This is a genomic window from Desulfovibrio piger ATCC 29098 (genome assembly GCF_000156375.1).
Classification (GTDB): Bacteria; Desulfobacterota; Desulfovibrionia; order Desulfovibrionales; family Desulfovibrionaceae; genus Desulfovibrio; species Desulfovibrio piger.
The window spans coordinates 118,487-176,157 of record NZ_DS996360.1 but is presented as its reverse complement, the minus strand read 5'-3'; the positions used below and the strand labels follow the sequence as shown (position 1 = coordinate 176,157).

48 protein-coding genes and 1 tRNA gene are annotated in these 57,671 nt (G+C 57.8%); 23 read left to right on the top strand and 26 right to left on the bottom strand.

Features of this window, described 5'->3' with window-relative positions; genetic code table 11:
* Positions 1-295: 295 nt before the first annotated feature.
* The 10 genes from DESPIG_RS11475 to DESPIG_RS14560 all read left to right on the top strand — a co-directional run bounded on the left by DESPIG_RS11475 (position 296) and on the right by DESPIG_RS14560 (position 6,880).
* Positions 296-381 (top strand) — tRNA-Leu (locus DESPIG_RS11475).
* 814 nt (positions 382-1,195) lie between these two features.
* Positions 1,196-1,546, top strand: a complete 351-nt coding sequence (locus tag DESPIG_RS13895; RefSeq protein WP_147588984.1) for an AbrB/MazE/SpoVT family DNA-binding domain-containing protein — start codon at positions 1,196-1,198, stop codon at positions 1,544-1,546.
* An 11-nt stretch (positions 1,547-1,557) separates the two neighbouring features.
* On the top strand, positions 1,558-1,770 hold the full coding sequence (locus DESPIG_RS13890; protein ID WP_147588983.1) for a hypothetical protein: 213 nt from the start codon (positions 1,558-1,560) through the stop codon (positions 1,768-1,770).
* A 102-nt stretch (positions 1,771-1,872) separates the two neighbouring features.
* Positions 1,873-3,324: an AAA family ATPase gene (locus DESPIG_RS13360; RefSeq protein ID WP_147588982.1), complete on the top strand. Its 1,452-nt coding sequence runs from the start codon at positions 1,873-1,875 to the stop codon at positions 3,322-3,324.
* 8 nt (positions 3,325-3,332) lie between these two features.
* Positions 3,333-3,755, top strand: coding sequence for a hypothetical protein (locus DESPIG_RS11470; protein ID WP_006008889.1), 423 nt, complete (start codon positions 3,333-3,335; stop codon positions 3,753-3,755).
* Positions 3,756-3,764: 9 nt separating this feature from the next.
* On the top strand, positions 3,765-3,962 hold the full coding sequence (locus DESPIG_RS11465; RefSeq protein WP_006008888.1) for a DUF2997 domain-containing protein: 198 nt from the start codon (positions 3,765-3,767) through the stop codon (positions 3,960-3,962).
* A 14-nt stretch (positions 3,963-3,976) separates the two neighbouring features.
* On the top strand, positions 3,977-4,861 hold the full coding sequence (locus DESPIG_RS11460) for a DUF3150 domain-containing protein (RefSeq protein WP_006008887.1): 885 nt from the start codon (positions 3,977-3,979) through the stop codon (positions 4,859-4,861).
* Positions 4,862-4,934: 73 nt separating this feature from the next.
* Positions 4,935-5,714: a RecB family exonuclease gene (locus DESPIG_RS11455; protein WP_006008886.1), complete on the top strand. Its 780-nt coding sequence runs from the start codon at positions 4,935-4,937 to the stop codon at positions 5,712-5,714.
* An 11-nt stretch (positions 5,715-5,725) separates the two neighbouring features.
* Positions 5,726-6,436 (top strand): ERF family protein, encoded by a 711-nt coding sequence (locus DESPIG_RS13355; protein ID WP_006008885.1) that lies wholly within the window; start codon positions 5,726-5,728, stop codon positions 6,434-6,436.
* A gap of 87 nt (positions 6,437-6,523) precedes the next feature.
* The gene (locus DESPIG_RS14560; protein ID WP_422698319.1) at positions 6,524-6,880 is read left to right on the top strand and encodes an IS1/IS1595 family N-terminal zinc-binding domain-containing protein; all 357 of its coding nucleotides are present in this window, start codon (positions 6,524-6,526) and stop codon (positions 6,878-6,880) included.
* A gap of 162 nt (positions 6,881-7,042) precedes the next feature.
* On the opposite strand, the gene DESPIG_RS13885 is transcribed toward DESPIG_RS14560, so the two are convergent.
* The 3 genes from DESPIG_RS13885 to DESPIG_RS13875 form a co-directional block, all read right to left on the bottom strand.
* A complete protein-coding gene (locus DESPIG_RS13885; protein ID WP_147588981.1) occupies positions 7,043-8,008 on the bottom strand; it encodes a hypothetical protein in 966 nt (321 codons plus the stop codon).
* A gap of 116 nt (positions 8,009-8,124) precedes the next feature.
* Entirely contained in the window at positions 8,125-9,087 is a 963-nt protein-coding gene (locus DESPIG_RS13880) for a hypothetical protein (protein ID WP_147588980.1), read from the bottom strand.
* A 110-nt stretch (positions 9,088-9,197) separates the two neighbouring features.
* Positions 9,198-10,613, bottom strand: a complete 1,416-nt coding sequence (locus DESPIG_RS13875; protein WP_006008881.1) for a hypothetical protein — start codon at positions 10,611-10,613, stop codon at positions 9,198-9,200.
* A gap of 105 nt (positions 10,614-10,718) precedes the next feature.
* Between DESPIG_RS13875 and DESPIG_RS13350 the strand changes: the two genes are divergently transcribed.
* Positions 10,719-10,988 carry a helix-turn-helix domain-containing protein gene (locus tag DESPIG_RS13350; RefSeq protein ID WP_006008880.1) on the top strand — a complete coding sequence of 90 codons (270 nt, stop codon included), beginning with the start codon at positions 10,719-10,721 and terminating at the stop codon, positions 10,986-10,988.
* Here DESPIG_RS13350 and DESPIG_RS11425 read toward each other — a convergent pair.
* Complete coding sequence (locus DESPIG_RS11425) at positions 10,960-11,505, bottom strand: hypothetical protein (RefSeq protein WP_040370036.1); 546 nt, start codon at positions 11,503-11,505, stop codon at positions 10,960-10,962. The genes DESPIG_RS13350 and DESPIG_RS11425 overlap by 29 nt on opposite strands.
* A gap of 650 nt (positions 11,506-12,155) precedes the next feature.
* Between DESPIG_RS11425 and DESPIG_RS13870 the strand changes: the two genes are divergently transcribed.
* Complete coding sequence (locus DESPIG_RS13870) at positions 12,156-13,433, top strand: hypothetical protein (protein WP_006008873.1); 1,278 nt, start codon at positions 12,156-12,158, stop codon at positions 13,431-13,433.
* Between the two features lie 584 nt (positions 13,434-14,017).
* Here the strand turns inward: DESPIG_RS13870 and DESPIG_RS13865 are convergent.
* From DESPIG_RS13865 to DESPIG_RS11415, 4 genes are all read right to left on the bottom strand, one after another.
* Entirely contained in the window at positions 14,018-14,242 is a 225-nt protein-coding gene (locus DESPIG_RS13865; protein ID WP_147588979.1) for a hypothetical protein, read from the bottom strand.
* Between the two features lie 280 nt (positions 14,243-14,522).
* A complete protein-coding gene (locus DESPIG_RS11420) occupies positions 14,523-15,515 on the bottom strand; it encodes an Rpn family recombination-promoting nuclease/putative transposase (RefSeq protein WP_006008870.1) in 993 nt (330 codons plus the stop codon).
* A 79-nt stretch (positions 15,516-15,594) separates the two neighbouring features.
* Complete coding sequence (locus DESPIG_RS13345; protein WP_006008868.1) at positions 15,595-16,818, bottom strand: tyrosine-type recombinase/integrase; 1,224 nt, start codon at positions 16,816-16,818, stop codon at positions 15,595-15,597.
* A 359-nt stretch (positions 16,819-17,177) separates the two neighbouring features.
* Positions 17,178-17,651 carry a hypothetical protein gene (locus tag DESPIG_RS11415; protein WP_040370034.1) on the bottom strand — a complete coding sequence of 158 codons (474 nt, stop codon included), beginning with the start codon at positions 17,649-17,651 and terminating at the stop codon, positions 17,178-17,180.
* Positions 17,652-18,167: 516 nt separating this feature from the next.
* Here DESPIG_RS11415 and DESPIG_RS11410 point away from each other — a divergent pair.
* The gene (locus DESPIG_RS11410) at positions 18,168-18,725 is read left to right on the top strand and encodes a nitroreductase family protein (RefSeq protein WP_006008861.1); all 558 of its coding nucleotides are present in this window, start codon (positions 18,168-18,170) and stop codon (positions 18,723-18,725) included.
* Positions 18,726-18,972: 247 nt separating this feature from the next.
* Here the strand turns inward: DESPIG_RS11410 and DESPIG_RS11405 are convergent, their stop codons facing one another.
* From DESPIG_RS11405 to DESPIG_RS11385, 5 genes are all read right to left on the bottom strand, one after another.
* Positions 18,973-20,682, bottom strand: coding sequence for a carbon starvation CstA family protein (locus DESPIG_RS11405; protein ID WP_006008857.1), 1,710 nt, complete (start codon positions 20,680-20,682; stop codon positions 18,973-18,975).
* On the bottom strand, positions 20,679-21,302 hold the full coding sequence (locus DESPIG_RS12965) for a DUF8052 family protein (protein ID WP_006008854.1): 624 nt from the start codon (positions 21,300-21,302) through the stop codon (positions 20,679-20,681). Before DESPIG_RS12965 ends, DESPIG_RS11405 begins: the two co-directional genes overlap by 4 nt.
* Positions 21,303-21,402: 100 nt before the next feature.
* On the bottom strand, positions 21,403-21,738 hold the full coding sequence (locus DESPIG_RS11395; protein ID WP_006008852.1) for a DUF4911 domain-containing protein: 336 nt from the start codon (positions 21,736-21,738) through the stop codon (positions 21,403-21,405).
* Entirely contained in the window at positions 21,738-22,079 is a 342-nt protein-coding gene (locus DESPIG_RS11390; RefSeq protein WP_006008850.1) for an AzlD domain-containing protein, read from the bottom strand. Before DESPIG_RS11390 ends, DESPIG_RS11395 begins: the two co-directional genes overlap by 1 nt.
* Positions 22,076-22,792, bottom strand: coding sequence for an AzlC family ABC transporter permease (locus DESPIG_RS11385; RefSeq protein ID WP_246118332.1), 717 nt, complete (start codon positions 22,790-22,792; stop codon positions 22,076-22,078). Before DESPIG_RS11385 ends, DESPIG_RS11390 begins: the two co-directional genes overlap by 4 nt.
* 264 nt (positions 22,793-23,056) lie before the next feature.
* Here DESPIG_RS11385 and DESPIG_RS11380 point away from each other — a divergent pair, with 264 nt between their 5' ends.
* From DESPIG_RS11380 to DESPIG_RS11370, 3 genes are all read left to right on the top strand, one after another.
* A complete protein-coding gene (locus tag DESPIG_RS11380; protein ID WP_006008847.1) occupies positions 23,057-24,334 on the top strand; it encodes an MFS transporter in 1,278 nt (425 codons plus the stop codon).
* A 163-nt stretch (positions 24,335-24,497) separates the two neighbouring features.
* Positions 24,498-25,070 (top strand): flavin reductase family protein, encoded by a 573-nt coding sequence (locus tag DESPIG_RS11375; protein WP_006008845.1) that lies wholly within the window; start codon positions 24,498-24,500, stop codon positions 25,068-25,070.
* A gap of 66 nt (positions 25,071-25,136) precedes the next feature.
* The gene (locus DESPIG_RS11370; RefSeq protein WP_006008842.1) at positions 25,137-26,249 is read left to right on the top strand and encodes a DUF362 domain-containing protein; all 1,113 of its coding nucleotides are present in this window, start codon (positions 25,137-25,139) and stop codon (positions 26,247-26,249) included.
* A gap of 117 nt (positions 26,250-26,366) precedes the next feature.
* Here DESPIG_RS11370 and DESPIG_RS11365 read toward each other — a convergent pair whose 3' ends face one another.
* Positions 26,367-27,179 (bottom strand): MinD/ParA family protein, encoded by an 813-nt coding sequence (locus DESPIG_RS11365; protein WP_006008840.1) that lies wholly within the window; start codon positions 27,177-27,179, stop codon positions 26,367-26,369.
* A gap of 354 nt (positions 27,180-27,533) precedes the next feature.
* Positions 27,534-28,115 (bottom strand): helix-turn-helix domain-containing protein, encoded by a 582-nt coding sequence (locus tag DESPIG_RS12960; RefSeq protein ID WP_006008838.1) that lies wholly within the window; start codon positions 28,113-28,115, stop codon positions 27,534-27,536.
* A gap of 842 nt (positions 28,116-28,957) precedes the next feature.
* Here DESPIG_RS12960 and DESPIG_RS11355 point away from each other — a divergent pair.
* A complete protein-coding gene (locus DESPIG_RS11355) occupies positions 28,958-30,496 on the top strand; it encodes a Na+/H+ antiporter NhaC family protein (RefSeq protein WP_040370099.1) in 1,539 nt (512 codons plus the stop codon).
* Positions 30,497-30,588: 92 nt separating this feature from the next.
* Here the strand turns inward: DESPIG_RS11355 and DESPIG_RS11350 are convergent, their stop codons facing one another.
* From DESPIG_RS11350 to hpsG, 3 genes are all read right to left on the bottom strand, one after another.
* Positions 30,589-31,995: a sigma-54 interaction domain-containing protein gene (locus DESPIG_RS11350; RefSeq protein WP_006008830.1), complete on the bottom strand. Its 1,407-nt coding sequence runs from the start codon at positions 31,993-31,995 to the stop codon at positions 30,589-30,591.
* An 82-nt stretch (positions 31,996-32,077) separates the two neighbouring features.
* Positions 32,078-33,019: a (2S)-3-sulfopropanediol dehydratase activating enzyme gene (gene hpsH / locus DESPIG_RS11345; protein ID WP_040370098.1), complete on the bottom strand. Its 942-nt coding sequence runs from the start codon at positions 33,017-33,019 to the stop codon at positions 32,078-32,080.
* 137 nt (positions 33,020-33,156) lie between these two features.
* Positions 33,157-35,652, bottom strand: coding sequence for a (2S)-3-sulfopropanediol dehydratase (hpsG, locus tag DESPIG_RS11340; protein WP_006008826.1), 2,496 nt, complete (start codon positions 35,650-35,652; stop codon positions 33,157-33,159).
* A gap of 495 nt (positions 35,653-36,147) precedes the next feature.
* Here hpsG and DESPIG_RS11335 point away from each other — a divergent pair, with 495 nt between their 5' ends.
* Positions 36,148-36,981: an amidohydrolase family protein gene (locus DESPIG_RS11335; RefSeq protein ID WP_006008822.1), complete on the top strand. Its 834-nt coding sequence runs from the start codon at positions 36,148-36,150 to the stop codon at positions 36,979-36,981.
* A gap of 22 nt (positions 36,982-37,003) precedes the next feature.
* Entirely contained in the window at positions 37,004-38,338 is a 1,335-nt protein-coding gene (locus tag DESPIG_RS11330; protein WP_006008820.1) for an MFS transporter, read from the top strand.
* A gap of 218 nt (positions 38,339-38,556) precedes the next feature.
* Here DESPIG_RS11330 and DESPIG_RS11325 read toward each other — a convergent pair whose 3' ends face one another.
* The 6 genes from DESPIG_RS11325 to topA form a co-directional block, all read right to left on the bottom strand.
* Positions 38,557-39,162, bottom strand: a complete 606-nt coding sequence (locus DESPIG_RS11325) for a hypothetical protein (RefSeq protein WP_147588978.1) — start codon at positions 39,160-39,162, stop codon at positions 38,557-38,559.
* Positions 39,163-39,367: 205 nt separating this feature from the next.
* A complete protein-coding gene (locus DESPIG_RS11320; RefSeq protein ID WP_006008816.1) occupies positions 39,368-40,903 on the bottom strand; it encodes an efflux transporter outer membrane subunit in 1,536 nt (511 codons plus the stop codon).
* Positions 40,900-44,100: an efflux RND transporter permease subunit gene (locus DESPIG_RS11315; RefSeq protein WP_006008814.1), complete on the bottom strand. Its 3,201-nt coding sequence runs from the start codon at positions 44,098-44,100 to the stop codon at positions 40,900-40,902. Before DESPIG_RS11315 ends, DESPIG_RS11320 begins: the two co-directional genes overlap by 4 nt.
* A 10-nt stretch (positions 44,101-44,110) precedes the next feature.
* Positions 44,111-45,235, bottom strand: a complete 1,125-nt coding sequence (locus DESPIG_RS11310; RefSeq protein WP_006008812.1) for an efflux RND transporter periplasmic adaptor subunit — start codon at positions 45,233-45,235, stop codon at positions 44,111-44,113.
* Positions 45,236-45,486: 251 nt separating this feature from the next.
* Entirely contained in the window at positions 45,487-46,605 is a 1,119-nt protein-coding gene (locus DESPIG_RS11305) for an XdhC family protein (RefSeq protein ID WP_006008810.1), read from the bottom strand.
* Positions 46,589-48,841, bottom strand: a complete 2,253-nt coding sequence (gene topA / locus DESPIG_RS11300; protein ID WP_006008809.1) for a type I DNA topoisomerase — start codon at positions 48,839-48,841, stop codon at positions 46,589-46,591. The genes DESPIG_RS11305 and topA overlap by 17 nt, the downstream gene beginning before the upstream one ends.
* Positions 48,842-49,159: 318 nt before the next feature.
* Here topA and DESPIG_RS11295 point away from each other — a divergent pair, with 318 nt between their 5' ends.
* The 3 genes from DESPIG_RS11295 to DESPIG_RS11285 all read left to right on the top strand — a co-directional run bounded on the left by DESPIG_RS11295 (position 49,160) and on the right by DESPIG_RS11285 (position 52,845).
* The gene (locus DESPIG_RS11295) at positions 49,160-49,807 is read left to right on the top strand and encodes a hypothetical protein (RefSeq protein WP_040370031.1); all 648 of its coding nucleotides are present in this window, start codon (positions 49,160-49,162) and stop codon (positions 49,805-49,807) included.
* A gap of 476 nt (positions 49,808-50,283) precedes the next feature.
* A complete protein-coding gene (traT, locus tag DESPIG_RS11290) occupies positions 50,284-50,919 on the top strand; it encodes a complement resistance protein TraT (RefSeq protein ID WP_006008800.1) in 636 nt (211 codons plus the stop codon).
* Between the two features lie 315 nt (positions 50,920-51,234).
* Complete coding sequence (locus DESPIG_RS11285) at positions 51,235-52,845, top strand: glycosyltransferase family 9 protein (protein ID WP_040370028.1); 1,611 nt, start codon at positions 51,235-51,237, stop codon at positions 52,843-52,845.
* 453 nt (positions 52,846-53,298) lie between these two features.
* Here the strand turns inward: DESPIG_RS11285 and thiE are convergent, their stop codons facing one another.
* Both thiE and DESPIG_RS11275 read right to left on the bottom strand, forming a co-directional pair.
* Complete coding sequence (gene thiE, locus DESPIG_RS11280) at positions 53,299-53,940, bottom strand: thiamine phosphate synthase (RefSeq protein WP_006008797.1); 642 nt, start codon at positions 53,938-53,940, stop codon at positions 53,299-53,301.
* A 37-nt stretch (positions 53,941-53,977) separates the two neighbouring features.
* On the bottom strand, positions 53,978-54,973 hold the full coding sequence (locus DESPIG_RS11275) for a DUF362 domain-containing protein (protein ID WP_147588977.1): 996 nt from the start codon (positions 54,971-54,973) through the stop codon (positions 53,978-53,980).
* Between the two features lie 277 nt (positions 54,974-55,250).
* Here DESPIG_RS11275 and DESPIG_RS11270 point away from each other — a divergent pair.
* Positions 55,251-57,671, top strand: a 2,421-nt coding sequence (locus tag DESPIG_RS11270) for a mechanosensitive ion channel family protein (RefSeq protein WP_169304827.1), incomplete at its 3' end; no start/stop codon positions are given.

The window sequence follows — 57,671 nt, the reverse complement described above, 5'->3', positions numbered from 1 at the left end:
GGATACCGCGCACGGGCGACGTGCCCCCAGGGCATCCTTTCGAGGATTTCCCTTCGCCGCTGCCTGACAGCCCGTGAGGACCTCTCGCGCTCGTCCCGATGGACCATCCCTGTCTTCCGCTACGCCAAGGCGAAGCCCTGCGGCATGGCCCGGGAAAGCGCTGCGGTGCGAGGACGTACGTCCTTTACGGGCCTCTCTGTGACGGCGGAGCCTGGGGCAGTGTAGCGGCTCGGCCCCCGTCTGGCAATGTCCGCCCCTTGACGCCGCAGGAGCTGCCAGCTACAAAGGAGCCCACGCCCGGATGGTGGAATTGGTAGACACAAGGGACTTAAAATCCCTCGGCCACCGGCTGTGCCGGTTCAAGCCCGGCTCCGGGTACCAAACAATATCAAGCGGTTACAGATTTAGATTCTGTAGCCGCTTTTTTTGTTTCGTATTTTTTACAACTATTTTACAACAACTGCACCTTGAACTTTTCCCCGCGCCCCCTCAGCCTCCAACTTTGCAGCACACTCAAAAATTTCCAACGTACGTTTCAAGCATCAACCTCAGCACGCTACGAGGCCGCTGAACGACTTGCACTCCTTTTAAGAAAGGCTTATAAAAAAGGTGCCGGGAGAATGCGCCAACACTCTCCCGGCAGGTACGACGCGATAGCGTCCCCTTAGCGTTACATGGCTAACCGCATAGTTTTTAGCCCCCGCCCGGTGCCCGCCGGACGGGGGCCTTTGTTTTGGTTACAGCCGGGACGAAGCCCGGAGCATCAGACAAAGGAGCGTCAGCAGCGCCAGAAGCAGAATGCGTCTCATGCAGCTAACCTCCCTTACCCGTAAAGCGGGATTTTGCGTCGTACCGAACGCATGGGAAGAAAACCACGTAACACATATACTCTACTTCTTTCAGATGAAGGAATCAACGCTATGGAATCACTATGGCGTGGCCCATCTGTTCGACAAGTGCGATGCGATAGCACCCCTTGGAGCATTTCAGACCGTACGCGGTGCAACAGAGATGCCCCCCAAAGAGGCCCCCAATTTCATAAAAAAGTTCTTGCCCCCCAGACCGGTAAGATGTAATATCTCTGTGTAGGTTCCGTTTTACACGGTTAGCCCCTTGGTAATACATTTAGGCCAATGCATTTTCCCGATAACGTACCCGAATTTTTGGAGGTCACCAAACACAAGGACTTATGCTCATGAAACGTATGACAGCCACTGACCGAGAAACACTCTACCAAGCCCTGTGCGCAGGAAAAACCCGCGAAGACATCATGTGTGAGTTGGGCATTACCCCGGCCCAATTCGCAACAGCGTATGCTCGGCTGGGGGAGGAAAAAGAATTCGTCCCCAGAATTCCACGCAAATCTCCTTGCCGCGTTACCGCAAAAGGCCTGACCATCCCTGCCGCCTTCTTTGCAGAGCACGGGCTCGCGGAAATTTTTTCTCAAGGGACATCGGTTCACGTCAGTGTTCAAGGAGGTACTGTACGCATCACCCCAGAGGCACCCAGTAGTGAAGATGAGGCCACATGCCAAAATGATGCTTAGGAGGAAGTGATATGTCCGAGCATCTTTTTTCTGAGCTGGCATCGCAGGTTCCTCCGATACTGACACGTCGAGATATTGCCCATTATTTTGGGAATCTAATCTCTCCTAGATACCTCGCCAACTTAGATTCTTTAGGGCAAGGCCCCAAAAAACATTATGTCGGCCGTAAAGTCGTATATGCACGAAACGACTTTTTAGATTGGCTGGCAGCACGGCAAAGCTAATCCCAATATGAGTCCACCGAGAAATCGGTGGCTTTTTTTTGCTCTTCTAAAATTGCAAAATCTCTCCTTGTATATAGAAATATAAATTTAGGAGGATTTTACATGATTACAAACCTTCTTAAAGCTGGTTTTCCGACGGTTTTACTCCAAACTTTTGAACCACATAGAACTGAGGAAGAGCTTCGTGCAATAACTGGCTGGCAGATTGCCAGATGGGATTGTCTGCAAGGTATCCGGGGATTTTCCCCGCAATTATTTCACTATGAGGAAATTCAAAATCCTGTTGAAGCGATCTCGTGGCTTACCACTACGAAGGACACGCTTCTCATCTGTCATGGCTTATCCACGTTTCTGGACGACCCTATGGTCTGTCAAGCAGTCCTGAACGCCATTCCTCTATACAAAAGCCTTGGAAATTGTCTCGCTGTCATCGCACCTACCCCCACCTTACCGCAAGCACTTCAACCATTCTTCCACCTCGTGGAAGTAAAGCTGCCAGATGAAGAGGCGCTATATCGCCTGCAAACAGATTTGGGTGAACCTCATAACATTCGGCCAAACCGAAAAGCCGCACGGCTCGCTACAGGGTTGACCGAATTTCAGGCTGAAACAGCCTACTCTCTCAGCCTGATCAAAAAAGGCTACTTCAGCTCAAAGAGCATCACCGAAGCAAAGGCCCAGATGATAAAAAAGTCTGGCCTGTTAGAGATTTATCCCGCTGCGGATATCGCTGATGTCGGTGGCCTATCCCCGCTCAAAGAGTATGTCATCAATCGATCCAAAGCCTATCAGCTTCATTCCAGCTTACCGAAACCTAAAGGTATCTTGCTGGTTGGTGTGCCGGGTACGGGAAAGAGCAAAACTGCTTGTTCCATAGCCTCCATGCTCCAGTTCCCGCTCATCCGTCTCGACATCGGTGCATTGAAAAATGCCCTTGTCGGTGAATCAGAACGACGGATGCGTGAAGCTACCAAAATTATTGATGCTTTCGGAAATTGCGTTCTCTTTCTTGATGAACTGGAAAAAATGTTTTCTGGAACCAAAAGTGGAGGACTCAATGACTCAGGTACCACGATGGGAATGTTCTCGCATTTCTTAACATGGGCCAATGAGCAAAAATCTGCCTTTATTGTAGCCACTGCGAACAACATCACAGAATTACCGCCTGAATTTCTTCGGGCTGGCAGATTTGATGCTATCTGGTTTGTTGACCTTCCATCTCGAAGTGAACGAATGGAAATTATACAAATAATGAATCGCAAATATGGCACATCAATGCCTGTCGAATGGGCAGATAACCTGAATGGTTACACTGGATCAGAAATTGAGCAGATAATCAGAGATTCGTTGTTTGACGGACTCGAAGTAGCTCTAAAATCTTTCATTCCTCTCTCAAGAACTATGAAAGAAGATATCGAACATCTACGCCAATGGGCTCGTTCTAGAGCCAGAATTGCAAATACTCCTGACGAACAACATAGTGAAAAGCGGAAAATACGTCGCACAACAATCATGACTACACCGCCATTTGTACCATCAACCTCTACACATTAGGAGATGAAATGTCACACGTTTCGCACATCCAGCTCAAGATCTACGATCTTAGTGCTATCAAGCGTGCCTGTAGCCGTATGGGATTCCGCTTCATGGAAAACCAAAAAACATACATCTGGTACGGCAAACTCGTTGAACCTGAGAAATACCCTCTGCCCCCTGGTATCACGGAAGAAGAACTTGGTCATTGTGACCACGCCATCCAGATCCCCAATGCACGTTATGAAATAGGCATTATCAAAAGGAACGGCAGCTACATGCTGCTCTGCGACTTTTGGGACAGCAAACTCAAAAGGGCTATAGGGGAAAATGGCGGCCTTCTGAAACAGGCCTACGGTGTCGAAGTCATCAAGGAAGCTGTGCGCAAAAAGCGTTATAGCTATAACGAAAAACAAGTTAACAGCGGTATCGAACTGACGATCACCTTGTAGGAGTAACTTATGAAAATTGTTCAGATAACCGTGACCGCTGATGGTCGTGTCGAAATGTCCACATACGGTTTTCCGGGAAAGTCCTGCGTCGAGGCCACAAAGTTCATGAAAGACCTTCTCGGCGAAGAAACTTTTATCAAAATGAAACCGACGGCCTTTATCCCCTATACCGAGATGAAGAAAGTCATCACCTGCAACAAGGCATAAGGGAGCTCCTTCCAATGGTCACTGCTGAAAACATGTTTCGGGAAGCAGCCTTACTTCAGCTGACGGCCACATGTTGGCAGTTGGATAAAAAATTGCCGCAATCCATGTTGGCCGATGTCGGGAATGTTGATTTCCTGCGAGGACGAAAACTGCTCCTCGCCCCAGACTCTACGGCTCTCATCAAGCAACACATCGGAAAAGCAAGAAATTATCTTCGAAAGATCTCCTTGCCCTTCCCCATCAAAGGCTGTGTTCTGGTGCCGAAAAAGCTGATCCCTGAGATTCAGGAACACCTGAAGGAGATCAAGTGGCATTATAATAGTGCTGTCGAGGACTTCCTCTACTGGTATCCCCAGACGGTCAAAGATGCCAAAGACTCCCTTGGAGAACTCTTCGACGAATGTGACTACCCGACACAGGAAATGATCAAAAATAAATTCCGCTTCCAGTGGCGATATATCACGATAGGCCCATCCGTTTCACGAGTTTTGCCTCCCTCCATCTACAAGGAAGAAGTAAAGAAGTTTCAAGAACTCATGGAGCAAGCGCGCAGTGAGGCGATCACGGCTTTGCGTGAAGAATTTGTCGACCTTGTTACCAACATCGCTGATAAGCTGCAAAATCATGATGATGGCAAGCCGAGAAGGTTACGCGACGCGGCTGTTGAAAACCTCAAACAGTTCCTCGACAACTTCAGCAGCAGAAACATCTTCGATGATGCACAACTGTCTGAACTTGTTGAGCAATGCCGAGGAATTATTACCAACACCAACGCAAACGCCATCAGGGGTAACACCCAGGTCAGGCAAGAGCTCCATCAACAGATGGAAAAATTGCTGACCGGCATTGACGCATCTCTTGAAGACCTGCCTCGACGCAGGTTGCGCTTCGCAGCCTAGTTGAAGGCTTAAAGCCCGTTACCATTTTACCGTGGTGGCGGGACATCCCTCCCGCCACTACGCAGGAGGGAGTATGGAACCTCTGCTGCTTTCAAAATCACGCCTCAATACCTACTGCCAGTGCCCGGAAAAATTCAGGCTCACCTATATCGAGAAAATTCTCGTAGAAAAAACGCCTGTTGCGCTCATAGAAGGTTCGGCACTCCACCATATTGTGGAAAATTGCCTGGTATATGGCAAAGCCATTCCCAACATGGCGGAAGAAGCCTCCAAGGAATTTTGGTCATCCGTCCAGCTTGAAGCTACGGAATATTCCAGTGCTGAAAAACTGGAAGCTGCGGAACGAAAAATCCTGAGTGAAGCAACGAGATTTCTTGAAATGATCGGCGGCTTGAACACATACCAGATGGAAACGTACTTTGAGCATCCACTGGTACATCCCGCAACCGGGGAAGTCGATCACAGCGTCATCTTGCGTGGTTACGCGGACATCATTGATGCTCCCGCCCAAGACATCACGCGAATCATCGATATCAAGACTTCGGCCAAGTCTCCCCATGAAGAACAAGCCAATCGTGCCCTTGAACTGACGGTCTACGCCTATCTGATGGCGTGCACCTTCGGCTTCCAGATCTCCATACCGGTCAGCTTCCTGTACCTTGTTCGTACAAAGGAGCTCAAGGTTGTCTGGCTGCATTCAGAACGCTCCATGCCGGACTTTATGGCCGCATATCAGGAAATATCCAGTATCGTCAAAGCGATACGACACGGATTGTTCTGGAAAAACAGGGGGCTCCATTGCGGATGGTGTATGTATCAGAAACTATGCTTTTCCCCACAACATACCGCTTAGGAAGGATCAGCATGGATTATGCATTCTGTTCCGCCGAAATCACGGAGCTTTCAAAAGCCCTGATTGCGGTACAAAAAGATTTGAAACCCGCGCTCAAGGATGCCGTTAACCCCTTCGTTCATAACTCCTACGCATCGTTGGGAAGTATCATGGACGCTTGCCGAAATGCTCTTATCGAACACGACGTACTGCTTACCCAGTATCCTGTTCCCGTGGAAGGAGAGTATCTCGGTCTTGTCACCAAGCTCGTCCACGCAAAAAGTGGACAATATCAGGCTTCATTAGCGGTTATCCCGCTAGCCAAACATGATCCCCAAGCAATGGGAAGTGCCATCACCTACGGAAGAAGGTACGCACTTTCCGCGATGCTGGGTATCCTTCCCGAAGAAGATGATGATGGCAATGCTGCCTGTAATATTATGGAGCCATCGCCCAAAAGACGGACATCACACCCCGTTGGGGCATCCAGAAAACAGGCCGCAGCTCCGGTACAGGCAAACGTTCAAAACCGCCCTTCCCTCAGCGCACTCCTTGCTGATCTGGGACTGGCGGAATTGACACATTGTTACCGTGCATACTTGCAAGACCAGTATGGTTGCGCTCCCGACAGGCTTCCCTCCGAAGTCTACAGCGAGCAAAAAGACCACCTGGAACGCTGCAAAAAAGAACCGCTTACCTTGCGTAACTTTATGCGGACTCTGCACAGTTATAAATTAGCATAAAAATCATTGTTTGCATGAGGTTACAGTTACAGTAAAAACAAAGTCCCAGCTAATCGCCGGGACTTTTTTAACGAAAATTACGATTATATCTTTAGTAAATATTTCGAGTATGTTAATAACCTAATAATTTCACGACATTTATGTGCGATAAGATTACATGAACGAAAAACGCCATGCTCTAAATGTCAATCACCGCAAGTCGTCAAGAATGGAAAAGCTCTAGGAAAACAAAGATATAAATGCAATTTGCTCCTTGCAATTTACGAGACTGACTCCTCGTGGCCGGCCTGTACAAGAAAAGGCTATGGCAGTGTAACCTTGTACAAGGGTCTTTCAATACTGGCTATCGTAAGGCTCATTGGGGTTTCTCCGACTGCTGTTTTGAAGTTGATAAAATTATTTGCAAAAACACATTCAGAGCAGATCACAAACTGTGTACCTTGAGCAGAACAACGGAAGATAGAGGCATTGGTTTGCGAGTTTCAGGAGGAAATCAACAGTCGTATCTAAAACTCTTGAAATGATAGACCTTACAATGGCACTTTTTTACCAGATTCCATGTCAATTGAATCTGAAAGATATAACATCTTTATTTAGTTAACACACTCATTCTTCTTTCAGGTATGCGGAGATTTCATCATATGCTTTTCTTCCAAACTTGGAATAGTAATAAAGCATCTGCCCAGCTTCCATTTTATCCTGATAAACGAGACTTAATAAAATTAGTGTTTTTTGATCATTTGGCAATTCAGACCAAGAGCATTTCTCCAAATTCAGAATTTTGCAACCATCACCATAGTCGAATAAATTTTCTTCGTAGTCATAATGATCTAGCATAACTATCATATCAGAAGAATCACCCATTGTTTCACGCCACGAAGGGTAAATGTTATCCCTCCGCAAAACACCATAGCCGGTTTCGAAGTTTGGATTAATAGTTTTTAAAATATCGCCCTTCTTAAACGGAACAGGTACATAGATATATGCCATATCCAGATTTTCGTTATCCATTCCGTCTTCGTCGCCGGAATAGCATGAAAATAATTCGGTCATTCGCAAATCCGTATCGAAATCAAACCAAGTATGACTCTCTCGACCATTGTTTCCATTCAGTGGAACAATGGAAATGCGCGCCTTGGTCTTGACATCCTTTATATCCTCATCATCAAAATAGCTCTGTTTTTCAGCTTCGATGAAAGCAAAAGCAGAGTCATAATCAGTAAAATAGAAAAGTTCGTCCGGTTCTGGATATCCTACTTCCTCAAAACTGGCTGCAAAGATTACATTGGAAGCAGTATATCTACTGGAAAGGGCAGCTTCATAGCGCCGAACGGTATCTTCCACCAACTGACGGTTGCTTCGTCTTACGAACTGTCTCTCTCCATAATTGAGTATTTTAAAATCATCCTCGCCGTAACGCTCCAGTAATTCACGCCAAGCTGTCATTTTATCATCAACGGTTCTGTGGCAGCTATGATAAATGAGCACTGCTTGTTCCATTGGTGTAAACTGCGTATTTGCATTATACTCTCGAATATCCCTAGAATCGATAAAATCGAGTATATGAAACATAAAATCTCCTGAAAAATTTTTTTCGAGCGTGCTAACTAAATAATGATGTTATATTTTGCAATATTCGATGTCAATGGAAGCTTGAAATATATAACATCTTTATTTAGTTAACACATCTATTCTTCTTTCAAGTATGCGGCGATTTCATCATATGCTTTTCTTCCAAACTTGGAATAGTAATAGAGCATCTGCCCAGCTTCCATTTTATCCTGATAAACGCAACTTAATAAAATTAGTATTTTTTCTTCCTTTGGCAATTCAGACCAAGAGCATTTCTCCAACTCCAGAATTTCGCAATCATCATAATAGTCGAATAAATTTTCTTCGTAGTCATAACAATCTAGCATAACTATCATATCAGAAGAATCACCCATTGTTTCACACCACCAAGGGCAAATGCTATCCCTCGGCAAAACACCATAGTCGGTTTTGTAGTTTGGGTTAATAGTTTTTAAAATATCGCCCTTCTTAAACGGAACAGGTACATAGATATATGCCATATCCAGATCTTCGTTATCCATTCCGTCTTCGTCGCTGGAATGGCATGGATATAATCCGGTCATTCGCAAATCCGTATCGAAGTCAAACCAAGTACTGTCTCGACGATTTTTTTCATTCAGTGGAACAATGGAAATGCGCGCCTTTGTCGGGACATCCTTTAGATAATCATTATCCAAATACCTCTGTTTTTCAGCTTCGATGAAAGCAAAAGCAGAGTCATAATCAGTAAAATAGGAAAGTTCGTCAGATCGTGGATGTCCTATTTCCTCAAAACTGGCTGCAAAGATTACATTGGAAGCAGTATATCTACTGGAAAGGGCAGCTTCATACTGCCGAACGGTATCTTCCACCAACTGACGGTTGCTTCGTCTTACGAACTGTCTCTCTCCATAATTGAGTATCTTAAAATCATTCTCTCCGTAACGCTCCAGTAATTCACGCCAAGCTGTCATTTTATCATCAACGGTTGTGCGGCAGCTATGATAAATGAGCACTGCTTGTTCCATTGGTGTAAACTGCGTATTTGCATTATGTTCTCGAATATCCTTAGAATCAATAAAATCGAGTATATGAAACATAAAACCTCCTGAAAAACTTTTCGAGTGCGTCAAATAAACACGTTCGATGCTTTTTTAGATAGCTATAAAGACATCAATGCTATAAATAAGTTACGACTACCTCATATCCTTTATTTTCTCTTATGAATTAATCGTTTCCTATTATTTCTATTTTTATAATCTGACAAATCAACAACTTTTTCCTCAGGAGAATTTTTCTTTCTTTGTTTACAACCAATTGCGTTATGTGCAATTGCAATTTCAGGATTTACATATGTCTTACCAATATTTACAGCCTGCTTTGCAATGGCTCCAGCAACATTTTTAGCTTCTGCAACATCTCCAGAGATAATAGTTCTTGCCCCCATAAAATCAGATTTTATCATCGCTCCAAATTGATCGGCATACAATCTAATGAACTGCAAAGACAATCCAAGAATAGAACAGATGGCAAAAATTACACCAAATATCCCCATAGCTTTATCAGCATCAATCGCATTAGAAATCCCCACAAAGATTACGGCAATCCATATGAAACCAGCCAAGCTTCTCGCACCTACAAATGAAAACATAACTGCTGCTAACAGCAAATGCTTTCCAGTAATACCATGAATATCAGCAAAAGATAATACATCTGATTTACATGAATTAGTAAATATAGAGAAAAACATAGCCGTAACTAAAACAGATAACACCAATAGTATCCATTCCGAAATATAATAACCTACGGTTCTATTCTCTTTGCAAAATATAATTTCAGATTTTACACGAATAGTCATTGTCATTATATAAATAAAAGAAAAAAGAGTAGTTATAAGAGTAGGCTCAAGGGAAAGTTTTTTTTCGATTTCAACAACGTAAAATATAGTATCAGTATAAGAATATTCTACATATCCAAGTACAGCTGATATCGTCAAAAAAAATATGGCTCCATATTTTTGTATCTCTGAAGATGAGAGTTTGCTGATTTTCCTTACAGCCAAAGATGATATCGGCTTATCAACATTTTCATCTTCAAAATTATTTATATCCGAGCAATGCCTACTCCCAATATCATCTGAATTATCATCCAGATTACGCGTGCTATATTTTTTCATCTTATCGACATTTTCATCTTCGAGTTTATTCATATCCGAACATTGTCTACCATCAATATCATCTGAATTATCATCTATATTACTCGTACCATTTTGGTAAAAAACACAATTTTTAACAGAAATACCAACAGTCTTAGCTCCAATTCCATTCAATACATCTGTATCATTAAAAAGAAATCCTTTGCGTATCAATCCTTTTGTATAATAAATATTATAAGAAATACTTACCATAACCTGAATAACTATAAATATCAAATAAAATGATTGAAATCCACAAGACTGAATAGCCAAACAACCTAACTGAACAGCAATTAACTCAAGACCACTCCTGATATCACCGCGCGCAAACATAGGAATCCATGCCAAAAACAAAATCGGCCAACTAAAGCCAATAAATCCATTTTTTGATTTACCTGTTTTTGGATTATACATCTTAATACGCTTTTCCATACTTGTCCTCCCGGGCACGCCAGAAAACAGCCCAAAAATTTTGCATATAATTGTTTAGTATACCAGCACTGCACATAATGCAATCCATCCTGATAGTAAGGCTGGATGGAAGATTACCCCAAACTCACCGAGGCCGTAGCCAACGTGCTGACTCGCCTACGGGAAGATGCAGGCCTGAGCAAGCGCAAGCTGGCGCTCCTCACGACAATCGACCGCGTTTATTTGTTGCAGATCGAACAAAAAAAGTATCGACCAACACTGAACGCAATTTTTTTGCTCGCGCAAGCTTTTGGTATTTCGCCCGGCTACATGGTCACGCTGATTGACAGGGAATGCCAACGCCTTGTTAACGCTCCCTCTGCCTCTGAAGAATGACCTTGGCCTCGCGCAGATATGTGTCGCATATACGGACGGGTAAACGCTTAAAAAGCCTGAACACGACACAAGCGCTCGTCAACTCTCTGTTTTTGCAAAGATTTTTCAATAAAAAAAGGCCACTACGCCCACAAAGATACTGTGCGAATGGAGGAAGGTCTTCACATACGAGCTCACACCACGGCACAAGCACACTTTGTGGAGAATTTTCAAACAGCCGCACCAGATATGCGACGGCCTGTGCCCGCTGAGTGCGAAAAGGCCCACAATCATCTTCAAGACGGCAAAGATCATGGTAGTATCCAAGGGCTTGCCGTTGCTCCTTCCTCTGAAGGCCCATAAAAACAGCATACTCCAAAGCCTGGGCTTTCAGCTTATGAAAGCCGTTGCAAGACAGAATCTCGTGCAGCACCTTCTCCAGCTCATTCCACTCCCGTCTATTGCCAAGCTCGTAAAGATATTCCATGACCGCTTTCGTTTGAGAGGACTCTGGCAGCGATGCGAAAATCGGGATCATCGTATTCCTCCTGGGGATGATCCTCCAGCTTATTCCGGGTTTGCTGTTTTGAGTCAAGAGCTAACCTATTTCTATATGAAAATCTTAATTTTTTTGTACCCATGTAAATTTACTGTATAAAAATTTTTTTAATAAATATATAGGGACGCCTGTCGGACATAGTGCAAGATGCACCAAAATCATACTATAAAAGTATGATTCTAAAAGCCCTCATACTTTGATTCTAAGCCTTCAAACAGCATGCTGATGACCATTGAGCCATCTTCCTTGCTGAAACTCGCTTAGAATCATTTTTTATTCAAATATTATCAGTAAGTTACAAAAATCTCCATGCAACTGAATAAAAAGATTCACACGCGATGAAGGTTTATGAAGATAGATGATAAAATATGATGGTCAGTTGTCAGCCTTTTGAATGTCCTCCCAAGTGGAGATCACCCCCTGTTTCCGGGGGAGATTATGGATGGGACGTTGGCCTATCGGTCTCGAACCGGCCCAGCCAAAGGAGAAGCTTTTCTAAAGATACACTGTGTCGGCACAAATCGATATATTCCCCGGCAGAACATGATGTATACGCGACATGGCCTGATAGGAGTTATACCTATATTCCACGGCAAAAAGTCGTAAGAAAAAAATCGCAGGGGAAGATAATGAACAAACTCGACAATTCGCGTCCATTTGATATCTGGATTTGGTCGAACAAACCAGAAGTAAAAGAAGCATGTAACTTTATAGACAAAAAATTTCTCAGCACTCAAAAAAATCTATCCAAAAAGAAACTTAGATACCATCTCCGCATAATATTAACAGATCTATTTGTTGTAAAGCAAGAAGATCCAACAAAATATATTGCTATCAGCCGTTCTAAAAACAGCTATAGAAATTTAAAAAGGCTAAAAAATCTATTCCTTCAATATAAATATACAATTTATATTCTCGATGTTCTCGAATCACATGGATACATAGAACAGCACAAAGGATTTAATTCTGATATAGCTAAGAGACAGACACGAATCAAAGGAACTGAAAAACTTTTTAGACTATTCAGAAAATACAAAAGTGATTCTGGTACAATTATAAAACGGAATATCCCTGTCATTTTACGCGATAATGATAAGCATGAAATGAACTATAATAGCGACAATCAACAGGTAAAAAACATAATTTTAAATACAAATAGAATTAACAAGATGCTCTCTAGACATATTATAAAACTTGATCCAGAGATTCTTTGGGATGAGATAAAGAAATCAAATACAAATATATCAAATATTGAACTTGAGAATAAATACAGGAGAGTTTTCAATAATGGGAGCTTTAATGAAGGTGGGCGCTTTTTCTCACACTGGAGTCAAAGAATTCCCTCAAAATATAGGCAGTACATCACAATTGATGGAGAAGACACAGTAGAACTGGATTATTCATGCCTTCATCTCTCGATGTTATACGCCATCGAGATGATACAACTTCCTGAGACAGATTTATATTTACTTGATGGAATACCAAAAACTCTACGAAATGTAATAAAAAGCGCCGTCAATATTTCCATAAATGCACCTGATAAAACAAAGGCCGTCCAAGCACTCAACAAATATCGCAGAGACAATGAGTACAAATATAGTGAAGATGATAATGCTCAGCCGGAGAATCAACCAAAGGTACCGTCTATTGATATTATTGACAAGATACTCAAAAGACATGCCCCAATTCAAAAGTATTTTTGTAGTAGTTATGGATTAAAATTACAAAATTTTGAAAGCAATATCGCCGAGAAAATTCTTCTTCATTTTTATCGAGATGGTAAATGTGCTCTCTGCATACATGATAGTTTTATAACAAGCAGCAAAGATGAATATTTACTTCGCCAACTGATGATGAATGAATTTTATGAAACTTTTAAAACTTATCCGAGAATTTCGAAAAAATAGTATTCAACAATTTATCGTAAAGAATTATAATATTTATTTTACATATATTTTTTATCATTTTTTCTTATTATTGTCTATTTTTATCAAATTCATTTTTATAAATTACAAGTTAAGTTTATAAAAAAACATTTTTATTTTTTCATACCTAATTAAAAAAATATTATTTAGATAATACATCTAAAAGCTTTTTTATACTAATAATTTTTATCCCCCCCTAAAAAATACACCTATATACTTTTTTTTGTTACTCTAGACCTATGCTACAACCAACTACCATCGCCTCCTCCTACTCTATCTACCCTATTCACCTATCTATCTACCATATATATACTCCCCCCTCTCTTACCATTACTAGTACAAAAAAAATTGATTTTAGCCCCTATTGATGGGCTTTTCAGTATCCGTTTTGTCGGAGGCACTCATAGAAGCCAATAGAGGTTGGCATGTGAATGCTCCTGTGTATACTTTGTATCACGATATAAAGATGTCACTTAATCAAGTATACTGCTAGATATTACCCCCCCCCAAAAAAAAATCCTTTCAAATAAGAATATCACTTCCGGCAATATACCAGGAAGTATCATCTATTCAAAGCAGATAGCCTCCAAGCGAGAAAGCGTTCTGAAACTACGGCTAGCACTAATTCTAATTTTGATTGGCTGAATAGGATAAATTATTTCATCAACGAGCATTAGCAAAGACATCAAAAATACAAGTTCAGGCTCCTCATTTTTTGAGGAGCCTTTTTCTTTATTTTTCCAAGAAATCAGTTGAGAAAATAATACACTGTATTTTATATAAGCAATCATATTGAATACTTCCATACAAGAGATGTTGATCTTGATAATCAGTCGAAACCTCTTAACTTAAACAAAATCCTTACAAAGGATGAAACAGAAAAATTATTATACAACTAACCTCAAAATATTCTTTGAATAATTACGATCTGTACCGCATCGTTGAAAATCCAGAAGAACAAGCAACAGTACGATTGGATATTATTAATCATTTAATAGGAAAGAGCCTCTTTCTATACGAACAAAAAAGCCCTGCCAAAGCAGGGCAATATTCGATTTCACCATTGTAGCATTATTTTTCTTTGAATTTGTCAATAACGGCCTGCAATGATTCCGCATGAAAAGCGAAAATCATCAATTTTCGCAGAGCATCTGGATCGGAAGTATTCGCAAGATAAGAAGTCACTGTCTGGGGCAGGACCCCAAAACGAGATTCCAGAAAAGCGTGCAAGGCCGATCTGATCCCTCTAGCTTCCCCGATGGAGATACCTTCAGTCTTTCCTTGCTTGATATACTCGTCTTTCCACTGAGCGGCACGTTCTTCTAACATGGCGTCTACCTCTCGTAAGTCTTGAAATTCAGGAATTTCCTCGGTGATCCCGGAGCGTTTCAGCACGACACGGCTCAGCCACACTGTAAACGCACGACGCAAAAGCAAGTATTTAGGTTCATGAAGTCGGGTTATCAATTCCTTAACTATCTGTCGAACCTGTTCCGGCTCCTGCGCCCGTTCCAGTTTCAGAAGCTGCGCCACAAGGCCCTGGCTTTTGTCCAGCTCATCCCCTGAAACACGGCTCTCATCCAGCAGAAAATGACGGTGCTGGGGACAGTAGTGCTTCAGACTGTCTGGCATGGGCGCAAACAAGGTCGCCACCTCTTGCGGAGCTTTCCACGCCTTGCCTCCATTGTATATAACAATAGGAAATACAGGCGGCAAGCCTTCACCTTCATGCACCTTTCCCGTCTTGACGAGATCAAGCAGTAATAGCGCCGTATAGGACAGTGTTCTCAATGCCATCCAGTAATCTGGTGTGCTCTGGAACTCCAGAACTAATGCTACATAGCACCAAGCGCCCTTTTTCCAGCCGATGCGCCAGACAATATCGTCATGACGCTCCCGCAAATCATCCGTTACATAACTTCCTGAACAGCGTTCGAGCGTTGAGAAATCTAGGTCTTCAATGAAATCAGCGGGTACAAAATCCCGCAATAGAGATTCCACCATTTCAGGATTGCTGAAAAACTGCTTGTACGCAGAGTCATGCGGTATCCGTTCTTTTCCCATGTGAATATCCTATCTGAGTAAAGCTTGGTAGTAAGCGAAGAACCCGATGAAATGAGCCATTCCTTTATCGGCTAACATGCTATCCAGTAAATTGAATAATGTGCGCCTGCTTTTTCTTTTCAACAAGAGAACCAACATTATTGAGTGCTGCAATTTTTCTCTCTTCATTACCGTGCATATATCGTGCAGGCATAGCAACTTGCTTCCAACCAAGTAAATCCATAAGGGAACGAATATCTAACTCCTGCGAGAGCATTGTTGCAACTGTGTGACGCAGCGAATGATAGGAAATACGATCGAGTTTATCACGGTTTTCATTTAAACTAAGCTCTTTAACTACTTGTCTAAAAGAATGTGGGGCTTCTTTGTAAATTTTACCTCTTGTATTCAAAAATACATTTTCATGATTTTCCTTTCTATTAAGAGATTCTAGAAATGTTTTAAGCGAATTTGATATAGGAATAATACGTAAATCATTATTTTTAGTTTTTTTGAATATAATTCCACTTTCTGTAATATCTCCCCATTTTAATCCTGCCGCTTCACTAAATCTACACCCAGTTAAAGCACCGAATACAACAATATTATAAGCATTTATATCCCTCATCTTTAGATTATCAAGAATTTTTACCATTTCACATTCTTCAATAACACGTGTCCTCCTATTATTACCTATATTTGATAAACCTAGTTTTTTCATTGATGGAATAGTTACTGCAAACCCACGATCTCTAGCGCATTTCAAAATTCGACACAATGTACCATAAATATATCTCTTTGTAGCAATAGTAAGATTTGCTTTATCTAAAGGCTGCAATATCTGTTCCCAATCCATCATATCAATCTGTATCAAAGATTTTTTTCCCAATACTGGCATAATCCAGTTTCGGTAGTAAGAAAACTCTTTTTCATATGATGATGCTTTTTTGCTACGTTGAGCAACAGGCTTGAACTCTTGTTCAAAGAAAGCATCTAAAGAAACGAGCTGCCGTGCTTCCATCTGTTCCTGAGCCAGCTTCTTTTTTCTCTCAAGCTGGTTGAGATGGCGCATCTCTGCCAAGGTTTGTGGCCCGTTTCCTGTACGCCAGTTTTCACGAAGCATGGCCAGCAAACGTTGAGCTCTCTTCAGCATACTTTCGCCGGGAACCCTGTTTTCACTCTCCCATCCTAAGCTCTCTGTTTTTATCTTCCCTTCTAACCGGTAAACGAGCGTGTAGTATCTGTCTGGTCTCTTCCCGTACTTCCTCTGGGGGTGCTTGTAGTAGCGGATCCCTTTTCCCTCCGAAAACCATTTGATTCCCATGACGGCACCTCTTTACAACTCTTTTACAACATTTTCTCCTGAAATAGCCCTAAGTCAAGGGATGCTATGTGAAGAGCTATTTCATATTTTTCCAATAAAATCAATATGATCATTAAAAAGCATGACCTTATATGAAAATGCTAAAAAGGGACTTAAAATCCCTCGGCCACCGGCTGTGCCGGTTCAAGCCCGGCTCCGGGTACCAGAACAAAAAAAGCCGTTGCAGACCTGTCTGCGACGGCTTTTTCCGTTTCTCAAGCAGCCCATCCCCGGCGGGAAAAACCCGCAGCCAAAAGGAGAAGCCGGGCAGGCCCGGCCATCTCACCCGGGGATCGCCCAAGCCAGAGCGCGTCCCAATATCAATAAGAGATGGCCTCGAAAACGCCCTCCACCCGGCAGGTTCCACCATGCAGGTGCAGCATGCCGGAAAGGCTGTCCTGCATCTCCAGCACGGCCTCGTCCCGCAGGGCCAGCGTCGAGCAGCGTGACGCAAAGAGCAGCGTTTCGGAGCCCGCCAAACGATAAAGGCCCTCCCCTTCGCGGGTGACGGTGACCTTATGGATCCCCCGCCGCAGGCGCTTGCGGGCATAGACAGTGTCCACGGTGCAACGCGTGCCGTTCGTGAACACCAGTTCGCCAAAGCGATCCGAGCGCAGCAGGGCTCTTTCCTGGAAAGCCCGTACGGAACAAAATCTTGTTTTGATGAGGATGTCCCGGTCGAACGCGGCGTAAAAATCGTCGGAAGTCCGGGTCACGGTGACGGGGTGTTGCCCGGCCGGGCAGGTGCTGGCGGAAAGGAGCAGGAAGATCAGGGCCAAAAGGGTCCGTTGCATATGGTCTCCGGTAAAACGTTCCAGCGCCGCGGCATCTTCCCGCGTCCCTTCCGGTGCGTTTCCCATGCCTTCGAGGGAACGAGCGGCAATGCCCGCTGTCCATCAGCAAAACGGACTCGAAGGGAAACGGCCATCAGGGCCATGGCGGGGCCGCCCCGCAGGCAGCGCCTTTTCTGCGCAACTACGGGAAATGCCGGCCAAAGTCCAGCGCCGTCAGGTGTTCCCCGTGATGCGGGCATCTTCCGGCATCCTGCAAAGCGCCGCTCCCCGCTCTCCTGAGGTATCGCCGCTGCCGCACCGGACGCAAAACGCCCTGTCGCGCATCACCGACTTTCTCAAAGCGCCTCTTGGCGCACGCGTCCTCCCCCCGACCGCGCTTGCCACTCAAAAGGATGGCCCGCCGACCCGCCGGAGAGTGCCTCTCTGCCTCGACCTTTACGGGCCCCCGCGCTATACTGGCAGGGTGTCCGCGCAGGCCGCGGACGTTCTTTCCCTCTTCCGACCGGGAGGTCTACCATGGACGCCCTGCAATGCATCCTCACCCGCCGTTCCTGCCGTTCCTATGAGGACCGGCCCATCCCCAAAAAAGAGATCCTGGAGCTGCTGACCGTCGGCACCAAGGCCGCCACCGGTTCGGGCATGCAGCCCTGGGGCTTCGTGACCCTGGAAGGACGGGAAAAGATCGCCGCCCTTTCCGACGAGATCAAAGCCTGGCTCAAAGAGAACTTTGCGGATTTCCCCTGGCTGGCCCAGTACAAGGAATGGCTGGACAACCCCAACTACAACATTTTCTACGACGCCGACAACGTCATTTGTGTTTACGGGGATACGGCCTCGCACTGGTATGTGTATGACGGTACCCTGTGCACGGCCAACATCATGCTGGCCGCCCACGCCAAGGGCATCGGCTCCTGCTGGATCGGCTTTGCCCAGGACTTCATGGACCGGCCGGAGATCAAGGCCCGCTACAAGGTGCCGGAACGGTGCCGCTTCGTCAGTGCCCTAAGCCTGGGCTATGCCAAGGGGCATCTGCCCGAAGCCCAGCGCAAGGAGCCGGTCATCTTCAACGACTAGCCCCGGGACGGGCAGCCGCCGGAGAAGGCCGTTTCGGGACGGGCCCTGCGCCGTGACGGCGGCAGCACCGAAACATCATCCTGCCCACGGGCATCATCCTGCCGGAACCAAATAGCCCGGCACGAGCGGCAGACAGCAGAACGCGAAAAGGCGGATCCGAGGATCCGCCTTTTTTCATCATATGCGTCAGGCAGGGCCCTGCCCGTCAAGGACAGCTCCCTTCCCGCCGGCTTATGGAAAGCCCCGGCTAGGCTTCTTCCGCCGCAGGGCGCCCCTTGCGGCGCAGAGCCTGCCAGCCTTCGTGCACCAGCACCAGCGACAGCGCCAGCAGCAGCACGGCGATGACCAGTTGCAGGGCCGCCACGGCGCCGCCCGTCCCGGCCAGCAGGGCGCGGCCCTGGGCCACGATGCCCAGCACCAGGGCCGAGAGCGTCACCAGCAGCATGAAGAGCATGGGCAGCAAGAACATGCCGTTGCGGCGGGCAAGGTTCTGGAGCCAGCAGGCCACGGCCAGCAGGGCCAGCGCGGCCAGCAGCTGGTTGGCCGCGCCGAACAGGGGCCAGATCTTGGCATAGCCGCCAAAGCCCAGGCTCATGCCCAGGCCCACGGTCACCAGCGTGGCCACATATTTGTTGACCAGCACGGCCCGCCAGCCGCGCACGTCCTTCACGCTCTGGCCCGGGGCCAGCCACAGTTCCTGGAACATGTAGCGGCCCAGACGGGTGGCCGTATCCAGCGAGGTCAGACAGAAGGTGGACACGGCCAAAATGATGAGGCCGTAGGTGACGCCGCGGGCGCTCTCGCTGCCCAGGCCCACACAGGCCAGCATCTGCGACAGGCCGTCGGCCAGCACCTGGGTGGGCGTCTGGCTGGTGAAGGCATGGCCGTTTTGGGTGAAGATGTAGCCCACGGCGATGAGCGAGGCGATGCCCAGCGCGCTCTCGATGAGCATGGAACCAAAGCCCACCAGACGGGCGTCACGCTCGCTGCTCAGCTGTTTGGACGTGGTGCCCGAGGCCACCAGCGAATGGAAGCCCGAGATGGCCCCGCAGGCCACGGTCACGAACAGGGCCGGGAAGAGGTACTGGCCGTTGACCTCGAAGGAGGTGAAGGCGGGCAGCTCGATGACCGGATGCGCGGCCACGATGCCCACCACGGCGGCCAGCATCATGGCATAGAGCAGGAAGGAGCTGAGATAGTCGCGGGGCTGGAGCAGGATCCAGACGGGCGTCACCGAGGCCACGAGGATGTACAGGCCCAGCAGCCACATCCAGGTGTCGTAGCCCGCATAGAGGGGGAAGCGCAGGCCCAGGGCGATGACGCCCACGATGCCCGCCACGCCCAGCAGGGTGGCCCTGCCCAGAGGCATCTCGAAACGGTAGACCAGCAGGCCGAAGATCACGGCCAGCACGATGAACAGCAGGGAGATGGTGGCCGTGGAGCCGTTGACGTGGTTGTGGACCAGCGCGCCCGAGACATCGGTCATGAAGCCGTTGAAGGTGCCCGCCACGATGGAGGCGAAGGCCCCCACCACCAGCACCAGGGTCAGGAAGGAGAAGATGACGAACAGGCGCTTGGCCCGCAGGCCGATGCTGCCGGCGATGACCTCGCCGATGGAGCGGCCCTTGTTGCGCAGGGAGGCGAACAGGGAGCCGAAGTCATGCACGCCGCCGAAGAAGATACCGCCGACGACAACCCAGATGAAACAGGGCAGCCAGCCGAAGACGGCGGCCTGGATGGGGCCGTTGATGGGCCCGGCCCCGGCGATGGACGAAAAATGGTGCCCCAGCACCACCGGAGCCCTGGAGGGCATGTAGTCCACGCCGTCGCGGAACTGGTGGGCCGGTGTGGGCCGGGAGGGATCGACGCCCCAGACCTTTTCCAGCCAGGCGCCGTAAACGAAATAACCCAGCCCCAGCAGGGCCAGGCCGCCAAGGAGCAGATACAGGGAATTCATGATGCACGCTCTTGAGGAAAAAGGGACGGGAACGCCCTGCGCGCCAGCGGCAGCAGGGTGGCCCGGGCTGCCTTGTTGCAGGCGCAGGCGGCATCGGAGGGGACGGTGTCGCGCCACGGCGCGGAAGGCAGGATGAGGGCCAGCGCGCTCAGACGCATCCAGCCGCGCAGGCCCAGCCAGAAACTCTTGCAGACACGGCAGCGCTCCACAGCGGCCGCCGCATCCTGATGCCATGTCCGGCAAAGGATGATGACGCTCACATACGAGGCCATGTGCTCGTCATGGGGGCGGATGCGCTCCTTCCCCCAGGCCAGGGCACCGTCACGGATGCGCTCCCAGGCGGCCATGTCCAGCCGGGGCAGGCAGTGGACCTGCACGTATTCGTGCGTCTCCGCAGCCCAGAGCGTGGCCTTGCGGTGCAGCACATAGGCCTCGTCACGACGGTGGAAGGCGGCGATGGCGCGCAGGCTGCCGGGCCCGTCCTGCCGCTCCACATCGAAGCTCGCGGCGGTCAGGGCCGCCAGCAGGGCGTCCAGCCGTCCGTCCGGGGCGCTCTCCTCCCCGGCGGGGCGGGACTGATCAGCGCGGGCTCCCGCTCCTGAAGGGTCATCCTTCTCCATGACAAAAACTCCCGTCTCCCGGCCGTCGCCCTGTGCGGACAGGCGGCGTGCCGGGGACGCCGGGGATGGCCGCCCTGCCGGGCACCTCCCCGCCAACGTATCAGGCCCTGTCCAGGGGCCAGGGTTCCACGGAAAATTCCAGGCTCTCGGCCATCTCGGCCAGGGCCCGGCGCAGGGCCTCTTCCCGGTGCGGCGAAAAGACCAGCTTGAGCAGGGCCGTGCGCGGCTCCAGCACGGTGAAATAGGCCGTGTTGTCGTAGCCTTCCAGCAAAAAGCGGAACAGGGCCGTATCCTCCGCGGCCAGACGCACCAGCAGCCTAGCGCTGCGTGCCGGGAGCGGCAGGGGCGGCGCGGGCTTGCGCGGTTTGCGCAGGGCCGGGGGCAGGTGGGCCTCCCGCAGGTGGAAAGGACAATGCGGCCGGGGCTCGTGTGCCATCAGTACCACCCCAGGTAGCGCATCAGGGCCACGAAGCCCATGGAAAAGGCGATGGTGCCGAAAAAGCTCTTGCTCCACCAGGCCACCAGCAGGGCCGGGATGGCCGTCATCAGGAAGAGGTTGTGATGCGTGGGCATGAACTCTCCCTGATAGATGAAGACGTCCGGGCCCAGCAGGGCCGCCATGACCGCCACGGGCACGAAGGAGAGCCAGTGGCGCAGCAGGTCGGGCAGGCTCTCGGCATGCAGGTACATGACCGGCCCCACACGGGGGATGACCGTCACCAGCATGCAACCCACCAGACAGAAAAGCAGTTCCGCGTGCTGCTGTATCCAGATCATGCCGCGTCCTCCTCTTTCTTTTCCGGCAGGGCGCTCTTGTTGCGGTGCAACAGGATCACGCCCAGCGTGGCACCCAGCACCGTGGCCACCACCACGTTCCACTGGCCCATGCCGGCCAGCTTCAGGCTCAGGGAAAGGATGGCCGTCACGATGGCCACCAGCACATGCAGGCGGCTGACGCACTGCGGCACCAGCAGGGCCAGGAACATGGCCGTGAGGGCGTAGTCCAGGCCCAGGGGCTTCACGTCATGGACGAGACCGCCGCAGAACACGCCGATGACCGTCCCCAGCACCCACGAGGCGTGGGCCGTGAGGTTGCAGGTGAAGAGCGTGGCCGTGCACAGCTTCCAGCCGCGCTGGAAGGCCGTGATATGCACGCCGAAGGTCTCGTCCGTCATCTCGCAGCCGAACAAAAAGCGCTGCCAGCGCTTGAGCGGCGCCAGCGGCTCGGCCATGGCGGCGGACATGAGCAGATGACGCAGATTGACCACGAAGACCGCCACGATGACGGACATGGCCCCCACACCGGCCCCCCACAAGCCGGCGCAGACGAACTGCCCGGAACCGGCGAAATGGAACACCGACATGGCCACCACCAGAGCGGGCGGGATGTTGCTCTTGACGGCCAGCACACCAAAGGCGAACGCCACCGGCACATAGCCCAGCACGATGGGCAGGGCCCGGCGCACGCCATCCATATAGGGAGATGCCACAGCAGCCTCCTCTCCTGAAAATGAAAGGGTCTTCCTAGCCCTTTTTCTCCCCCTTTGGCAAGGGCTCCCGACGGGAGGCGACGCTCCGTCCGGGCGGCGCTCCGGATCACACGGACCGGCCGGGGATGCCCCCTGGCCATCCTGAGGCTGCCATCCCCCGGTACGCAGGCCCCGCCACGGCGGCATGTGCCCCTGCTCTTGCCAAAGCGGGACTTTTTCGGGACAATTTTTATTTTCAAACCTTCAGTCTTTTCCCGAGGCCGCATGTCCGCCCTGTCGTTCTTCGCTCCTCGCGCCCTGCCGCCGGATCTGGCGGCCAAGACACGTTCCCTGACCTGCCTTTCCCTGCTCTGCTTCGCTCTGGCCGACGTCCGCGACGGTCTGGGGCCCTTTTTGGGCATCTTCCTGCAAAGCCACGGCTGGACGCCGGACAGCATCGGTTACGTCATGACCATCGGCGGTCTGGCGGGCATGGCCGTCACCGCACCCCTGGGCGCCCTGGCCGACGCCACCCGCCGCAAACGCCTGCTGCTGGCCCTGGCATCGCTGGGCATCGTGGCCGCCCTGGCCCTGATCTTCCTCTGCCAGCATCCGTTGCTGGTGGGCGGCGCCCAGATCGTCCAGGCCGTCTGCGCGGCCGCCATGGCCCCGACCATCAGCGGCCTGACCCTGGGGCTGGCGGGCCAGGCCCACCTGCCCGCCCAGCTGGGACGCAACGAGGCCTGGAACCACGCGGGCAACGGCCTTTCCGCCATGCTGGGCGGGGCCATCGGCTACTGGTACGGAGTGCCCGGCGTCTTCGTGGTCATGAGCTGCATGCTGCTCCTCAGCCTCTACGCCCTGCACGGCATCGCGCCCCGCGACATCGACCATGCCCAGGCCCGGGGCCTCGCCCCCGAGGCCGGACACGCCACGCCCGCACAGCGCGCGGCCCTCTGGCACGGCCCCGCGGCCCTGCCCGTGCTCTGCGTGGGTCTGGTCATGCTCTTTTTCCATCTGGGCAACGCCCACATGCTGCCCCTGCTGGGCCAGTCCGCCGTGGCCCGCTTCGCCATCAACGGCGCGGCCTACACCGCCGCCACCGTGGTCATCGCCCAGGGCACCATGATCCTCGTGGCCCTGTGGGCCGCCCGCCTGGCCCGCAGGCGCGGCTACGGCATCCTGCTCTGGTGCGCCCTGCTGGCCCTGCCCCTGCGCGGCTGCATCGCGGGCTTCTGGCACAACCCGTGGAGCATCCTCCCCGTCCAGATGCTGGACGGCGTGGGCGCGGGCATCCTGGGCGTGGTCACGCCCGGCCTGGCCGCCCGGCTGCTCAACGGCACCGGCCACGTCAACCTGGGCTTGGGCGTCATCATGACCCTGCAGGGCATCGGCGCCTCGTGCAGCGCTTCCTACGGCGGGCTGGTGGCCCATCTGCTGGGCTACGGTCCCGCTTTCCTGGCCCTGGCGGCCGCCCCCTGCGTGGCCCTGGGCATCCTGCTGGCGGCCGTGCGCCGGCTGCCGCGCCTGCACCACGCCCTGCGCCCCCCGGAGGACGGCTAGGCCCCCCCCTTCCGGCGATATATGTCGAGAGGAAAAGGCAATGACACTTTTGCAGCAAACATGTTACTCCCCACATGTTGCTACAGGCCGCGGGCGATGCTATACAGCCATCCTTCACGAGCGGTTGCGCGGAACACATCATGCATGACAAGGAGGTCACGATATGAAAAAAGCTCTTGGTCCCGTCACTCTGGCCTACCCCATGCCGGCCTTTCTGGTGGCCGCCTATGATGAAGAAGGCAAAGCCAACATCATGACCGCCGCCTGGGGCGGCATCTGCTGCTCCAACCCGCCCTGCATCGCCGTGTCCGTGCGGCCCGAACGCTGGACGCACAAGGCCATCGTGGCGCGCAAGGCGTTCACGGTCTGCGTGCCCTCGGCGGCTCAGGCAGCCATGGTCGACTTTGCGGGCATGGTCTCCGGTGCCAAGGAGGACAAATTCTCCGCCACCGGCCTGACCGCCGTGCGCAGCAAAGTCGTGGATGCTCCCTATGTGGACGAATGCCCGCTGGTGCTGGAATGCGAACTGCAGGCCACGCTGGAACTGGGCAGCCATACCCAGTTCGTGGGCCGCATCCTCAACGTGGGCATCGAGACCGACTGTCTCAACGAAAGCGGCCAGCCCGACATGTACCGCATCGATCCCCTGCTCTACGACGGCGGCCAGAAGCAGTACTGCCGCGTGGGCGAGCCGCTGGGCAAGGCCTTTTCCCTGGGCCGCCAGTACGGCCTGTAACATCCGAACGTCCGCGCCGTCCTCCGGGACGGCGCTCAACACCTCTACGCTGGAGAACAGACGACAATGAGCGCTTCCAAAGTCTATTTCACCGACATGCGCTGCCCCGTGGGCACCGGCCTGCTGGACAAGCTGAAAAAGCTGATCGAAAAGGCCGGCATCGACAGCATCGACATGGACAGCAAGTTCGTGGCCATCAAGATCCACTTCGGTGAGCCGGGCAACCTGTCCTTCCTGCGTCCCAACTTTGCCAAGGTGGTGGCCGACAAGGTGACCTCCCTGGGCGGGCGCCCCTTCCTGACCGACTGCAACACCCTGTATGTGGGCCGCCGCAAGCATGCCCTGGAACACCTGGCCGCCGCGCAGGAAAACGGCTTCTCGCCCCTGAGCACCGGCTGCCAGATGATCATCGCCGACGGCCTCAAGGGCACCGACGAGATGGAAGTGCCCCTGGAAGGCTGTGACCACTTCCAGAGCGCCTTCATCGGCCGCGCCATCATGGATGCCGACATCTTCATCAGCCTGACCCACTTCAAGGGCCACGAGCTGACCGGCTTCGGCGGCGCCATCAAGAACATCGGCATGGGCTGCGGCAGCCGTGCGGGCAAGATGGCCATGCACAGCATCGGCAAGCCCAGCATCGACGCCGAAAAGTGCCGCGGCTGCAAGACCTGTACGCACTACTGTGCCCAATCGGCCATCAGCATCGGCGAAGACCACAAGGCCCGCATCGACCATGACCTGTGCGCCGGTTGCGGCCGCTGCATCGGCGTGTGCAACTTCGACGCCATCAGCAATGCCTTCGACGCCGAGAGCACCATCCTCAACGAGCGCATGGCCGAATACACCAAGGCCGTCATCCAGGGCCGCCCGCACTTCCATGTGAGCATCGTCAACCAGGTCTCTCCCTACTGCGACTGCCACGCCGAGAACGACGCCGCCGTGGTGCCCGATATCGGCATGTTCGCCAGCTTCGACCCCGTGGCCCTGGACCATGCCTGCATCGACGCGGTCAATGCCGCGCCCGCCATCAGCACCAGCGTGCTGGGCCAGTGCGCCCACGAGCACAACGACCACTTCACCGACATCCATCCCAAGACCAACTGGCGCAGCCAGATCGAGCATGCCCAGAAGATCGGCATCGGCAACGTGGATTACGAGCTGGTGACCGTGAAGTAAGGACGGCTCCTGCCCTCCCGCTGTCCGAAGACAGCAATGCCAACAAAAAAACGGCGTCTTTCGACGCCGTTTTTTTATGGTCTTTTGCCTGCCCGGGATCCGTCCCGGCAGGACACGCTAGCGATAGAGCAGTTTTTTCCAGAAGAATTTGATGTTGCCGTCGGCACTGGGCGCGGGCTCCCAGCGCAGGATGGTGTCCGCCATCTTTTCCAGCCCCCGGCAGACGGGGCTTTCCGGCAGGCAGCGGCAGAAGGGCTGCTGGCGCACCACGGCCTCGTGCACACCGGGGTCACGGGGCAGCACACCGGCCAGATCCAGCGAGACCCCGCCCAGGAAGTGGTCGCAGACGTCCGTGAGACGCACGAACATCTCGCGGGCGCTCTTCATGTCCTGCGCCATGTTGACGCAGACCTGGAAGCGGTCCACGCCGTGCTGCGTCTTCAGCACCTTGATCAGGGCATAGGCATCCGTCAGCGAGGTGGGCTCGGGGGTCAGGACGAGGAGCCGTTCCTGCGCCGCCACGTTGAAATAGAGCACACTGTCGTTGATGCCCGCGCCCGTGTCCACGATGAGGAAATCCAGATCGTTTTCCAGCTCGTCCATGGCATCCAGCAGTTCCAGCTTCTGCCCCGAATTGAGCGCCAGCATCTCGCTGACCCCCGACGAGGCGGGCAGGATGGAAAAGCCGTATTCCGTGGGCAGCAGGATGTCCCGCAGGGACGCCCCCTCATGGAACAGGTGGAAGATGTTCTTTTCGGGATGCAGGCCCAGCAGCACGTCCACATTGGCCAGCCCCAGGTCGGCATCCAGAAGCAGCACACGCTTGCCGCGCGCCGCCAGGGTCAGGGCAAGATTGACCGAGATATTGGTCTTGCCCACGCCGCCCTTGCCCGAGGTGACGGAAAATACCAGAGGATAACTGCTGTTCATGCGTGCTCCAGATGTCAGGTCTTGCCCTGACAGAGTACGATATCTGCCTGTCCCGTCAAGAGCATGGGGACAGTCCCGCCCCGCGCGCATGCCTGCCGGGGAAGGACGGGCGCGCCCCCAGACCCGGTACATGACAAAAGCACCGGTACCGGCAGGGGGCGCCAGAAAAGATCCGGCCTGCCGCAGGCATCGGGGCTTCCCGGGACGCATTTCCAGCATGTGCCGGATCCCGGACATCCCGCATCCGGTCCTGTGACGGGACGCAAAGGAACCGGAAGGTACAGCGTCGTGAGAGCTGTTCCCGTTATGCCTGGGCATCGGCCACCGAGTCCCGGTCTAGCTCCTCTCCATCCTTCATCCTTCCTGCAGGCGGTTGCAGCTCACTCCATAGCTGGAATCCGCCAGAGAAGTCGTCGTGTCCTCTCCTGAGACATGGGCATGTATCCGGGCAAGCTCCTGCGACTGCTCCAGCCGGGCAAGACGTTCACCAAGATCAGCATTTTTTTGCCACAACAACCTGTTTTCCCTGTTCAGATCCCGGCGCTCCGCTTCCAGCTGCTCCAGACGCTCCTGCAACCAGAGGCAATGGGCCCGCAAGGCGTCATTCTCTGTCTTGCAGTCCTGACCGGGCGCCATCTGACAGACTAATTCTCCGGTCGTCGGGATTTTGCCCTCACGGGGATGCCCCGGCCTGTTCTTCTGCCGATCCTCCTCTCCCGTGCCGTCCGGGGCATGCATGCTCCCCACCCCGGACATCAGCCAGGAAACATTGATCTGACATTTATTACAAATAGTTAAGACAACATCGGCATTGGGACAATTTTCCCCACGTTCATAACCGCCGAGAGCGCCCTTGCTGATGCCCAGCAGGCCGGCAAAAGCCTCCTGGGACATTCTGCCCCGCACATGACGGATGCGTTCTCCAAGTTTCTGCATATGTTTTCATCCTTGACCCACCCCAAAGAAGAACAATAAATCAGCTATAAACAAAAAATTAGATATAGATGTACATTTTTTATTTACTCAGTCTGAAAACTGTCCTAACAAAAGAGCGTGGGCGCTATTTTGTTCCATTCCCCATCATCATCAGGAACATCATAGCCGCCCACATTTGCGAACGCAATGCTGTTATGTGGAATATATCTATAATACAGTATATTTATTATCATTACCCACAATAGTAGCATCCTGCCTCATGTCCTCTATTTTCGAAGCTGGCGTATGAAGTTGCCTAGGCGGGACCAACGAGAAAACAGTGCATATAATCGCCACGCCCACGTGTAACGAGAGTCTGGTCCACGGCATGCATGGCGATCAGACGCGAGCGCCACAGACGCCGGGGCCATTCGATCCAGTTTTCCCAACTGTCATATCCAGGGAGGTTCCCAACAGCACGGGACACGGCACGACAGGATCAGGCTGCTGCCCCCGTATAATTTTTTACTGATACACCAGCCTAAAGATCTGTGTATCCACACAACCCTTTGAGCTGATTGGACAGCTCCCGTGTCTGCCGGACCTGTAGCGCCTGCCAATGCTCTTCTGACGTATCCGCTTGCCGCGTCTCTCCCGTCAGCACAAGGCCGACTCTCTTCCGGCGGCCGAAGCCCCTCCCGTCCCGGTTTTCCCGGCCGTTTTGTATTGCCGCTCCAAAGCGCGCATGATATACTTCCGCGCACGCAGTCCAGCGCGACCGGGAAGATCACGCGCCGGCGGGGGATGCCGGCAAGCCGTATGCGGCGCTGCGCCTTCCAGACCTTCAAGACAGGAGCATGTTCATGGATCCGTTTGACGCGGGTTGGCTCTCTCTGCTGCCGCCCATCATCGCCATCACCCTGGCCCTGATCACCAAGGAAGTCATTTCCTCCCTCTTCCTCGGTATTCTCAGCGGCACCGTCATCTATTGCCTGGGCATGGGCACGGGCGACCTGATCATCAAGCCCGTGGAGATCGCCTTCAACACCATGGTGAGCAAGGTCGATTTCAACATCATCATCTTCTGTACCCTGCTGGGCGCGCTGGTGTTCACCATCTCGCGTGCCGGCGGTACTCGTGCCTACGGCAACTGGGCCACCAAGCGCATCAAGAGCAAGCGCGTGGCCATGCTCTCCACCGGCGGCCTGGGCGCCTTCATCTTCATCGACGACTATTTCAACTGCCTCACCGTGGGCACGGTCATGCGCCCGGTGACGGACCGTTACAAGATCTCCCGCGCCAAGCTGGCCTACCTCATCGACGCCACCGCCGCCCCCATCTGCATCATCGCGCCCATCTCCAGCTGGGCCGCCGCCGTGGGCAGCAACCTGAAAGCCACCGGCGCCTTTGAGAGCGACTTTGCCGCCTTCGTGGCCACCATCCCCTACAACTTCTACGCCCTGTTCTCCATCATCATGGTGGTCATGGTCTGTCTGGGCAACTTCGACTTCGGCCCCATGCGTAAGGCCGAACTGCGCGCCCAGCAGGGCGAACTGGGCAATGTGGATGCCGAACAGGCCGAGCTGGGTACCAGCGCCAAGGGCAGCCTCATCGACATGCTCCTGCCCATCGGCAGCCTGATTTTCTTCGCCGTGGTGGCCCTGCTCTACAGCGGCGGCTACTGGGGCAGCGATCCCGCCTACCACACCCTGGCGGCCGCCTTCGGTAACAGCAGCGCCTCCGAGGCCCTGGTCTGGGCCTCCTTCGGTGCCATCACCGTGGCCTTCTTCCTCTTCGTGCCGCGCGGCCTTATGAGCCTCAAGTCCTTCATGGACTGCGCCGGCGAAGGCATGAAGGCCATGATGCCCGCCAACACCATCCTGGTGCTGGCCTGGACCATCAGCGGCGTGTGCCGTGACCTGCTGCAGACCCCGCTCTTCGTCAAGACCATGGTGGCCGACGGCGGCATCTCCGGCGGCCTGCTGCCCGCCATCATCTTCGTGGTGGCCGGCTTCCTGAGCTTCTCCACCGGTACCGCCTGGGGTACCTTCGGTATCCTGATCCCCATCGTGGTGCCCGTGGCCCAGGCCGTTGATCCCAACCTGGTGCTGGTCTGCCTGTCCGCCACCCTGGCCGGCAGCGTGTTCGGCGACCACTGCTCTCCCATCTCCGACACCACCATTCTGTCCAGTGCCGGCGCCGGTTGCGCCCATCTGGAACACGTCTCCACACAAATGCTCTATGCCTGTGTGGTGGCGGCCAGCAGCACGGTGGGCTATGTGGTCTCCGGCCTCACCCACGGCAGCCTGCTGCCCGGCTTCGCTTCCGGTCTGGTCTTCATGGTGGTGACCATGCTGGTGCTGCGCCAGCGCAACAAGCAGAAGGATGCTGCCCAGGCCTAGCCCGGGCTTTCCGCGCTACTGACGAAAAAGGCGCTTCCCTTCGGGGAGGCGCCTTTTTTTGCGTCATGCGGATGACCGTGAAGGACACGACGTCAGGAGGCGGGATCCTCGTCCTTGTCGTGTCCCTTGCTGCCCTGCAGCTTGCGGAAGATGGTGCTGCGGTTGACCTGGAACAGCTCCGAGACCCGGCGGACGGAACCGTGCACCTCGATGGCCCGGCGCAGAAAGTCCCGCTCCATGTCGGCGATGATCTCGCGCAGGGGCCGGGCCTGCATGAGCACGGCATCCAGATGGCCGCCGCTCTCGTCGTGCAGGCCGCTGATGTTGGACGGCAGGTCGCGGGGCGAGATGCGGGGCCCCTGCCGGGTGATGACCAGACTGTGGACCAGGTTCTGCAATTCGCGCACGTTGCCCGGCCAGCGGTACTGGGCCAGCATGTCCAGCGTGATGTCCATGAAGGCCAGTTTCTTGCGGTATTTGGTGGTGTACTGGCGCAGGAAGAGTTCCGCCAGCACGCGCACGTCCTCGGGCCGCTCGCCCAGGGGCGGGATGCGTACCGTGCCCACGTTGAGACGGTAGAACAGGTCACGGCGGAAGGTACCCGCCTCCACGCATTCCTCAAGGTTGCGGTTGGTGGCGGCGATGATGCGCACGTCCACCTTGCGGGGCTGGGAGCTGCCCACGCGCACGATCTCGTTGTCCTGCAGCACACGCAGCAAACGGGTCTGCATGGACAGGGGCAGCTCGCCCACCTCGTCGAGGAAGATGGTGCTGCCGTCGGCGATCTCGAAATAGCCGGGCTTGCCCTTGCTGGACGCACCGGTGAAGGCGCCGGGCACGTAACCGAAGATCTCCGATTCCGTCAAAGTCTCGGAGATGCCGCCACAGTCCACCTTGAGCAGGATCTTGTCCTTGCGGCGGCTCCAGCGATGGGTCAGGCGGGCGAACACGTCCTTGCCCACGCCGGTCTCGCCCATGATGAGCACGGTGGCGTCCGTGCTGGCGTAACGCTTGAGCTCCATGGCCACCGACTGCATGGCGCTGCTGGCAAAGACCGGTTCCAGATCGCGTCCCTGGGACTGGGCCACGAAGGCCAGCTTGTCGTTGATTTCCTTGATGAGCTTGCGCTGTTCGCCGGTCTGCTCGTTGAGCTCGGCCAGGCGGGTCTCGTCGCGCACGAAGGTGACCACCAGGCAGACCCGGCCCTTGTCGTCAAAGACGGGCGCGCCGGAAATGACCACGTTCTTGCCGTCCTTGAGCTTCTGCATATAGGTGGCGGGCTTGCCCGTACGCACCACTTCGGGGTTCAGGGCCAGGTCGAAGAAACCTTCGCTGACCAGGTCGCGCACGTTCTTGCCCCGCAGATCCCGGGCGGGCACCCCCACCAGATCGGCATACATCTGGTTCACATACAGGGTGGTGCCCATGGCGTCGGAAATGAAAACACCGTCGGAAATGGTATCGAGGATGGAAGTGAAGAATTTGTGCCAGTTGACCATATCCGCTCCTTGAGAAGGCAAAGGGGCAAAAAAAGGGGCCGTCCCCGAAAGACGGACCCTTGCGGTTGGACGAAAGCCCGGCCTAACGGGGGATGATGACGCGATCCCCCAGGGTGGCGACGGCGATCTTCTGCAGGGCGGCAAACTTTTTGTCGTCCAGCGTCACGTCGCCCATGGGGGGCACACGGTCCAGGAAGGTGTATTTCTGTGTGCCCAGACGGTGATAGGGCAGCATCTCGTACTTCACATGCCCGAAGGGCTTGAGGAAGTCACAGATGGCCTTGATGTCCGGGCCATGATCGTTGAATCCGGGGATGACGGGCGTACGGGCCGTGATGGGCAGATCCGGGAACTCCGTCACCAGGGTCTGGAAATTCTTCAGGATGAGGTCGTTGGGCATGCCGGTGTGCTTTTTGTGCACCTCGGGATCCATGTGCTTGATGTCGAACAGCACATAGTTGAGGTACTGGGCCGCCTCACGCACCACATCGGTGGGGACGAGACCACAGGTCTCGATACAGGTCTTCACACGGCGCTCACGGGCCAGGCGCAGCAGATTGAGGGCAAACTCGCTCTGCAGCAGGGGCTCGCCGCCGGAGATGGTCATGCCGCCACCGGAGCGAGCATAAAACATGGCATCTTCCTGCGCAACCTTGAGGGCCTCGGCCACGGTGTAGGGCTTGCCGTAGACGATGATCCCCTGGGCCGGACAGGCTTCGGCACAGGGCATGTCCTTGCAGCCCACGCATTTGCTGCGGTCGATGGCCACGAAACCGTCCTCGCGACGGGACAGGGCGCCGTTGGGGCAGGCCTTGAAGCAGCGGGTGCACTTGTCCGTCCCCAGGCAGCGGCCCTGGTTGTAGGCCAGCTCCGGTTCCCTGTGCTGGGATTCCGGGTTGCTGCACCAGCGGCAGCGCAGACCGCAACCCTTGGTGAAGACGATGGTACGGATGCCGGGACCATCATGCACGGAATATTTCTGGATATTGAAAACGAGGCCGCGCGCGTTGTTGTTTTCGATCACGGGGTCACCGCCGGAGAAGTTGAAGGTTGACAGGGGGAAGGACTGAAAAAACGCCAAGGCCTCCGGCCTCCCCGCAGGGCAGCCGGAGGCGGTACAGGCCGGCGGCGGCACGGGGCCGCCGCCGTTGATGACCGGAACTAGATGGTGTCGTGTTCGGTACGGGCGATGAGGTCGTTCTGCAGGTCGGGGGACAGGTCCACGAAGTAGGCGCTGTAACCGGCGATACGCACGATCAGGTTGCGGTACTTCTGGGGATCCTTCTGGGCGGCCAGCAGGGTGCTCTTGTTCACCACGTTGAACTGCACGTGCCACAGCTTCAGGTCGCAGAAGGTGCGGATGAAGGACACGAGCTTTTCGGTGCCCTGTTCGCCTTCCACGCACTTGGGCGTGAACTTGATGTTCAGCATGCGGGCGAAGCGGTCGCGCATACCCATATTCTTGGTGTTGTAGTTGGACAGCAGGACGGCGGTAGGACCGTTGACGTCGGCACCATGGGAAGCGGAGGAACCGTCGGACAGCGGGAACCAGTCCACGCGGCCGTTGGGAGTGGCGGACACCACCTTACCGAAGGGCACGTGAGAAGTGAAGGGCACATAGCGCACGTTGTAGAACATGCCCAGGTCCTTCTGGCTGTACTTGGCGGCGAATTCCACGGACAGGCGGTCGATCTCGTGACCGATGCTGTCGGCATAGGGATCGTTGTTGCCGTAGCAGGGAGCGGACTTCAGCAGGGCCTTCACGTCTTCGTAGCCTTCGAAGTTGGCGTCGATGGCCTTGATGACTTCGTCCATGGTCAGCTTCTTGTCTTCGAACACCAGCTTCTTGATGGCGGACAGGGAGTCCACCACGGTGCCCAGGCCCATGTATTCGAAGTAACCGAAGTCGATACCTTCGGGGATGTGGGTCTGGTGCAGGTCGATGCAGTGCTTCATGCACAGGTCGTGCATGGCGGAGCCCATGGGCTGGGCGAAGTGCTGGGCACGCAGGTTGTTGACGATGTACTGCTGGGTGAAGGCGGTACGCAGGAACAGCATGTGCTGCTTCACATAGGCGTTCCAGAATTCGTCCCAGGTCTTGAAGTTGCGGGGATCGCCGGTCTCTTCGCCCAGCACGATGTCGCCGTACTTCTTCATGCGGCCGTTACGCAGCACCATTTCCACAGCAGCGGCGAAGTTGATGTAGGCACCGCCGGAGGTGAAGGTGTCGCGGTTGGGCATACGGGCTTCGGTGCAGCCGGACACGGCGTAGTCCAGGGCTTCTTCGAAGGTGGCACCCTTGGCCACGTACAGGGGCACGACTTCTTCGTCGTTGATCAGTTTGGGGAAGCCGGAGCCGTCCTTGATGGTCTCGGCCACGTCCCACAGGTAGCTTTCAGGCGAGCGGCTGTGGATACGGGCGGCCAGGTCGGGGTAGTGCAGCGGGAATTCGCGCTTGGACTTCAGGATCAGGTGGGTCAGTTCGTTGGTGGCGTCGCGGCCGTCGGGGGTCTGGCCACCCACGGTCACGGCTTCCCAGTGGGCGTAACCTTCGTTGAAGGCGCCGCCGCAGGGAGAGATGTACATGTCGATGAATTCGGCCATGCCCACCCACATGCATTCCAGCAGTTCGATGGCCTTCTTGTTGTCCAGGCTGCCGTTTTCGATGTCCTGCTGGTAGTAGGGGTACAGGTACTGGTCCATACGACCGTTGGAGATGGTGGTACCGGTCTTCTGTTCGATACGGGAGAACATCTGCACGAACCACTGGCTCTGGCAGGCTTCCCAGAAGTCGCGGGCGGGTTCGCCGGGCACGCGTTCGGCGTTGGCGGCCATGCGCAGCAGTTCGGCCTTGCGGACGGGATCGTCGGTCTTTTCGGCCACCTTGCGGGCTTCTTCAGCGTGACGCTTGGCCCACAGCACGATGGCGTCGCACACGATCACGACGGCATCCAGGAAGGGCTTCTTTTCGCACATGTCCTTGGCGCTGGCGGGATCGAGGGCGGCCAGCTTTTCCTGGGCTTCGCGTTTGATGTCGTTGAAGCCGCGCTTAAGGATCTTGCCGTAGTCATGCACCCACTGGATGGAGGAACGGAAAGAGGAGGTCTCGTTGACGATGAAGCGGGAGATCAGGCCCTTGGGATCGTCGTAGGTCAGCTTGTGGATCTCCGGCGGCAGAGCGGCGGCCAGAGCTTCGTGGTAGGTCTTGCCCTTCCAGTAAGGAGCGATCTCTTCGATCACGCGCTTGGCGTCTTCAGCGGTGATGGTGGCAGGAGAGGTGGCGCGGGTGGGCAGGTCTTTCACGGCCATGTCCAGGAAGTCACCGTCCAGTTCGGGGTACAGGATGCCGTAACGGCCGTCGCAGCCGGCGCGGCCCAGCAGCAGCTGGTCGTCCTGCACGTACACGGTGATGTTCTTGGCGATGTGCATCAGAGCCTTGGCCCAGCGCAGCACCAGGGGCTGGCCTTCGGTCTCCTGCATGGACTGGGTGAAGTACAGGGCGCGTTCGATGTCGATGCGGGGCTTCATGCCGTCGAAGCGTTCCAGCATGCGGAACACGCGCTCGTGGGTGGCGCGGAAACGGTCGACCTTGCCTTCGATCTTATCGAGCAGGCGCTGTTCCTGGGGGGATCTGCATTCGCAAACGGTCTGAGACATATCTGTTCTCCTCTTGAAAGGGTGTTTGACATATTTCGCGACGAATCGCTTGCGAAATAAATAGCAATGCCTGTGCCATTTTTGTAACATATTGTTTTTTTAGTATATTTTTTTAGCTCCCCTGGCAAGCATATCAAAATGATGCAAATCTGCGCCTAAAATTTTTTTTCACAGCCTTTTCGGAGGCCGATGATGCTAAAATGCATCATTTTCAAGGCCATGAAAACAGTACCAAATGCGGAATTCTGGCTGTGAAGGCTTGACGCCCCGATACATCAAAAAAGATTCCTTCCCGAATTTCCTCCAACCTCAAATGATGCATTTTTGCACCCGAAACGTAATAACAGTTATCATAACATCCTCATAAACCCCTAAAATAACTGGCGCTTGTTGAAAAAAAATTTTTGCTCGTTTAGATATAACGTTACCTGTGAGATATACTGCCTGAGGTAGCCTCCTGCCGCAGGCCCCAGCCAACAACCAAGGAGTTCACCCATGAAAGTTGTCGACTTTCGATTCCGGCCCAACACGCCGGAGATCATCAACGGCATCAAGAACAGCACCATGTTCAAGGCTGCCTGTGAAGTCATCGGCTTCGACCAGCGCAAGCCCCAGCCCCTGGACGAGATCGTGGCCGACCTTGACGCCATGGGCGTGGAACTGGGCGTGATCACCGGTCGCGACGCCGAGACCACCTACGGCTTCCCGGCCAACAACAACAGCGTGCTCGAATTCTGCCGTGCCTATCCCAACAAGTTCGTGGGCCTCTGGGGCATCGACCCCCACAAGAAGATGGCCGCCGTGCGCGAGATCGAAAAGGTCGTCAAGGAATACGGCATGAAGGGCATCGCCATCGACCCCTATCTGGCCCACATGCCCGCCAGCGACGCCCGCTTCTACCCCCTGTACACCAAGTGCTGCGAACTGGATGTGCCCGTCTTCATCACCATGGCTCCTCCGCCGTGCGTGCCCGGCGCCATCCTGGAATACGCCGATCCCCGCGACGTGGACAAGGTCGCCCGTGACTTCCCCGAGCTGACCCTGATCATGAGCCACGGCGGCTACCCCTTCGTGGATGCGGCCATCTACACCTGCCAGCGCAACGCCAACGTCTACATGGACATCTCCGAATACGAGCGTTCGCCCCAGGTCGAGACCTATGTGAAGGCCATGTGCACCACCATCAGCGACAAGGTGCTCTTTGCCAGCGCCCACCCCTTCATCGAGCTGCGTGACGCTCTGGACGCCTATGCCGCCTTCCCCTTCACCGACGAAGTGCGCAACAAGATCATGTACGAAAACGCCCGCAAGGTCCTGAAACTGGCCTAGCCGCACCCAAGGAGCAACGAGAATGAGCGATACTCCCAACAACGGACACTGCCAGCAGAACCTGCGCCGCGTGGTCATCTCCTCCCTCATCGGCGCGGTCATCGAATGGTATGACTTTTTCCTGTACGGTGTCGTGGCCGGCCTCGTCTTCAATAAAATTTATTTTCCCGCTGCCGACCCCACGGTGGGCACCATCCTTGCCTTCGCTACCTTTGCCGTGGGCTTCGTGGCCCGTCCTTTCGGCGGAATCATTTTCGGCCATTTCGGCGACAAACTAGGCCGCAAGAAGATGCTGGTCCTGACGCTGGAGATCATGGGCGTGGCCACGGTGGGCATCGGTCTCATCCCCAGCTACGACAGCATCGGCATCTGGGCCCCCATCCTGCTGGTCCTCTGCCGCCTGGCCCAGGGCATCGGCATCGGTGGCGAATGGGGCGGCGCCGTGCTCATGGCCTTCGAATCCGCGCCGCCTCACAAGCGCGCCTTCTACGGCAGCCTGCCCCAGGTGGGCCTGGCCCTCGGCCTGATGCTGGCCTCCGGCGTCATCGGTCTGCTGTCCTTCTTCCTCAGCGACGAAGCCTTCCTGGCCTGGGGCTGGCGTGTGGCCTTCATCCTCAGCGCCATCCTGGTGGGCGTGGGTGCCTACATCCGTATCTCCGTGCAGGAGACCCAGGACTTCTCCTCCGCCAAGAAGAAGACCGAACAGGTCAAGTACCCCATCCTGGCCGCCTTCAAGCACTATCCCCGCACCCTGACGGCCTGCGTGGGCGCCCGCTTCGTGGAAGGCATCGCCTTCAACGTGTTCGGCGTGTTCTCCCTGACCTACCTGACCAACTCCTGCGGCCTGGACAAGACCGTGAGCCTGTTCGTCATCGTGGGCGCCGCCGCGGTCATGGCCGTGGCCATCCCCTTCTGGGGCATGCGTGCCGACAGCTGGGGCCGTGCCCGCATCTTCGGCATCGCCGCCATCCTGCTGGGCATCACGGCCTACCCCACCTTCTGGGTGCTGCACAACTTCAGCCATAACGTGCCGCTGGTCTTCCTGGCCATCGCCCTGCCCTTCGGCATCATCTACGGCGCGGCGTACGCCACCATGTCCAGCCTGTTCTCGGGCAGCTTCGAACCCACGGTGCGTTACTCCGCCGTATCCTTCATCTACCAGTTCTCCGGGATCTTCGCTTCGGGCCTGACCCCCATGATCGCCACCATGCTGGTCAGCAGCAATGACGGCCAGCCCTGGTACCTTTGCGCCTACCTGCTGGTCGCGGCGGTCATCAGCAGCCTGAGCACCATCTGGATCACCCGTCTCCAGGGCAAGGAAGAATTGCCGCACGAGCCGGAAACCTCCGCCCGGTAGTCCGTCTGCCTTCCTGCCTCCCTCGCTTCTTCATCAGGGGGCAGACGGAGACAGCGCCCGGACCACACCCCGGGCATCGGACACCAAAGGGGGGACAGCCTGTCAGGCTGTCCCCCCTTTTCTTTGCCAGCGTATCGTCCCGCATCTCCGGGATCGTCCTCCGCCTGCGCATCCATGGCGCAGACAGCCCGGATACCGGGGCTATCCGCCGGATGGCGTCAAAAATCGAGACTGAACTGCATACCGAGCCCCAGGGAAGGATCGTTCTCCTCGGGCCGGGACTTCTTGCCCCATTCGTTGTGCTCGTCCTTGAGCATCAGCTCCGGGCCGATGGTCAGCGAGGCGTCATCGCTGTCCATGAAGTCGGCATAGGCCCGGACCACATGCCGCCGCTCCAGAGGACGCAGCTCGTCGGGACGGGCCTCGCTCGACGGCAGCTCCGCACGCCAGACGGAGTCGTCACGCCGGATGTTCATGCCGAGACGGCTTTTTTCTTCAGCTTCCCTTTCGGCTTCCTTGGCCTTGCGGGATTCGGCCTTGGCGTGCCGGTCGGCTTCACGCAGGGCATGCTCGATACTGGCCGAATTGCCCCTGTCCCTGCCCAGGGCCCGCTTGTGCAGGGATTCCGTCTCCACGCCGTCATGCCACAGGGCGTTGTTCCTGTCGCGGGACGCGCCGAAGCTCCAGGCCTGCCCGCCCTTGCTGTTGCCCGCAGCGGCCTTGCCCGCCGGGGCCTGCACCGCCTTGCCCTTTTCCACCGCCGGGACCGGCAAGGGGACAAGGGAGACCGTCAGGGCAGACAGGGCCAGACCAGCCAAAAACAAATGTACTCTGTGCAGCATGGAGGCAGGATAGCCGTCATCCTGCCGGATTGTAAAGACATCCCCGCCGCAGGCCATCCTCTGCGCCCGTCTCGTGGCCCATGATGCCTTCGTACCGCTCTTTTTGGGATCCCCTCATAAATGGGGCACAAAAAAAGGAAGGACGCCCGAGAGCGTCCTTCCTGTATTTTTTGAGCTAAGGCCGTGCCTACTGCTTGGCGGCGGGCTGTTCCTTGGCGGGAGCGGCCACAGGCTGGGAGGCCTTCTGGCCGGCAGCGTCATGGGCCTTGACCAGCTCTTCCGCGTCAGCCACCGGGAAGGAGGGCTTGACGTTGGGATCCTGCCAGCCGCCACCCAGGGCCATGCACACGCTGACCACGGCATTGAGGCGGTCACGCAGGGCGTTGGCCAGGCTCAGCTCGGCGCTGAACAGCTGGCGTTCGGCATCCAGCACGGTCAGGTAGTCGGTGTAGCCGTTGTCGTACTGCAGGCGGGCGATCTCCGCGGCGCGGCGCAGGCTGTCCACCTGGGCCTGGCTGGCGGCCACGATGGCGTCGGCCTCGCGCTGGGAGGTCAGGGAGGTGCGCACGTCCTTGAAGGCGTTCTGCACGGTCTTGCGGTACACGGCGATGGCCGCTTCCTTCTGGGCCTCGGCGTCCTTGACGTTATACCAGGTACGGCCGAAGTCCAGCAGCGGCATGGAGCCGGTCACGCCGTAGCTCCAGGCACCCGCGGGCCCGCTGAACAGGTTCACCACGCTGGCGCTGAGGGTGCCCAGCATGCCCGTCAGGGAGATGGACGGGAAGAACTCGGCACGGGCCACGCCGATATTGGCGTTGTAGGCCATGATCATGTACTCGGCGGCGCGCACGTCGGGACGGCGCTCCAGCAGTTCGGACGGCAGGCCGGCAGGCAGTACGGGCGGGGCCGGCAGCTTGCTGATGTCACCGCCGCGCGGCATGACCGCGCTCATGATGTCACGGGGCGAGCGGCCCAGCAGCACGGCCAGGCTGGCTTCGGCGCTGTCCACGGCCACCGTGGAGCTGTGCACCTGGGAGCGGGCCGTTTCCACTTCGGCGCGGGCACGCTGCCAGTCAAGCTCCGTGATGTCGCCCTGACGGTAGCGGCTGGTGTAGATGCCGAAGGCGTCCTCACGCGTGCGCAGGGTACGCTTGGCCGTGGCCAGCTGCATGTCCAGGGCCAGCAGGGCAAAGTAGCTCTGGGCCGTCTGGCTGGCCACCGAAAGGCGCAGGGCCTCGTGACTGACCACGGTGTTCAGCAGCACGTCCGACAACATGGTGTAGTTGTTGCGGTACTTGCCCCAGAAGTCCAGTTCCCAGCTGGCCGAGAGCTGGCCCTGATAGTTCACATAGGAACGGTCCGCCACATCGTTGTAGTTGGCGATCTTGGTGGAGTTGCTCTGCGAGGTGGCCGCACCGGCGCCGCTCACCGAAGGAGCGAGCTGGCTGGTGCCCACGCCCAGCTTGGCCGCGGCGGAATCGATCTTGGCCAGGCTTTCCGCCAGATCCTGGTTGTTCTTCAGGGCTTCTTCCACCAGGGCATTGAGCACAGGATCATTGAAGCGGGTCCACCAGTCGGTGTTCAGCGGACTGGGCCCCAGATCCACGGAACGCCACTCCTTGGGGATGTCCTGCTCGGGACGTTTATAGTCGGGAGCCAGGGAGCAGCCCGTGACGGCCAGGCACAGCACCAGCGTCAGGCCCGCTTTCAGCAGGGGGGTCATATATCCTCCTCCTCATCGAAGCTTTTCTTGCCTTCGTTGGGATCCTTCTTGCCCTGCAGCTTCAGGGAGATCCGCATGATGGTGCGGAAGAAGTAGGGAACGAAGAGCGTGGCGATGCAGGTTGCGGCCAGCATGCCGCCCACCACGGCGGTGCCGATGGCGTGACGGCTGTTGGCACCGGCGCCGGAGCTGATGGCCAGCGGCACGCAGCCCAGGATGAAGGCCAGCGAGGTCATGACGATGGGACGGAAGCGCAGGCGCGCCGCATGCATGGCGGCCACGTCCAGACTGCGCCCGCCGCGCCAGGCCTCGACGGCGAATTCCACGATCAGGATGGCGTTTTTGGCGGCCAGGCCCACCAGGGTGACCAGGGCCACCTGGAAGTACACGTCATTGGACAGGTCGCGCAGCCAGGTGGCCACCAGGGCTCCGAACACGCCGAAGGGCACGGCCGTGAGCACGGCCAGCGGCAGCGACCAGCTTTCGTACTGGGCGGCCAGGATCAGGAAGACCATGACGAGCGCCAGCACGAAGATGACGGTGGTGTCGGCGCTGGCCAGCTTTTCCTGCAGGGCCGAACCGACCCAGCCCAGGCCGTAATCGCTGGACAGCATTTTTTCCGCCACTTGTTCCATGGCTTCCAGGGCCTGACCGGAAGAATAGCCGGGGGCCGGTTCGCCCATGAGGTGGGCGGCGGGGAACACGTTGTAACGTTCCATGGTCTGGGGCGCCGTGCGGCGTTCCAGGGTCATGATGGCGTCCAGGGGCACCATGCCGCCCTTGTTGGTCCGCACGAAGATGTCGTGCAGGGACTCGGGCAGCAGGCGGTAATCGGCCTCGGCCTGCATGCGCACCTGGAAGGTACGGCCCAGGTAGTTGAAGTCGTTGACGTAGAGCGCACCGAAGGTGGCGTTCATGGCCGTGAAGACATCGCTGATGCTGATGCCCATGTCCTTGCAGCGCTCACGGTCCAGGTTGGCGTAGAGCTGCGGGGCGCCGGTGGAGAACAGGCTGCGCAGGGTACCGATGGCCGGATACTTGGGCTGGCCGTTCTCGTCACGGGACGTGGCTTCTGCCACGAAGGCATTGGCCGTGGCTTCCAGATCCTGGCTGGTGCCGGCACCGCGCATCTGGATGAAGCCTTCAAAACCGCCCGTGGTGGACATGCCGCTGATGGGCGGCGGCGTGAAGCCGATGGTCACGGCTTCGGGCTGCATCATGGTCACGCCCAGCACCTTGGTACTGATGGCCGAGGCGCTGCTCTCCGGCGTGGTGCGTTCGCTCCAGGGCTTGAGCACGGCAAAGAAGGTACCGTAGTTGCTCTTGGACGACATGGAGGTGATGTCCAGGCCGTTCAGGGTCATGACCGTGTCCACGGCCGGGTTCTTGCGCAGCACGTCCATGACCACGCGGGTCACGTCACGGGTGCGGTTCTGCACGGCGCCGTCGTCCAGGATGGTCATGCCCAGGATGTAGCCCTGGTCTTCGTTGGGCACCAGGCCGCCGGGGACCACCCGGAACAGGAAGACAAGGCTGACGATCATGCAGCCGAAGAGGGCCATGGAGATCAGGCCGTGGTCCTTGATGAAGCGCACCGTACGCACATAGCGGTGCGTGGTCTTGCCGAAGAAGTAGTTGAAGACGACGAAGGGCTTGGCCGGCTGATGGTCATGCGCATGCGGCTTGAGCAGCAGGGAGCACAGGGCCGGGGTCAGCGTCAGGGCCACGATGCCCGAAAGCACCACGGACACCGAGATGGTGATGGCGAACTGCTTGTACATCTGGCCCGCCAGGCCGCCCATGAAGGACACGGGGATGAACACGGCGCAGAGCACCAGCACGATGGCGATAACGGGGGCCGTCACTTCGCTCATGGCTTTGGCCGTGGCTTCCTTGGGCGGCAGGTGCTCGGTGCTCATGATGCGTTCCACGTTCTCCAGCACCACGATGGCGTCGTCCACCACGATACCGATGGCCAGCACCATACCGAACAGGGTCAGGGTATTGATGGTGTAGCCCAGGGCGAACATGCCCGCGAAGGTACCGATGATGGACACGGGCACGGCGATGCAGGGGATAAGGGTGGCGCGCCAGTTCTGCAGGAAGATGAACACCACCAGGAACACCAGGATCATGGCTTCCACCAGGGTGTGGACCACTTCGTTGATGGATTCCATAACGAAGTCGTTGGTGTCCACGACGATCTTGTAGTCGATGCCCTCGGGGAAGTTCTTGGACAGTTCCTGCATGCGGGCGGTGACGGCCTCGCCGGTGGCGATGGCGTTGGCGCCGGGCAGCAGGTAGATACCCATGGCGCGGGTCACCATGCCGTTGTATTCGCTGCTGACGCTGTAGTCCTTGCCCCCCATCTCGATGCGGGCCACGTCCTTGAGGCGCAGCATGGCGCTGTCCTCACCGGTACGGATGATGATCTCGCCGAACTCCTGCGGCGTGGCCAGACGGCCCTTGGTGTCGATCTGCCAGGAGAGCTGGGCGGTATCGGGCATGGGCGCGTCGCCCAGACGGCCGGGGGAGAACTGCGAGTTCTGCTCCTGGATGGCCGCGGCGATCTCGCCCACGGTGACGCCGTACTTGGCCAGCTTGTCCGGGACGAGCCAGATGCGCATGGAGTAGTCCATGTAACCGAACACGTTCACGTCGCCCACGCCGGGCACACGCTTGAGTTCGTCGGCCACGTTCACCTGCATGTAGTTGTGCAGGTACACGGCGTCATAGCGCCCGTCAGGCGAGTACAGGGCGATGATCTGCAGCATGGCCGGTGAACGCTTGGTCACCTGCACGCCCTGCAGACGCACGGTCTCGGGCAGTGTGGTCTGGGCCAGGTTGACCTTGTTGTTGACGTTGACCAGGGCCATGTCCGGGTCGGTGCCCAGACTGAAATAGACGTTGATGGAGCCCGAACCGGAACCCGAGGAGGCCGTGGACGTCATGTAGAGCATGTTTTCCACGCCGTTGATGTTCACTTCCAGGGGGGCCAGCACGGTACCGGCGATGGTCTCGGCCGAAGCGCCGGGATAGAAGACCGTCACGTTGACCGTGGGCGGCACCAGTTCAGGATACTGGGCGATGGGCAGGGCCTTCATGGCCAGCGCGCCCACCAGCGTGATCACGATGGAGATGACCGACGAAAGGATCGGTCTGCGCAAAAAGATATTTGGTTTTGCCGAAGCTGCCATAGACCATCACCTACTTCTGAGCGGTCTTCTGGGCGGCCTGTCCCTTCTGGGCCTGTCCGTCACCCATGACGCTGACCTTGGCACCGGGACGGGCCTTGACCATGCCTTCACAGATGATGCGTTCCCCGCCCTTGAGGCCGGAGTCCACAAGGTACATGTCGCCGATGGTCTCGCTGACCGTCACCTTCTGGGTGCCGACCACGTTGTCCTTGTCCAGGGTCATGACGAAGGAACCCTTCTGGGTGATGAGCACGGCCTTCTGGGGGATGAGCACGGCGTTGACCAGCACGTCGCCGTCCATGAAGATGCGCACGTACTGGCCGGGCATGATCTGGCCGTCGCTGTTGGCGAAGGAGGCACGGGCCTGCACCACGCCGGTCTCGGGCTGCACGCGGCTGTCGATGAAGTCCACCTGGCCTTCGCCCTGGTACATGCTGCCGTCCAGCAGACGCAGGCGGGCCTTGTAGACATTGCCTTCGGGGAAGCGCAGGCGGCCTTCGGCGGCCAGCTGCTGACGGCGCATGTGCTGCGGCGCGGCGATGGAGAAGTCGATGTACATGGGATCGGTCTGGTCCACGTAGGTCAGCAGGGAGTTGTTGCTGACCAGGTTGCCGGGCGTGAAGCTTTCCTTGGAGCTGTAACCGGACACGGGGGCCACCACCTGGCAGTAGTCCAGATTGATCTTGGCGGCGCGCAGGGCGGCCTTGGCGTTGTCATAGGCGGCCTTGGCGTTGTCGCGATCCTTCTGGGAAACGGCGTTCTTGGCGAACAGGGGGCGCACACGGTTCCATTCGCGCTTGGCGCTGTCGTACTGGGCCTCGGCCTGCTGCACGGCGGCCTCGTACTGGTCGCGCTCGATCTGGAACATGAGCTGGCCGGCCTTGACGAACTCGCCTTCGCGGTACAGGCGCTTCTCGATGATGCCCTGCACACGGGCACGCACTTCGACGGACCGGGAGCCGGAGGCCTGGGCCTGGAATTCGGAAGGCCAGGGCACGTCCTTGGCTTCCACCTGGAAGACGCCCACCGGCGGGGCGGGCATCTGACCTTTTTGAGCACCTTCATCCTTGCATGCCGCAAGGCTGAAACAGAGAAGCAACAGCAGCGTTGCCAGAATGGTCTGTTTTCCGGTCATGATATCTTACTCCTGGGACAGCAGCGAACTGCCGATACGTGGAAAGCCCGCCCGCAAAGCGAGCGGGCTTTGAATCCCCTGCTAAACATTTTTTGCAAAATGCGTCAAGAAATGCAGGCTTATCTTGCTCTTAAGGTTCAATAAAGAAAAATCTTTTTATTCCAATAGGTTAGCGAACCGTACTTTTTTCTTATAACTTATTGGAATAATTAGATATTTTTAAATCACTTTTTTTGAGGGCCTCCACGGCCTCAGCGGGCCGCCCGAAGAGCCTCCAGCGTCCCCGCCCTGGCGGCCATGAGCTCGGCCACCACGGAGACGGCGATCTGCTGCGGCGTGTCCGCGCCGATGCCCAGACCGATGGGGCAGCAGACCTTGTCCAGGGCCGCATCGCTGACGCCCTGCGCACGCAGCGCCTTGTACACCGAGGCTTTTTTGCTGCTGCTGCCGATCATACCAATATAGAAGGCGTCCGTTCCCAGGGCCTGGGCCAGGACCTCGCGGTCGAAGCTGTGGCCGCGGGTCATGATGGCCACATAATGGTGCCGGCCGATGCCGCAGCGCGCCGCCAGATCCTCGAAGGCCGGCAGCGTCAGGCAACGCCGGGCCATGGGGAAGCGCCGGGGATCGGCGAACTCCGCACGGTCGTCCACCACGTCCACCACGAAACCGGCGGCATGGGCCAGACGGGCCGTCTCCAGCGACACATGGCCGCCGCCGCAGAGCAGCAGCACCGGCGGTGCGTCCAGGGCCTCCACATAGCGTTCCACCAGGCCTTCCCGCACCAGGCCGGGACGGCCCTTGCGCCCGGCCAGCAACGGACGGACGGCTTCCGCGCCCTCGTGCAGGCCAGCCACCAGGGGCTGGCCCTGGGGCAGCGCATCCAGATACAGGTCACGCACGGGCGCGTCGGCCCGGCTCACGTCCAGCAGCCAGATGCCGGTCAGCCCGGCTTTCAGGGCCGCGTCCGCCGCACGGAACAGGGGCGCCTGCGCAGGCGCCAGATATTCGCAAAGCAGATCCATGCTGCCGCCGCAGATCATGTCGCTGTCGGGGCCAAGGCCGGTAAGATCGCAACGCACACGAGCGGAGCGCCCTTCCTTCAGGCAGACGTTGGCCGCCTCCACGGCGCGGGCCTCCAGCAGGCCGCCGCCCACGGTGCCTTCCAGACCGGCGGCGGTCAGCAGGGCACGGGTGCCGGCGGCACGCGGGGCCGAGCCTTCGCGCTCCACCACGGTCAGCAGGACCACGGCCTGCCCTTCGTCCAGCAGCTGGGCCGCACGGGCCTCCAGGTTCAGCGGTACGCCCAGGCCGTCCACCGGGGCGCTCACCAGCACCGGCGAGGCCGGCGCATTAGGCTTCCTGTCCATCGTCGCCTCCTTTCACATAGCCGCAGCCCTTGGTGGGGCACATGACCTTGACGCTGCCGTCGCGGCCGCGCTTCTCCACCAGATACGGGGAGTCACAACGCGGGCAGGGGCCGGGCACGGGCTTGTCCCACAGGGCGAAATCACATTGCGGGTAGCGGTCGCAGGAATAGAAAAGCTTGCCGCGCTTGGTGCTCTTTTCCACCATGCGGCCTTCGCCGCAGCGCGGGCACATGACGCCCGTGGCCATGGGCGCCGTATAATTGCAGTCCGGATAGCCCGTGCAGGCGATGAAACGGCTGCCCGTGCGGGCGTGCTTGATGACCAGGTCCTTGCCGCAGCGCGGGCACTCGCCCACCTTTTCCAGCTCGGGCTTCTGCGGGGCCACGATCTCCAGACGGCCGTCCTCGGTGCGCTGGAAGTTGCTGGTGAAGCGGCAGTCGGGATAGCCGCTGCAGGCCAGGAAGGGCCCGGCCTTGCCGAACTTGATCATCAGGGGCTTGCCGCAGTCGGGGCAGGCCAGATCGGTGGGCAGGCCGCCCTTGACGCTCTGCATGTTCTTGGCGGCAGCCGCCAGCGTGGGGTTGAAATCCGCGGCAAAGGCATGCATCAGGTCCACCCACTGCTGGTCGCCGTCGGCCACCTTGTCCAGCAGGCTCTCCATCTCGGCCGTGAAACCCACGTCCATGAGGTGGGGGAAGTGCTGCACCAGCTGCTCGCAGACCACGCGCCCCAGATCCGTGGGGATGAAGTGGCGGTCCTGCAGGCTCACATACTCGCGGTCCTGCAGGGTGGAGATGATGCTGGCGTAGGTGGAGGGACGGCCGATGCCCTGCTCTTCCAGCTCGCGCACCAGGCTGGCTTCGCTGTAGCGGGCCGGGGGCTGGGTGAACTTCTGTTCCTTGTCCAGTTTTTCCAGCTTCAGGGTCTGGCCGGGCGCCAGGGGCGGCAGCTCGGCATCGCCTTCGTCCTTGCCGCGGGGCAGCACGGCCAAAAAGCCGGGAAAGAGCAGGCGCTCGCCCTTGGCCTTCCACTGGGTACGGCCGCAGGCCACGGTCACCGTGGTGTCGTGGAAGCGCGCCCCGGCCATCTGCGAGGCCACGAAGCGCGACCAGATCAGGCGGTACAGGTTGTACTGGTCTGGGGGCAGGGCCGCCTTGACCATCTCGGGCGTGATGTTCACATCCACGGGGCGGATGGCTTCGTGGGCGTCCTGCGCGCCGCTCTTGGTCTTGTAGACGCGCTTCTTGGCCGGCAGATAATCGTTGCCGAACTCGCGCTGGATGAAGTCATGCGCCGCCTGCCGGGCCTCGTCGGCGATGCGGGTGGAGTCGGTACGCATGTAGGTGATGAGGGCCGTGATGCTGCCGTCTTCCATCTCCACGCCTTCGTAAAGGCGCTGGGCGATGTTCATGGTGCGCTTGGCCGTGTAGGAAAGACGCTGGTTGGCGGCCTGCTGCAGGGTGGAGGTGATGAAGGGCGGCTGCGGCGCGCGCTCGCGCTCCTTCTGCTCCACGCTCTCCACCACGAAGGGCTGGCCCTTGAGCTCGGCCTCCAGGGCATTGGCCTCCTCGGCATTGCGGATCACGGCCTTCTTGCCGCCGATGCGCGCCAGTTCCGCCCGCACGGAGGGCGGCACTTCGGCACCCAGCAGGGCCTTGAACAGCCAATATTCTTCCGGCTTGAAGGCGGCCCGCTCGGCCTCGCGCTCCACGATGAGGCGCAGGGCCACGGACTGCACGCGCCCGGCGGAGATGCCGCGCTTGATGGTCTTCCAGAGCAGGGGCGAGATCTTGTAGCCCACCAGGCGGTCCAGCACGCGCCGGGCCTGCTGGGCATCGAAAAGGTGCTGGTTGAGCTCGCGCGGATGGGCCAGGGCCTCCTTGACGGCGCGGGCGGTGATCTCGTTGAACTGGATGCGCTTGATGTCCTTGGCCTTGTCGCGGATCAGCTCCGCCACATGCCAGGCGATGGCCTCCCCTTCGCGGTCCGGGTCGGGGGCCAGATAGACGGTATCGGCCTTGGCCGCGGCGCTGCGCAGCTCGCTGACCACGTTCTTCTTGTTGTCGATGATCTCGTACTGGGGGGCAAAATCGTTGGCTTCGTCCACGCCCAGACTGCTGGACGGCAGGTCGCGCACATGGCCCACGCTGGCCTGCACCATGTACTGCGGTCCCAGAAATTTCTTGATGGTCTTCACCTTGGCCGGCGATTCCACGATGATCAGCTGCTTGCCCATGATGTCCCTTGTCCATCCGACTGCCGGACGGCAGTGGCAGGAGTTGAATGAAAAAAGACGGTCCCGTGGACCGTTCATGCTGCCTTGAGGCTGCCCGGAAGGAAATCGTAGCGGAGAAAAAGCCGGGCCGCCAGGTCCGCGGCAAGGGCCCTCAGACCTGCCGTGTGCGCGGAGGATACGGCAAAATGCAGCCACGTCAAGCCCGCGCCGCCGCCGCAGGGGCTCCGGGCGCGCCTTTTCCGCCGTCTGGACAGGTCTACCGGCCTGGGATACAACATATAAATGACCGGGATATTCTTTCCCTTTCAAGGAGCCGCCATGCATCCGCACCGCATCCTGAGCCTGCTTTTCCTCCTGCTTCTTTGCCTGGCCCTGGGGGCCTGCGCCTCGCACGATGCCCGCCCGGCACCGGAACCCGGCGCGCCCCTGCCCGCCGTCACCCTGGAACGGGGCGACAGGGTCTTCGTCCAGATCGAGAACGGCAAGAGCATGACGGAAGACCTGCACTCCATGCTCACGGCCTACCTGCAGAGCGAACGCGGCCTGAACCCGGCCTCGGACATCAAAGAAGCCGATCTGGTGATCCTGGTGGAGATCCGCGATGTCTGGGCCACCAACGACGGCAGCCGGGTGAGCGCCGGACGCGCGCTGGGCAACGTGGGCACGGGCACCATGCTGGGCGTGCTGCTGGGCGGTCTGGTGGACGGGCGCGGCGGCGCCATCGTGGGCGCGGGCATCGGCGCCACGGTGGGCGTGGGCGCCACCCTGCACGACGCGGGCGACAACTACACCAACTGGGCCATGGAGGCCGCCGTGGGCACGGCCGCCCGCCGCATCCCCGACAAGGACAGCCTGCATGCCGTTTCCGTGGTCAGCCGCGGCAATCCCCGCAGCAAGGAAGAAGCCTTCGCCGGACTGGAAGACGCCCTGTGCCGGGCCATCCTGGAGTCCATCAGGGTCCTGTGATGACGGGTCCCTCCTTTGCAAGGGACCTTCATAGACCCCAGCGCGTTAGCACAATCATCCATCCTTCCCTTCCTGTTTGCGCCTCGTCATCAGCGTTATGAAATTTACCCCAAGCGGTATTCCCTTTCCGTCGATGTCGATAGCGCATCCCACGGGCCGTCTTCAGCACGCACGCAGGCCTTTGAAGAAGCGTAAGTATCCTGCCGCAGCAAGGGACAGGTCCTCCCTGCCGGCCACATCGCCCTCCACAACGGCAGGAGCGGGACGACCGCGACCATCCTCATCCGCAGCGGCAGACAGCAGCTTCCCGGCCCTGCTGGACATGCCTGTGATTTCTGCGGTATAGGGCTGGCCTCGGAGACAGTACCGCGTCCGCTCCCGGACGCGCCGGTCCCCCTGCCATCGTGCCCGCTGCCGCGCGGCGTGGGCAAGCTCTCCGGCAGGGGCCGCAAGCCCTGTCGCCGTCCCGGAGACGCATGAAAAAAACGCTCTTTCTCCTCCTCGCGCTGCTGTTGCTGCTGCTTCCGGGTTGCAAGCACCGGCAGCCCGCCCCCACCGACATCCAGATCCTGCGCCAAGGCTCCCTGGCCCCGGCCGACGATGACACCACCCCTGTGGTCTATGTCAGCGTCCGCGACCAGAGCCGCCATGTCTTCGGCCTGCGCACCGAAGTGGAACGCCTGCTGCGCGCCGAAAAGTACGACATCACCGACAACCCCAGCCAGGCCGGGTTCATCATCCAGGCCAGCGTGCTGGAAGCCGGCATCACCGATGCCGCCGCGGCCCAACGCATGGTCGAGGGCGGCTACGGGGCGCCGTCGGAACTTTCCGGCAAGGGCGCGACCCTCGTCCTTTCGGACATCCTGCTGGTCCAGCGCCGCGTCCCCAGCGACAAACGCCCCAAGCGCTTCATGCTCCAGAACGTGGGCAGCCGTAATGCCCGCGGCAGCAGCCAGATGCGCACAGGCCTGCTGGCCCGCCGCGAGTTCAGCGTGGATTCCGGGATCCCGGCCCTCTTCGTGACCCTGCTGGCCAAAGAGATCACCTCGCCCTTCAGCACGGCCCCTCAGGAGCAGGCCCCGGCACAGCCGCAGGACGCCCGGCGTCCCTGACGGGCCCCGGCCCCAGCTCCGGCCCTCAGGGCCTGACTCGTCCGCCCCGGCATATGCGGCGGGGCGGGGCCCTCTTTCGCGTCCTGCGGAGAGGGACTTTCCGCTCCATCCAAGGCGCTGCCCGCCACGGGACAGGGCAAGGCAGCGGACAGCATCGGCGCGCCCGTCATCTTCCCCGCTCTGCCGCCCGTCTTCCCTCCGGTCCTTCCCGCTCGCCGCATCCGTCTGGACGTCCGCGCCCAGTTCTGCTAGAAAGCTCCCCCCGTCAGCGTGCCCCGCACCACGGGAATCTTCACCCTCCGCAAGGAAACTGTCATGCGTCTGGATGCTCTTGTCATCAATCTGAACCGCTTCGGGGATCTGCTGCTCAGCCAGCCCCTGCTGCACGACCTGCACAAGGCCGGGCGCAGCACCACGCTGCTTTGTCTGGAAAAATACGCGGACACCGAGGGCCTGCTGCAATTCGCCAGCCCTCTGCTCACGGTGCCCGACCATCTGGTCAGTCCCGAACAGGCCGATGCCACCCGCCACGAACTGCAGGCGTGGGCCGAAAACCTGCGCGCCAGCGTGCAGGCCGACCATATCATCAACCTGACGCCCAGCATGCCCGCCCGTCTGCTGGCCACGGCCCTGGCCCCCACGCCCGAAGCCGTGCTGGGCTTCGGACTGGATCACAAGGGCCGCCCGCGCGTGGACGGTCTCTGGCCCGCTTTCCTCCATGCCGCCGAACTGCGCCAGAGCAACGCGCCCTTCAACCTGGCCGACATGTTCCGCATGACCGGCGCGCCCCTGCTGGGCGGCCTTTCCGGCGAACTGCTCTCCCAGCCCGGCTCCGGCCTGCTCAGCGAACTGGGCACCGAGGCCCGCGAGACGGCCCGCCGCCTGCTGGCCCACGCACCGGTGATCCGGCACGGCTTCATCGGCATGCAGCTGGGCGCCAGCGAAAAGCGCCGTCAGTGGCCGGTGAGCCACTTCGTGGAGCTGGGCAAGCGCATCTGGCAGGAAGAAGGCATCTGTCCCGTCCTGCTGGGCGAAGCCTCGGAACGCCCCCTGGCCGACGAATACGCCCGTCTGACCAGCACGCCCTTCGTGGACGTGGTGGGGCAGACCAATATCTTCGAGCTGGGCGCCGTCCTGCGCGAGATGGCCATGCTGGTCACCAACAATACCGGCACCATGCATCTGGCCGCCGGTCTGGGCCTGCCCCTGCTCTCCATCTTCCTGGCCACGGCCCAGCCCTGCGATACAGGCCCCTACCTGCCCGGCAGCTGCTGCCTGGAGCCGACCCTGCCCTGCCATCCCTGCCCGCATGACCACGACTGCGTCCTGGGCGAGAAATGCCGCCACCACATCAGCGCCTCCATCGTGGCCGACCTGGTGCTGGCCAAGCTCACCAGCGGCCAGTGGAGCGAAGGCATCACCACCTCGGCCTGCCGTGAGGCCCGCATCTGGCAGACGGCCACCGACTCGCGCGGTTTCATCACCACCACCTGCCTGTCCGACCACAAGGCCGATGACCGCACCCTCTGGCTTTGCCAGCAGCGCGTCTACTGGCGGCGCATCCTGGATGACCTGACCTCCGGCGCCACGGAGCCCACGCCCCTGACCAATGTGCCCCTGAGCATGGCCTGCCCCAACTATTCCAGCCAGTTCGCGGCCCGCGTGGGCAAGGCCCTGAGCCATTGCGCCCACCTGCTCCAGACCCTGCTGCAGGAATGCGCCCCCCTGCCGGAGAGCTTCGACCCCACGGGCCACCCCCTGTGCATGACCATCCTCCAGCACATGCAGTCCTGTCCGGAACTGGCCAGCATGGCCTTTTTCTGGCACCAGCTCTGCCAGCATTACCAGGGACGCGGTCCCCGCTTCCTCCAGGCCGTGCGCCTGCTGCACGCCCATATCCTGCGCTGGGCCAAGAGTTTCGATTAAGGCCTGTTCAGGCTTCGCCGGGGAAGGCGCCCCTTCCCCAAGCGCGCTCTATTCCATTATATAGCTGAAAAAGAAGAGGCGGCCGTCATATGACGGTCGCCTCTTCTTTTTGCTTTTCGATCATCCTGCATCCAGGGCAGAGAGCAGGATCCGCCAGCCTTCACTGCCCAGATTCCTAGGACTGAGTACCGGATGCCCTAGAACGCGACACCATACTGTTCACAGGGAGCCCCGGTATCCTTCAGATCGAATGCCGCGCCACCACCGCATCGGCCTACAAGACGAAAGGCTGTGCCTCTGGAAGGAAACACCACGGATTATCCATACATCTCCTCGCTCAGGAAAGACGGAATAAAGCGCGTTTGGGGGAGGATGGGGGGCTCGGGGGGAAGGGGGCCCCTTTGGGCGCGAGCAAAGGGCCCCCTTCCCCCCGAACATCCCGTATATCACATCCTACATCCCCTGATGCATGGCGGCGCGGACGGCCTGCACCTTGGCGACGATGTCCAGAGCGCCCACCAGTTCGGAGACCAGGGCGCAGCAGCGGGCCCCGTGCCGGGCCACGTCGGCGATATTGTGTTCCTTGATGCCGCCGATGGCCACGAAGGGGATGGTGATGTTGGCGGCCACCCAGTCCAGGTAGTCGAAGCCCACCGGGGCCACCACGTCTTCCTTGGTCTTGGTGGCGAAGATGGGCCCCACGCCGATATAGTCGGCGCCCACGGCCACGGCGGCTTTTGCCTGTTCCGGGCTGTGGGTGGACAGGCCGATGCACATGTCGGGACCCACCAGCTGGCGCACCGCGGGCAGGGGGAAATCTTCCTGCCCGATGTGCACGCCGTCGGCTTCGGCCAGGATGGCAAGGTCCACATGGTCGTCCACGATGAAGCAGGCCCCTGCCTCGCGGGTCAGGCGGCGCATCAAGCGACATTCTTCCAGCATCTCACCGGATTTCATATGTTTTTCACGATACTGGATGATCTTGACCCCGGCGCCCAGCAGGGCGGAGACCACGGTCTCCAGCGTACGGCCGCAGGAAAGGCGGGCATCGGTCAGGGCATAGATGTCGGTCTGGCCCGGCAGGATCACAGGCATGGTCAACTCCTCGCTCCCCGAGGGGGAGCAGCTTTCGTTATTTCCGACGCGCCAGCCACAGGCGGCGCAGACAACTCTTGAACAGGCGCCAGGGCCGGAACGAGGTGTGCATCAATTCGTCCGGCAGGAGGAAGCCCGTACTGTCGAAATCTTCGGGCCGGGCCAGCACATAGTCGTGCCGCCAGCCCGCGCGGCGGCACCCCGTGGCATCACGGCGCTCCAGGGCCGCGCCCAGGGGCGTCCCGGCCAAGGGCAGGCCCAGCACCGCGCACAGGGCCTCGTCCAGGGCCACGGCCGAGGGGCTGGCCCCCAGCAGTCCCAGGGGGAAGGGCCGGCCCTTGCTGGGGCCCGTCACATGCATGGCGGTCAGGCCGTCGGCCACGGCGGCCACCGGCGGCAGACCGGCCCAGAGGGCGGCGATGCAGTCGGCGAAAAAGTCGGGATCCTGTCCCTGCCGCGTATGGATGAGGGCCTTGCGCAGGCCGCAGACGCAGCCGAACAGGTTCTTGACCGCCAGGGTAAGACGCATCTGGGAATGGGCCTTGACCCTGGGCAGGGAAAAGATGACGTCGCTTTCCAGCGCCACCCGGGCCACGCCGAAGGAGACGGGCCCGCCCCGGAGCAGGGGCAGCTCCAGCGGACGGGGATCGGCCAGGGACTCCACCCGCAGGCCCAGCGGCCGCAGGGCCTCTTCCAGCCCCGTCTGCCGGGCCACGGCCGTGGCCGTGCCGAAACCGGGCGAATCCCCCACCCGCACGCGGGCCCCCTGATCCAGCAGCCAGCGGCAGACGGAAGCCACCACCACGGGACTGGTGCAGGCCAGGGGCGTGGCCGTCAGCAGGTTGGGTTTGACCAACACATGGGCCGAACGCAGGGAAAAGGACGAGGCCAGACCCGCGCGATCGAGAAGGGGGGGCAGGGCCTGCGCCACGGCCTCGCTGTCGGCAGGGGAAAGACGTTGCAGGGCAACGGGCACCCCGGGGACAGAGGCCGGGCCATCCTGACGGGAAAAAGAAGAGACGCTCTGGGACATGCGCCCACTATGCCGGGCACGGAAGGGCTTGTAAAGCCGGGCCATCCGTCTGTTCCCGGAAAGGGAAAAAAGCCGTTTTTCACAGGCGGATGCTCTTTTCAACCAGTACATCTTGCGCTATTGCTGGCTTTTCAATGTCATGATGCCCCTGCCCTTCTGCAGAGGCCTTTCTTTGAGGTGGACCATGTATCGCTGCCTGCTCCGTTCCCTGCCCGTTCTCATGCTGCTGACCGTCCTCAGCCTCGCGCCGGCCCTCTCCGGAAACGCCTGCCGGGAGATGACCACGTTCGTCGGCCCGACCTGTGCCCTGGCTGATGAAGCGCCCCAGAAGGCCGATGACAAGGCCGATGCCCAAAAGGACGACAAGGCCCAGGACAAGAAATCGGGTGCCAATGCCCCCGCCGAAGCCGAAGCGGCCCCCACCGTGGACCCGCTGGAGAACATCTGGGCCGGCCAGAAGGACATGCTGGACGACATCAACAGCAGCACGCGCGGCCTGGTGCGCGACATCAACAAGCAGGCGGAGACCATGTCCAAGCAGGCGCGGCCCATCATCGAGGAGGCCCGCCGCCTGCTCCTGCTCATCAACACGTTCAAGAACTGGCCCAACCCGCTGGAGGCCCTGGATCGCCGCATCTCCTTCACCGTGCAGCAGATGCAGCAGGTCATCGATCCCGTGCTGCTGGCCCGCAACAGCGTCAATTCCCTGCTGGAACGCGTCAACCATCTGGCCGAGAGCCTGCCCGAGACCAAGGATCTGCCGTCCAACGCCGAGATCCGCGAATACTCACGTCAGGTCACCAAGGCCCAGAAGAGCCTGACCGACGTCATCAAGCGCTACGATTCCGTGCTGTCGCCCACCCAGGACATGATGGCCGATCTGAAAAAGGCGCAGAAAGACATCGCCAGCATGCTGCCCCAGCTGTGGCGGGACTACTACCTGCAAAGCCCGGTGCCCTATCTCAGCCTCGAGACCTGGGAGACCGTGCCCAAGCATCTTCAATATGTCTGGCAGGGCATCCTGCTGCGCCTGCCCGTGGAGATCCCCGTCAATGCCGACGACTGGCACACGGCCGGTCTACGCTTCACCATCTGCCTCCTGCTGGTCCTGTTCACCGGCACGATGCTCTACCGCCGCTGGCGCAATTCCGAGACCCACGGCGAGGTGGGCCGCCACATGTTCCATGTGAGCCTGCCCTGGATCGGCCTGGGCCTGTCCCTGCTGGCCTCGTCGCTGTCCTCCCACGGCGACGTGTTCCGCTGCTTCCTGGCCCTGGGCAACCTGAGCATCATCATCGGCGAGGTCTTCCTGGCCTGGGACCTGCGCCGCCTGCAGCACCCGGACAAGGCCGCCGTCAACAACCCCCTGTGGCAGCTCATCCCGCTGACGCTCTTTTCCTACATCCTGATCTATCTGCCCCTGCCGCCGGTGGTGACCCTCATCGCCTGGGTGGTGCTCATGCTCCTGCACCGTCTGTGGCGGGCCAAGAGCCACAGCCTGGAAGCCAGCACCCAGCTCGAGTCCACCCTCCTGTCGGGCAGCGCCTTCATCTTCTGGGTGACCCTGGTGCTGGCCATCATGGGCCTGCACATCTTCAGCATGGGCCTGTATCTGTTCTACGTTTCCTGCTCGCTGGCCCTGCAGATCAGCGTGGCCAGCATGTCGGCCATCAACCGCTACAATGACCAGCTGCCCGACGAGGGCGGCTCGGCGGCCTTCTCCAGCCTCATGCTGGCCTTGGCCGCGCCGGTCATCCTGCTGCTGGCCATCGGCGGCATGTCCCTGTGGGTCTGCACCCTGCCCGGCGGCCTTTCCCTGCTGCAGGACTTCGTGCTCCAGGGCGTCAACGTGGGCGAGACGCGCTTCAACATGGTGCAGGTGCTGCTCATCATCAGCGTCTTCTTCCTGACCCGTACCGCCGTACGCATGGGCACGCTCTTCCTCTCGCGCATGCCCAGCCGCGGCCTGCGCATCGACCCCACGCTCATCCAGCCCCTGCAGACGGCCTTCACCTACGCCCTCTGGGCCTTCTTCGGCCTGTTCACCCTGCGCTCGCTGGGCATGGAGCTGAGCAACCTGGCCATGGTCGCCGGTGGTCTGTCCGTCGGTATCGGTTTCGGCATGCAGACCATCATCAACAACTTCCTCTCCGGCCTGATCCTCATCTTCAGCCGCACCATGCAGGTGGGCGACGTGGTCGAGGTGGGCACCACCACGGGCCGCGTGCGCAAGATCAGCGTGCGCGCCACCATCGTGGAGACCTACGACAACGCCGTCATCTACGTGCCCAACTCCGAGTTCGTGTCCACGCGCCTCATCAACTGGACGCGCAACAGCCGTACGGTGCGCCGTGACGTGGTGGTGGGCGTGGCCTACGGCAGCGACACCACCCTGGTCATGAAGCTGCTGGCCTCCGTGGCCAACGGCCATAGCGACATCCTCAAGTACCCCGCGCCTGTGGTGCTGTTCTCCAACTTCGGCGCCAGCACCCTGGACTTCACCCTGCGTTTCTGGGTGCGGGACTACGATGTCAGCGTCAAGACGGCCTCGGAACTGCTGTTCGAGATCGACCAGCTGTTCCGCAAGAACAATATCGAGATCGCTTTCCCGCAGATGGACGTGCACATCAAGGACATGCCGCCCCGTGCCAAGAGCCCGCGTGACATGGCCACGCGGCCCACGGCGGCCCTGCCCGAC

Excerpts from the sequence above, each read along its gene's own strand:
- DESPIG_RS13895 (WP_147588984.1), top strand. The coding sequence starts at position 1,196 with ATGAAACGTATGACAGCCACTGACCGAGAAACACTCTACCAAGCCCTG.
- DESPIG_RS13890 (WP_147588983.1), top strand. The coding sequence starts at position 1,558 with ATGTCCGAGCATCTTTTTTCTGAGCTGGCATCGCAGGTTCCTCCGATA.
- DESPIG_RS13360 (WP_147588982.1), top strand. The coding sequence starts at position 1,873 with ATGATTACAAACCTTCTTAAAGCTGGTTTTCCGACGGTTTTACTCCAA.
- DESPIG_RS11470 (WP_006008889.1), top strand. The coding sequence starts at position 3,333 with ATGTCACACGTTTCGCACATCCAGCTCAAGATCTACGATCTTAGTGCT.
- DESPIG_RS11465 (WP_006008888.1), top strand. The coding sequence starts at position 3,765 with ATGAAAATTGTTCAGATAACCGTGACCGCTGATGGTCGTGTCGAAATG.
- DESPIG_RS11460 (WP_006008887.1), top strand. The coding sequence starts at position 3,977 with ATGGTCACTGCTGAAAACATGTTTCGGGAAGCAGCCTTACTTCAGCTG.
- DESPIG_RS11455 (WP_006008886.1), top strand. The coding sequence starts at position 4,935 with ATGGAACCTCTGCTGCTTTCAAAATCACGCCTCAATACCTACTGCCAG.
- DESPIG_RS13355 (WP_006008885.1), top strand. The coding sequence starts at position 5,726 with ATGGATTATGCATTCTGTTCCGCCGAAATCACGGAGCTTTCAAAAGCC.
- DESPIG_RS13885 (WP_147588981.1), bottom strand. The coding sequence starts at position 8,008 with ATGTTTCATATACTCGATTTTATCGATTCTAGGGATATTCGAGAGTAT.
- DESPIG_RS13880 (WP_147588980.1), bottom strand. The coding sequence starts at position 9,087 with ATGTTTCATATACTCGATTTTATTGATTCTAAGGATATTCGAGAACAT.
- DESPIG_RS13875 (WP_006008881.1), bottom strand. The coding sequence starts at position 10,613 with ATGGAAAAGCGTATTAAGATGTATAATCCAAAAACAGGTAAATCAAAA.
- DESPIG_RS13350 (WP_006008880.1), top strand. The coding sequence starts at position 10,719 with ATGGAAGATTACCCCAAACTCACCGAGGCCGTAGCCAACGTGCTGACT.
- DESPIG_RS11425 (WP_040370036.1), bottom strand. The coding sequence starts at position 11,505 with ATGATCCCGATTTTCGCATCGCTGCCAGAGTCCTCTCAAACGAAAGCG.
- DESPIG_RS13870 (WP_006008873.1), top strand. The coding sequence starts at position 12,156 with ATGAACAAACTCGACAATTCGCGTCCATTTGATATCTGGATTTGGTCG.
- DESPIG_RS13865 (WP_147588979.1), bottom strand. The coding sequence starts at position 14,242 with ATGATTGCTTATATAAAATACAGTGTATTATTTTCTCAACTGATTTCT.
- DESPIG_RS11420 (WP_006008870.1), bottom strand. The coding sequence starts at position 15,515 with ATGGGAAAAGAACGGATACCGCATGACTCTGCGTACAAGCAGTTTTTC.
- DESPIG_RS13345 (WP_006008868.1), bottom strand. The coding sequence starts at position 16,818 with ATGGGAATCAAATGGTTTTCGGAGGGAAAAGGGATCCGCTACTACAAG.
- DESPIG_RS11415 (WP_040370034.1), bottom strand. The coding sequence starts at position 17,651 with ATGCAACGGACCCTTTTGGCCCTGATCTTCCTGCTCCTTTCCGCCAGC.
- DESPIG_RS11410 (WP_006008861.1), top strand. The coding sequence starts at position 18,168 with ATGGACGCCCTGCAATGCATCCTCACCCGCCGTTCCTGCCGTTCCTAT.
- DESPIG_RS11405 (WP_006008857.1), bottom strand. The coding sequence starts at position 20,682 with ATGAATTCCCTGTATCTGCTCCTTGGCGGCCTGGCCCTGCTGGGGCTG.
- DESPIG_RS12965 (WP_006008854.1), bottom strand. The coding sequence starts at position 21,302 with ATGGAGAAGGATGACCCTTCAGGAGCGGGAGCCCGCGCTGATCAGTCC.
- DESPIG_RS11395 (WP_006008852.1), bottom strand. The coding sequence starts at position 21,738 with ATGGCACACGAGCCCCGGCCGCATTGTCCTTTCCACCTGCGGGAGGCC.
- DESPIG_RS11390 (WP_006008850.1), bottom strand. The coding sequence starts at position 22,079 with ATGATCTGGATACAGCAGCACGCGGAACTGCTTTTCTGTCTGGTGGGT.
- DESPIG_RS11380 (WP_006008847.1), top strand. The coding sequence starts at position 23,057 with ATGTCCGCCCTGTCGTTCTTCGCTCCTCGCGCCCTGCCGCCGGATCTG.
- DESPIG_RS11375 (WP_006008845.1), top strand. The coding sequence starts at position 24,498 with ATGAAAAAAGCTCTTGGTCCCGTCACTCTGGCCTACCCCATGCCGGCC.
- DESPIG_RS11370 (WP_006008842.1), top strand. The coding sequence starts at position 25,137 with ATGAGCGCTTCCAAAGTCTATTTCACCGACATGCGCTGCCCCGTGGGC.
- DESPIG_RS11365 (WP_006008840.1), bottom strand. The coding sequence starts at position 27,179 with ATGAACAGCAGTTATCCTCTGGTATTTTCCGTCACCTCGGGCAAGGGC.
- DESPIG_RS12960 (WP_006008838.1), bottom strand. The coding sequence starts at position 28,115 with ATGCAGAAACTTGGAGAACGCATCCGTCATGTGCGGGGCAGAATGTCC.
- DESPIG_RS11355 (WP_040370099.1), top strand. The coding sequence starts at position 28,958 with ATGGATCCGTTTGACGCGGGTTGGCTCTCTCTGCTGCCGCCCATCATC.
- DESPIG_RS11350 (WP_006008830.1), bottom strand. The coding sequence starts at position 31,995 with ATGGTCAACTGGCACAAATTCTTCACTTCCATCCTCGATACCATTTCC.
- hpsG (WP_006008826.1), bottom strand. The coding sequence starts at position 35,652 with ATGTCTCAGACCGTTTGCGAATGCAGATCCCCCCAGGAACAGCGCCTG.
- DESPIG_RS11335 (WP_006008822.1), top strand. The coding sequence starts at position 36,148 with ATGAAAGTTGTCGACTTTCGATTCCGGCCCAACACGCCGGAGATCATC.
- DESPIG_RS11330 (WP_006008820.1), top strand. The coding sequence starts at position 37,004 with ATGAGCGATACTCCCAACAACGGACACTGCCAGCAGAACCTGCGCCGC.
- DESPIG_RS11320 (WP_006008816.1), bottom strand. The coding sequence starts at position 40,903 with ATGACCCCCCTGCTGAAAGCGGGCCTGACGCTGGTGCTGTGCCTGGCC.
- DESPIG_RS11315 (WP_006008814.1), bottom strand. The coding sequence starts at position 44,100 with ATGGCAGCTTCGGCAAAACCAAATATCTTTTTGCGCAGACCGATCCTT.
- DESPIG_RS11310 (WP_006008812.1), bottom strand. The coding sequence starts at position 45,235 with ATGACCGGAAAACAGACCATTCTGGCAACGCTGCTGTTGCTTCTCTGT.
- DESPIG_RS11305 (WP_006008810.1), bottom strand. The coding sequence starts at position 46,605 with ATGGACAGGAAGCCTAATGCGCCGGCCTCGCCGGTGCTGGTGAGCGCC.
- topA (WP_006008809.1), bottom strand. The coding sequence starts at position 48,841 with ATGGGCAAGCAGCTGATCATCGTGGAATCGCCGGCCAAGGTGAAGACC.
- DESPIG_RS11295 (WP_040370031.1), top strand. The coding sequence starts at position 49,160 with ATGCATCCGCACCGCATCCTGAGCCTGCTTTTCCTCCTGCTTCTTTGC.
- traT (WP_006008800.1), top strand. The coding sequence starts at position 50,284 with ATGAAAAAAACGCTCTTTCTCCTCCTCGCGCTGCTGTTGCTGCTGCTT.
- DESPIG_RS11285 (WP_040370028.1), top strand. The coding sequence starts at position 51,235 with ATGCGTCTGGATGCTCTTGTCATCAATCTGAACCGCTTCGGGGATCTG.
- thiE (WP_006008797.1), bottom strand. The coding sequence starts at position 53,940 with ATGCCTGTGATCCTGCCGGGCCAGACCGACATCTATGCCCTGACCGAT.
- DESPIG_RS11275 (WP_147588977.1), bottom strand. The coding sequence starts at position 54,973 with ATGTCCCAGAGCGTCTCTTCTTTTTCCCGTCAGGATGGCCCGGCCTCT.